This is a genomic window from Ruegeria sp. B10, from assembly GCF_056539825.1.
This window is the reverse complement of the sequence record NZ_JBQFVP010000015.1, coordinates 1-57,671: the sequence shown is the minus strand read 5'-3', so window position 1 is coordinate 57,671 and position 57,671 is coordinate 1. Positions and strand designations below refer to the sequence as shown.

Annotated in this window: 54 protein-coding genes and 1 pseudogene; 21 read left to right on the top strand and 34 right to left on the bottom strand. The window is 56.2% G+C overall.

What is annotated here, in order from left to right:
* The first annotated feature begins 84 nt into the window (after positions 1–84).
* The 6 genes from ACR0J4_RS19270 (at position 85) to ACR0J4_RS19245 (ending at position 6,789) form a co-directional block, all read left to right on the top strand.
* On the top strand, positions 85–1,419 hold the full coding sequence (locus tag ACR0J4_RS19270) for an adenylate/guanylate cyclase domain-containing protein (protein ID WP_170643985.1): 1,335 nt from the start codon (positions 85–87) through the stop codon (positions 1,417–1,419).
* Between the two features lie 1,385 nt (positions 1,420–2,804).
* A complete protein-coding gene (locus ACR0J4_RS19265) occupies positions 2,805–3,896 on the top strand; it encodes a glycosyltransferase family 2 protein (protein ID WP_480668790.1) in 1,092 nt (363 codons plus the stop codon).
* Complete coding sequence (locus ACR0J4_RS19260) at positions 3,868–4,290, top strand: GtrA family protein (RefSeq protein WP_170549745.1); 423 nt, start codon at positions 3,868–3,870, stop codon at positions 4,288–4,290. Before ACR0J4_RS19265 ends, ACR0J4_RS19260 begins: the two co-directional genes overlap by 29 nt.
* Positions 4,254–5,459, top strand: a complete 1,206-nt coding sequence (locus tag ACR0J4_RS19255; protein ID WP_170642247.1) for a radical SAM protein — start codon at positions 4,254–4,256, stop codon at positions 5,457–5,459. Before ACR0J4_RS19260 ends, ACR0J4_RS19255 begins: the two co-directional genes overlap by 37 nt.
* Positions 5,452–6,627, top strand: coding sequence for a class I SAM-dependent methyltransferase (locus tag ACR0J4_RS19250; protein ID WP_170643983.1), 1,176 nt, complete (start codon positions 5,452–5,454; stop codon positions 6,625–6,627). The genes ACR0J4_RS19255 and ACR0J4_RS19250 overlap by 8 nt, the downstream gene beginning before the upstream one ends.
* A 15-nt stretch (positions 6,628–6,642) precedes the next feature.
* Positions 6,643–6,789: an integrase core domain-containing protein gene (locus ACR0J4_RS19245; protein ID WP_480668789.1), complete on the top strand. Its 147-nt coding sequence runs from the start codon at positions 6,643–6,645 to the stop codon at positions 6,787–6,789.
* Positions 6,790–7,310: 521 nt separating this feature from the next.
* Here ACR0J4_RS19245 and ACR0J4_RS19240 read toward each other — a convergent pair.
* A complete protein-coding gene (locus tag ACR0J4_RS19240; protein WP_170549760.1) occupies positions 7,311–9,011 on the bottom strand; it encodes a hypothetical protein in 1,701 nt (566 codons plus the stop codon).
* A 661-nt stretch (positions 9,012–9,672) separates the two neighbouring features.
* Entirely contained in the window at positions 9,673–10,233 is a 561-nt protein-coding gene (locus ACR0J4_RS19235; protein ID WP_170549763.1) for a hypothetical protein, read from the bottom strand.
* Between the two features lie 571 nt (positions 10,234–10,804).
* Here ACR0J4_RS19235 and ACR0J4_RS19230 point away from each other — a divergent pair.
* Positions 10,805–11,182 (top strand): hypothetical protein, encoded by a 378-nt coding sequence (locus tag ACR0J4_RS19230; protein WP_170643981.1) that lies wholly within the window; start codon positions 10,805–10,807, stop codon positions 11,180–11,182.
* A gap of 784 nt (positions 11,183–11,966) precedes the next feature.
* Here ACR0J4_RS19230 and ACR0J4_RS19225 read toward each other — a convergent pair.
* The 8 genes from ACR0J4_RS19225 to ACR0J4_RS19190 all read right to left on the bottom strand — a co-directional run bounded on the left by ACR0J4_RS19225 (position 11,967) and on the right by ACR0J4_RS19190 (position 19,060).
* Positions 11,967–13,721 (bottom strand): sulfate permease, encoded by a 1,755-nt coding sequence (locus tag ACR0J4_RS19225; RefSeq protein WP_170549769.1) that lies wholly within the window; start codon positions 13,719–13,721, stop codon positions 11,967–11,969.
* A 23-nt stretch (positions 13,722–13,744) separates the two neighbouring features.
* Complete coding sequence (locus ACR0J4_RS19220) at positions 13,745–15,424, bottom strand: bifunctional protein tyrosine phosphatase family protein/NAD(P)/FAD-dependent oxidoreductase (RefSeq protein ID WP_170643979.1); 1,680 nt, start codon at positions 15,422–15,424, stop codon at positions 13,745–13,747.
* A gap of 21 nt (positions 15,425–15,445) precedes the next feature.
* Complete coding sequence (locus ACR0J4_RS19215) at positions 15,446–16,330, bottom strand: MBL fold metallo-hydrolase (RefSeq protein ID WP_170643977.1); 885 nt, start codon at positions 16,328–16,330, stop codon at positions 15,446–15,448.
* A gap of 24 nt (positions 16,331–16,354) precedes the next feature.
* Positions 16,355–16,792, bottom strand: coding sequence for a DUF6691 family protein (locus ACR0J4_RS19210; protein ID WP_170643976.1), 438 nt, complete (start codon positions 16,790–16,792; stop codon positions 16,355–16,357).
* A gap of 3 nt (positions 16,793–16,795) precedes the next feature.
* Positions 16,796–17,230: a YeeE/YedE thiosulfate transporter family protein gene (locus ACR0J4_RS19205; protein WP_170643973.1), complete on the bottom strand. Its 435-nt coding sequence runs from the start codon at positions 17,228–17,230 to the stop codon at positions 16,796–16,798.
* Positions 17,230–17,439 (bottom strand): YgaP family membrane protein, encoded by a 210-nt coding sequence (locus tag ACR0J4_RS19200; protein ID WP_170643972.1) that lies wholly within the window; start codon positions 17,437–17,439, stop codon positions 17,230–17,232. The genes ACR0J4_RS19205 and ACR0J4_RS19200 overlap by 1 nt, the downstream gene beginning before the upstream one ends.
* A gap of 102 nt (positions 17,440–17,541) precedes the next feature.
* On the bottom strand, positions 17,542–18,216 hold the full coding sequence (locus ACR0J4_RS19195) for a Crp/Fnr family transcriptional regulator (RefSeq protein WP_170643970.1): 675 nt from the start codon (positions 18,214–18,216) through the stop codon (positions 17,542–17,544).
* A 184-nt stretch (positions 18,217–18,400) separates the two neighbouring features.
* On the bottom strand, positions 18,401–19,060 hold the full coding sequence (locus ACR0J4_RS19190; RefSeq protein WP_170643968.1) for a GntR family transcriptional regulator: 660 nt from the start codon (positions 19,058–19,060) through the stop codon (positions 18,401–18,403).
* Between the two features lie 134 nt (positions 19,061–19,194).
* On the opposite strand from ACR0J4_RS19190, the gene dctP reads away from it, so the two are divergent.
* The 5 genes from dctP (at position 19,195) to ACR0J4_RS19165 (ending at position 24,912) form a co-directional block, all read left to right on the top strand.
* The gene (dctP, locus tag ACR0J4_RS19185) at positions 19,195–20,181 is read left to right on the top strand and encodes a TRAP transporter substrate-binding protein DctP (protein WP_170643966.1); all 987 of its coding nucleotides are present in this window, start codon (positions 19,195–19,197) and stop codon (positions 20,179–20,181) included.
* Between the two features lie 93 nt (positions 20,182–20,274).
* Positions 20,275–20,817 carry a TRAP transporter small permease gene (locus ACR0J4_RS19180; protein ID WP_170549798.1) on the top strand — a complete coding sequence of 181 codons (543 nt, stop codon included), beginning with the start codon at positions 20,275–20,277 and terminating at the stop codon, positions 20,815–20,817.
* A 5-nt stretch (positions 20,818–20,822) separates the two neighbouring features.
* Complete coding sequence (locus ACR0J4_RS19175) at positions 20,823–22,139, top strand: TRAP transporter large permease (RefSeq protein WP_170463731.1); 1,317 nt, start codon at positions 20,823–20,825, stop codon at positions 22,137–22,139.
* Positions 22,136–23,392, top strand: a complete 1,257-nt coding sequence (locus ACR0J4_RS19170) for a malonyl-CoA decarboxylase domain-containing protein (RefSeq protein WP_170643964.1) — start codon at positions 22,136–22,138, stop codon at positions 23,390–23,392. Before ACR0J4_RS19175 ends, ACR0J4_RS19170 begins: the two co-directional genes overlap by 4 nt.
* Positions 23,393–23,397: 5 nt before the next feature.
* On the top strand, positions 23,398–24,912 hold the full coding sequence (locus ACR0J4_RS19165; RefSeq protein ID WP_170643962.1) for a malonate--CoA ligase: 1,515 nt from the start codon (positions 23,398–23,400) through the stop codon (positions 24,910–24,912).
* Between the two features lie 417 nt (positions 24,913–25,329).
* Here the strand turns inward: ACR0J4_RS19165 and ACR0J4_RS19160 are convergent, their stop codons facing one another.
* From ACR0J4_RS19160 to ACR0J4_RS19145, 4 genes are all read right to left on the bottom strand, one after another.
* Complete coding sequence (locus ACR0J4_RS19160; protein ID WP_170643960.1) at positions 25,330–26,619, bottom strand: L-fuconate dehydratase; 1,290 nt, start codon at positions 26,617–26,619, stop codon at positions 25,330–25,332.
* Positions 26,616–27,461 carry a fumarylacetoacetate hydrolase family protein gene (locus tag ACR0J4_RS19155; RefSeq protein ID WP_170549809.1) on the bottom strand — a complete coding sequence of 282 codons (846 nt, stop codon included), beginning with the start codon at positions 27,459–27,461 and terminating at the stop codon, positions 26,616–26,618. Before ACR0J4_RS19155 ends, ACR0J4_RS19160 begins: the two co-directional genes overlap by 4 nt.
* 15 nt (positions 27,462–27,476) lie before the next feature.
* The gene (locus ACR0J4_RS19150) at positions 27,477–28,226 is read right to left on the bottom strand and encodes an SDR family oxidoreductase (protein WP_170549812.1); all 750 of its coding nucleotides are present in this window, start codon (positions 28,224–28,226) and stop codon (positions 27,477–27,479) included.
* A 143-nt stretch (positions 28,227–28,369) separates the two neighbouring features.
* Positions 28,370–29,236 carry a hypothetical protein gene (locus ACR0J4_RS19145; RefSeq protein WP_170643958.1) on the bottom strand — a complete coding sequence of 289 codons (867 nt, stop codon included), beginning with the start codon at positions 29,234–29,236 and terminating at the stop codon, positions 28,370–28,372.
* Between the two features lie 154 nt (positions 29,237–29,390).
* Between ACR0J4_RS19145 and ACR0J4_RS19140 the strand changes: the two genes are divergently transcribed.
* Positions 29,391–30,173 carry an IclR family transcriptional regulator gene (locus ACR0J4_RS19140; protein WP_170549819.1) on the top strand — a complete coding sequence of 261 codons (783 nt, stop codon included), beginning with the start codon at positions 29,391–29,393 and terminating at the stop codon, positions 30,171–30,173.
* A 100-nt stretch (positions 30,174–30,273) separates the two neighbouring features.
* Here the strand turns inward: ACR0J4_RS19140 and ACR0J4_RS19135 are convergent, their stop codons facing one another.
* The 16 genes from ACR0J4_RS19135 to ACR0J4_RS19060 all read right to left on the bottom strand — a co-directional run bounded on the left by ACR0J4_RS19135 (position 30,274) and on the right by ACR0J4_RS19060 (position 44,448).
* Positions 30,274–31,152, bottom strand: a complete 879-nt coding sequence (locus tag ACR0J4_RS19135) for a DMT family transporter (protein WP_170643956.1) — start codon at positions 31,150–31,152, stop codon at positions 30,274–30,276.
* Positions 31,149–31,868, bottom strand: a complete 720-nt coding sequence (locus tag ACR0J4_RS19130) for a TfuA-like protein (RefSeq protein WP_170643954.1) — start codon at positions 31,866–31,868, stop codon at positions 31,149–31,151. Before ACR0J4_RS19130 ends, ACR0J4_RS19135 begins: the two co-directional genes overlap by 4 nt.
* A complete protein-coding gene (locus tag ACR0J4_RS19125) occupies positions 31,865–33,058 on the bottom strand; it encodes a YcaO-like family protein (RefSeq protein WP_480668784.1) in 1,194 nt (397 codons plus the stop codon). Before ACR0J4_RS19125 ends, ACR0J4_RS19130 begins: the two co-directional genes overlap by 4 nt.
* A 121-nt stretch (positions 33,059–33,179) precedes the next feature.
* Positions 33,180–33,521 carry a DUF4573 domain-containing protein gene (locus ACR0J4_RS19120; protein WP_170549826.1) on the bottom strand — a complete coding sequence of 114 codons (342 nt, stop codon included), beginning with the start codon at positions 33,519–33,521 and terminating at the stop codon, positions 33,180–33,182.
* Between the two features lie 582 nt (positions 33,522–34,103).
* Positions 34,104–34,748: a lysophospholipid acyltransferase family protein gene (locus tag ACR0J4_RS19115; protein WP_480668783.1), complete on the bottom strand. Its 645-nt coding sequence runs from the start codon at positions 34,746–34,748 to the stop codon at positions 34,104–34,106.
* Between the two features lie 281 nt (positions 34,749–35,029).
* A complete protein-coding gene (locus tag ACR0J4_RS19110) occupies positions 35,030–35,437 on the bottom strand; it encodes a universal stress protein (protein WP_170643950.1) in 408 nt (135 codons plus the stop codon).
* 71 nt (positions 35,438–35,508) lie between these two features.
* The gene (locus tag ACR0J4_RS19105; protein ID WP_480668782.1) at positions 35,509–36,519 is read right to left on the bottom strand and encodes an Ldh family oxidoreductase; all 1,011 of its coding nucleotides are present in this window, start codon (positions 36,517–36,519) and stop codon (positions 35,509–35,511) included.
* Between the two features lie 48 nt (positions 36,520–36,567).
* Positions 36,568–37,749, bottom strand: coding sequence for a UxaA family hydrolase (locus tag ACR0J4_RS19100; protein WP_170467617.1), 1,182 nt, complete (start codon positions 37,747–37,749; stop codon positions 36,568–36,570).
* A 12-nt stretch (positions 37,750–37,761) separates the two neighbouring features.
* Positions 37,762–38,052 (bottom strand): UxaA family hydrolase, encoded by a 291-nt coding sequence (locus ACR0J4_RS19095; protein ID WP_170378184.1) that lies wholly within the window; start codon positions 38,050–38,052, stop codon positions 37,762–37,764.
* Between the two features lie 11 nt (positions 38,053–38,063).
* Positions 38,064–39,044 (bottom strand): alcohol dehydrogenase catalytic domain-containing protein, encoded by a 981-nt coding sequence (locus ACR0J4_RS19090; RefSeq protein ID WP_170643948.1) that lies wholly within the window; start codon positions 39,042–39,044, stop codon positions 38,064–38,066.
* Entirely contained in the window at positions 39,041–39,763 is a 723-nt protein-coding gene (locus tag ACR0J4_RS19085) for an SDR family NAD(P)-dependent oxidoreductase (protein WP_480668781.1), read from the bottom strand. Before ACR0J4_RS19085 ends, ACR0J4_RS19090 begins: the two co-directional genes overlap by 4 nt.
* Before the next feature lie 41 nt (positions 39,764–39,804).
* Entirely contained in the window at positions 39,805–41,112 is a 1,308-nt protein-coding gene (gene hisD, locus ACR0J4_RS19080; protein WP_170643945.1) for a histidinol dehydrogenase, read from the bottom strand.
* 10 nt (positions 41,113–41,122) lie between these two features.
* The gene (locus tag ACR0J4_RS19075) at positions 41,123–42,451 is read right to left on the bottom strand and encodes a TRAP transporter large permease (protein WP_170643943.1); all 1,329 of its coding nucleotides are present in this window, start codon (positions 42,449–42,451) and stop codon (positions 41,123–41,125) included.
* Between the two features lie 11 nt (positions 42,452–42,462).
* A complete protein-coding gene (locus ACR0J4_RS19070; protein ID WP_170378174.1) occupies positions 42,463–42,978 on the bottom strand; it encodes a TRAP transporter small permease in 516 nt (171 codons plus the stop codon).
* Positions 42,979–43,093: 115 nt separating this feature from the next.
* Positions 43,094–44,239: a TRAP transporter substrate-binding protein gene (locus ACR0J4_RS19065; protein ID WP_170378172.1), complete on the bottom strand. Its 1,146-nt coding sequence runs from the start codon at positions 44,237–44,239 to the stop codon at positions 43,094–43,096.
* Between the two features lie 26 nt (positions 44,240–44,265).
* Entirely contained in the window at positions 44,266–44,448 is a 183-nt protein-coding gene (locus ACR0J4_RS19060; RefSeq protein WP_170378170.1) for a hypothetical protein, read from the bottom strand.
* 152 nt (positions 44,449–44,600) lie between these two features.
* Between ACR0J4_RS19060 and ACR0J4_RS19055 the strand changes: the two genes are divergently transcribed.
* Positions 44,601–45,647: a LacI family DNA-binding transcriptional regulator gene (locus ACR0J4_RS19055; RefSeq protein WP_170643941.1), complete on the top strand. Its 1,047-nt coding sequence runs from the start codon at positions 44,601–44,603 to the stop codon at positions 45,645–45,647.
* 92 nt (positions 45,648–45,739) lie between these two features.
* Here the strand turns inward: ACR0J4_RS19055 and ACR0J4_RS19050 are convergent, their stop codons facing one another.
* The 4 genes from ACR0J4_RS19050 to ACR0J4_RS19035 are packed head-to-tail and all read right to left on the bottom strand — an operon-like array spanning position 45,740 to position 50,851.
* Entirely contained in the window at positions 45,740–46,684 is a 945-nt protein-coding gene (locus tag ACR0J4_RS19050) for an ABC transporter substrate-binding protein (RefSeq protein ID WP_170549850.1), read from the bottom strand.
* A gap of 41 nt (positions 46,685–46,725) precedes the next feature.
* Complete coding sequence (locus ACR0J4_RS19045; RefSeq protein WP_170378165.1) at positions 46,726–47,733, bottom strand: ABC transporter permease; 1,008 nt, start codon at positions 47,731–47,733, stop codon at positions 46,726–46,728.
* Entirely contained in the window at positions 47,730–49,256 is a 1,527-nt protein-coding gene (locus ACR0J4_RS19040) for a sugar ABC transporter ATP-binding protein (RefSeq protein ID WP_170643939.1), read from the bottom strand. The genes ACR0J4_RS19045 and ACR0J4_RS19040 overlap by 4 nt, the downstream gene beginning before the upstream one ends.
* A 41-nt stretch (positions 49,257–49,297) precedes the next feature.
* Positions 49,298–50,851 (bottom strand): altronate dehydratase family protein, encoded by a 1,554-nt coding sequence (locus ACR0J4_RS19035; protein ID WP_170643937.1) that lies wholly within the window; start codon positions 50,849–50,851, stop codon positions 49,298–49,300.
* 83 nt (positions 50,852–50,934) lie between these two features.
* Here ACR0J4_RS19035 and ACR0J4_RS19030 point away from each other — a divergent pair, with 83 nt between their 5' ends.
* The 7 genes and pseudogenes from ACR0J4_RS19030 (at position 50,935) to ACR0J4_RS19000 (ending at position 57,541) form a co-directional block, all read left to right on the top strand.
* On the top strand, positions 50,935–51,672 hold the full coding sequence (locus ACR0J4_RS19030) for a GntR family transcriptional regulator (RefSeq protein ID WP_480668780.1): 738 nt from the start codon (positions 50,935–50,937) through the stop codon (positions 51,670–51,672).
* On the top strand, positions 51,669–52,721 hold the full coding sequence (locus ACR0J4_RS19025) for an aldo/keto reductase (RefSeq protein ID WP_170643935.1): 1,053 nt from the start codon (positions 51,669–51,671) through the stop codon (positions 52,719–52,721). Before ACR0J4_RS19030 ends, ACR0J4_RS19025 begins: the two co-directional genes overlap by 4 nt.
* Complete coding sequence (locus ACR0J4_RS19020; protein WP_170643933.1) at positions 52,711–53,139, top strand: RbsD/FucU domain-containing protein; 429 nt, start codon at positions 52,711–52,713, stop codon at positions 53,137–53,139. Before ACR0J4_RS19025 ends, ACR0J4_RS19020 begins: the two co-directional genes overlap by 11 nt.
* Positions 53,136–53,966 carry an amidohydrolase family protein gene (locus ACR0J4_RS19015; RefSeq protein WP_170643931.1) on the top strand — a complete coding sequence of 277 codons (831 nt, stop codon included), beginning with the start codon at positions 53,136–53,138 and terminating at the stop codon, positions 53,964–53,966. Before ACR0J4_RS19020 ends, ACR0J4_RS19015 begins: the two co-directional genes overlap by 4 nt.
* A 1-nt stretch (position 53,967) precedes the next feature.
* Positions 53,968–55,080 (top strand): fumarylacetoacetate hydrolase family protein, encoded by a 1,113-nt coding sequence (locus tag ACR0J4_RS19010; RefSeq protein ID WP_170643929.1) that lies wholly within the window; start codon positions 53,968–53,970, stop codon positions 55,078–55,080.
* 12 nt (positions 55,081–55,092) lie between these two features.
* A complete protein-coding gene (locus ACR0J4_RS19005; protein ID WP_170643927.1) occupies positions 55,093–56,595 on the top strand; it encodes an aldehyde dehydrogenase (NADP(+)) in 1,503 nt (500 codons plus the stop codon).
* 102 nt (positions 56,596–56,697) lie between these two features.
* Positions 56,698–57,541, top strand: a pseudogene (locus tag ACR0J4_RS19000) (fumarylacetoacetate hydrolase family protein).
* Positions 57,542–57,671 lie beyond the last annotated feature (130 nt).

Genomic DNA, 57,671 nt, shown 5'->3' with positions numbered 1-57,671 from the left:
TTGATATTGTGCAAACTAGAAGCAGAAGCCCCTGCGACCTACGACGGCAGTGTTTGACTCAATTCCCATTCGGCGGAGCCAGATTTGACCGAAATCGACGCGCAAAAATTCGCAATGGAGGCCGAAAGAAGACTCACAAAGGCCGAGCAGCGCGGACTACGCCTGGCGATTGCCTGTCGCACCTTCATTGCCGCTGCAGCATTTTTCTGGTATTTGGGTTCAACACTGTTGTTTCCTGAGTTCAGTGCGCGCCAAGTTACAACCTTCGCATTGTTCGCGTTCACTGCAATTGGCGTCGCCCATCTCGTGTTGATTGGTACCAGCTATGACAGGGCCTGGATCAAGTATGCCGTTTACGCACTGGATTCATTGGCGATTTGTTCACTTTTTGCGTTCGTCCCCATCAGCAGGGCCGACGACGTGCCGCAGATCATCGCGTTCCGCGCTTATGGAATATACTACCTCTTTCCAATAGTCGTTTTGTCGTGCCTCAGCCTTTCCTGGCGTCTTGTGCTCTGGACTGGAGGCCTTTGCGTAGTTGGATGGTGGGCGGCATTCATTTGGGTCACGTTGCCGATGGAGCGGACACTGTCATGGGCAGATATGTCAGCGATGGCCACCCGCGAAACCTATGAGGCTGTGTTTCTTTCCATTGATTTCATCGGTCGCGGCAATCGCATCGAAGAAACCGGGATGCTGCTGTTTGCGACGTGCATTTTAGCAATTGCTGTATTCAGAAGCCGAGCGGTCTTCTTTGCGCAAGTTGAAGCTGATCTGGAGCGCGGTCGAGAACGCGTAAAAAGACAACATGTTTCGGACCTTCTTGGCAAATACCTGCCGGAAGAAATCGCGAAGAAGCTCATTGACGACAATGCTCCGCTGAGACCTCAGAAATCATTTGGTACGGTGCTCGTGATGGATATTGCTGAGTTCACAAGATTTTCCTCAAAGCATTCTCCGGATGAAGTGATCAAACGTCTGGATCTCTTTCTCACAAACGCGACTGAGGATGTTTCAGCCGAAAATGGGATTGTGATTTCCTATCTTGGCGACGGATTTCTTGTCACATTCAGCGCACCAGTCAAAGTCGAGACGCCAGCGGATGCGGCGATAAGAACTGCAGAAGCCTTGCACGCGACCGCCGCCAGGCACGGGCTTTCAATTCGGATTGGCATCGCAAGCGGAGAGCTAGTCACAGGCACGATTGGGTCCGACACCCGCCAGTCGTTCACGGTGTACGGAGATCCTGTAAATCTTGCCTCTAGGTTAGAGGCCAAATGCAAATCGCTCGGCGCGGCGATGCTTTTGGATGCCGCAACCAATGATGCTCTATCGGGGATTGATCGGCTAGTGAGCTTTGGTTCGGTTGAGATCGACGGTCTGGCCGAACCTATCGCCGTATTTGGTACTGACAAGTAGTATGTAAAGCTGTTTGGCTGTTTGCTCCGTGCGTCACCTTTTCGGTTACCGCAATCGAAAGCGCGCTCAATATGCAGAACAAGAAATTCTGTCAAATACATCCGCATAGCGGTCGAATAAAATTGAACTATGGCACAACTACGGAAGTTAATTGCAAGCGGACATTCGAATTATATTTGTCAACGGCGACAAAGTCCCTCTTTACCGACCTCGGGCACGCGTCAATCTCGTAGGCACTGCCAAGGGCGGGTTCAATGAAGCTGCATTGCGAAATGAACCGAAGCGCTGAATGGCTGGTATGGGCCGTGCGCTAGGAGAGAGTGTTCTGTCCGATCGGCCACGTCCTAGCAAGACACACAGCGCCTGTTTCCAGGTTGCAAAGAGGCTCAATTGCTTTCTGTTTGACGCAGGCTTGAAGCGCTTGAACCGCTGAAACGCTCAAAAAGCGCAAAAAACACAGGGTGTTGAATTTAATAGGGGACGAGTCTCAACATTTAAGTCCCATTATTTTAGTGCTCCGACAATAGTGTCGGATCGCCTAATTTGTGAGACTGCGGTTGAATCAAAATCCGTTACTTAAGGCTTTGAATTTTTGAGACTCTAGATTTCACTATTTTCTGGCCGAGCGATCGAGAAGCAGTCCTTCGTTTAATGCGCCGAGAATGTCGGGAACGAGCCCAAAGCGGGCTTTTAAATGACCGCCGGCCCTGCCCAAAAGCTAAGCGCGGGGGCGGACCCGGAATTACGTTTGTCGGTGCGCTGCATTACAGATTGTTCCGTGTTGGACTGTAGGTAGTCGCGCAACCTGCTCCAGCTCTTCTTCACTCGGCCTAAAGTTCCACATCATGGGCGTAGCCACTACTGCGATTTGTATTTTTTGTGCTGTCCTGCCCAGAATGTTATTTTCGGTCGCGAACGTTCTTCCTTCGGCTTCCGCCGAGCCATCGGTTCCACGGCAACGTTCACAACGCAATCGGTCTGTCTCAGCTAGTCAAATCGATTCCCCTGCTACGACTTGAGGTGCAAAATCTTCACTCTGCGCTTTTGCCGGGAGGGCAAAGCTGACTGAAATGAGAAGTATGCTAGTAAGTACTTTCCACTTGGAGTGCCTCCTTCTTTTGATACTATAGAACCATGCGAAAAACCCTGCGGTGCGGTAGCCATTTGACCTTGCTCTAACGCTCTCGCGGAGCGGACATCCGAGAGCATTTGGGCTGGCTCAAAACTGAAAAGACATTGCAGGTTTCTACTCTCAGCCCAAAGCCGTTTTCGAACTCCGCCGGGAAACCAGCAACGACCGAAAACGAAGCAACCCGAGACCAGCGTAGCCGTTTCCTGCCGTGGCACAGCTACCCTTTCGGGTTTCTCTTGGCACTGGTTCGAAAATGGTTCTTTGCCTCTTTTTCATAGTGCGAATCAATGGTAACCAAGCCGAAAACGAGGTTTTTCTATTGGCGAACTCTAGTTCTTCGAATCAACACGTTTCACATGGCATGTCGGAGTGTAAATCGGCAGGCGACGCTGCCGATACAACTTCAAGCGAACAAAAGTTAATTTCAGTGGTCATACCAGTTTTTAATGAAGAACTGTGTGTAGTTGAGACTCTTCAGAGGTTGAACGCTCTGAGAGATGGCATGGCCAAGAGAACTGATTTGGAATTCGTCTTGGTTAACGATGGTTCTTCTGACACGACTGGCCAAATAATCGCTGCAGAGGCCGCGCTGAATACGCACGTGAAGCTGGTCGAACTTAGTCGGAACTTCGGCCACCAGGTCGCGGTCACAGCTGGGCTTGACGCCGCAAGGGGCGATTACATTGCTATCATAGACGGCGACCTTCAGGACCCACCGGAATTAATCGAACAAATGTATGAAATCGCGTTGGAAGGATATGATGTAGTCTATGGCCAAAGACGTGAAAGGGTAGGAGACACTTGGTTCAAAAAGGCTTCAGCTTCTGCGTTCTACCGACTACTCAATGCACTTTCTGACACCCCGATCCCAAATGATACTGGCGATTTTCGACTGATTTCCAGGCGCGTGGCGATCGTTCTTTCTGACATGCGAGAACGAAATCGCTTCCTTCGTGGAATGGTGCCATGGGTTGGTTTCACCTCGTACGCGTTTCAATATGACCGTGATCAACGACGTGCGGGTACGACTAAATATCCCCTTCGCAAGATGTTGGGTCTTGCGACCAATGCAATTACGTCATTCTCGAGCAAGCCTCTCTTGCTAGTCGTTCGCCTGGGATTGTTTATGTTGGGAATTGGGGCGTTCAGCGGCGTGTGCTTGCTCTGCCTTAAGCTCTTCACAACAACGGTAGTTCCAGGTATTACCTCAATTCTGATTTCAATTTTGGTCTTCAATGGTCTTCAGATCCTGATAATTGGGGTTGTCGGGACTTACGTTGCCAAGATGTTTGACGAAATCAAAGGCCGACCACTCTATGTTGTTAAGCGTACGATCAACATTTGAGAGGCTTCTCAGCTACTTCTGCGCGGTGACTGTCGGGTTTACTGCCGATGTGTTGGTGTTTCTCGCCCTTTCGAAGCTTGGCTGGCCCATTCTACCTGCAAATGCCGTGGGTTTCCTGATCGGTGCATCAGTAAACGTTCTGCTTATACGTAGGTTAGTGTTTCGAGGTACGCCGGTTCCACGTCATTTGGATTTGCTATTCACTATAACCAGCAACGTGGCTATCATGTTACTGGGCACTTTGATCATCTGGACATTGTCGTTGCAGTTTGGTTTATCCCTACTCACTGCGAAGATTGTGGCAAACGGCTGCACGCTTATATTGAACTTCGCGATAAGAACTCTTCTCGAACGGTATTGGCCTTGTTCTCAGATCTCTCGAAAAAAACCCTAGCGCGCGCCGCACTTCTACAGGATGCGCCGGTCTATGTGCAGTTCTATGTCACTGCTCGCTGTAACCTGACCTGCGAACAATGCAATATTATCTACGCGAATGCAGACGTGCGCGAAGTGACAATCGACGAAGTTGAACGGATCGCCGATAATTTCGCTGAGATGGGCGTCGCTATCGTACTTCTTACTGGAGGTGAGCCGTTTGCCCGCCGCGACCTCGCCAAGGTCATCCATGCCTTCGAAAGCCGCGGCGTTCATGTTCGGATGCAGACCAACGGTTTCGCGTCCGAGGACCGTATTGCTGAGGCCGTAGAGGCTGGCGGTCGGGATATCTCGATTTCGCTCGACAGCCTGCACGGTGCGCAACAGGATCGCATCAATGGTGATTTTGACGAAAGTTGGCACCAGGCCCTAAAGGCGATCGCGGCGTTCACGCAATATCTTCCCAAGCACAACAGTTTCGCGTCCTTAGGATGCGTGATGCAACCCTCTAACTTGTCCGACATCGAAGATGTAGTTCGTTTCGGTACAGAGATCTCGTGGTTCACGTCGCTTGTCCCGGCCCATGTCAGCAGTTTCGGACGCCCACGCGGGTTCCGCACGTTTGACCAAAGCCTGCGCTTCCGGCCCGAAGAACTGGGCGAGGCGGACAAGTTGCTCGATCGAATTCGCAAAATGCGCAAAGAGGGTTTTCTGCTGTATGATAGCGATCAGTACATCGACGATATAAAGCGCTTTATTCGCGGCGAAGCGACCACGTGGAGAAACAAGAACAAAGGTGTGTGCGACTCACCTAACTTGTATTTCGCGCTCCTACCGAACGGAAACTTTGCACCATGCTGTGATTTCCGTTTGCCGACGAAGTATCCCGCATACGACCCGCATTTCCCAAAAACCTACCGAGAGGCCGCTTTCCGCAAGGAAGTGCATAAAGTGGTCAGTGAATGTGATGGTTGCATGTATGGCAGTTACCCCGAGATAACCATCTCCATGCGTTTCATGGCTGCCAAGTTGCAAAGAGTTCAGACATTTCTCACTTCACCGCCCGAGAAGAAATGGCCTGTTACTTACGAAGAGCTGTTGGAGAAAGCCGAGCGCATACGTAATGAAAAACGCGAAAGACCGAAATCCCGTCAGCTCCCAGAAAAGAAAGCTCAAGTAAGTGCCTAAAAAGATCCGTTTTGAGGCTTTCAAGTATCGTTTCCTTATCGAAGCCAAAGAGCATCCCATGACGCAAGGAACGAAAGCATCCTCGGCATGGGACACATTCGTGGACGAGCTTGAATTTGCATACGACGCCGGAGATGTGGTCATCACCCACCCTTCACATCCGGGTCTCTGCGAACGCGTAGCGTTGAACGAGGCAGTCCTCTACAAGCGTGGCGACAACGAAATTGCGATCAGCAAACAAGTGGCCGAAGGCCTCAGATTTGCTAACGACAAAGTGCAAGACGAAAACGAAGACTTTTTTCGCAGTGTACTTGTGAAGGTCGGCATTGCTTCAGGGTTTGAGGAACAGACCGGTGATGAAGCCCGGATCGAAGCAGAACGCGAGTTTCACGATGCTTGGGCCGCCAGCGAGGATCTGTCCAAGATTGATGTAAGGCTAGCCAACGAAGCCTGCACGGCTCCGGAGATGCGGCACATCACAAAAAAACTTGGGGACCTATCGGGCAAAACGGTGCTTGATCTCGGGTGCGGACTTGGTGAGGTGAGCGTCTATTTCGCAACTCTCGGTGCCGAGGTGACTGCCTCGGACCTGTCTGCAGGAATGTGCGAGGCTGCCAGCCGGCTGGCTCAGATCAATGGGGTTTCGATCAACACCCATGTTGCGTCATCTGAGTCGCTTGGACTCCCGGAGGACGCAAAATTCGACGTGATTTATGCAGGCAATATGCTCCACCATGTCGACATTGATGCCACCCTCGCGCAAGCCTTACCCCATCTCAAGGAAGACGGCACATTTGTCAGCTGGGATCCTGTTGCCTACAATCCTGTCATCAACATTTATCGTCGGATGGCCATGGAGGTCCGGACGGACGACGAGCATCCACTCACCAGAGCTGACGTCGCAAATATAATTAAGCACTTTGAACGCAGCGAAACCCGGTTTTACTGGCTTTCAACCCTTGTGATCTTCATTATTATGGCGGTTTTTCAGCGACGAGATCCAAACAAAGAAAGATATTGGAAAGCCGTAGTGCAAGAGGCGCCGAAATGGGAGCGGCTCTACACGCCTCTGGAGCGCCTTGACACGCTCTTGATGAGGTTTCTTCCGCCGCTGCGCTGGCTATGCTGGAATGTCGTAGTGATTGCGCGAAATCCACGGGCCAAGTGATGCAAGAAAAGGGCGCTGCGTCGAGAAGTTCTCAATTTGGAGCGGTTCACGACGACCAAGCAGGCCCAGATCGTCATCAATCACTGGCTCAAGCAATACAATCACACCCGCCCTCATCAGGCGTCCAACAGTTCCAGAAACCTTACTAGAAAAACCGACTGATTAGTGGCCCAAGAACAGGAGGCTATACAGTCGATCGCGGTCCACGTGTGAAGAGGTAACTACGTGACCATCGGTTTGGCAATGCTCAAAACTGACTAACACCGTGCGGTGATAGAAAGAATTCTGGCATCTTCGGAGACTCAACAGGCCAAGGTCTTCTTCTTTCAGCCGAGATCGATTGGGGCAAAAAAATATTGTACCCAAGCTACCTCCTTCAGTTCAGTCGAGATGTGTAGACGTTAATAGCGGCGCAAATAGGTACTTCGACTTGTTTCTCGTTTCACAATGCACACCTCAAGTAAGTTCGAATTCCAGCTTCGGTTGCTGGGGTGACCTGCTGAACAACAACACCGACAAGATCGTCATTTTCCCCAAGCAATGGCTTCCGGGCGAGGAACGCGGCCCTTAACTGGAAGGTTGCGATGACGCGCATGTGACTATCCTGGCTTTGAGAAGATAGAAAACTTCTCTTCGGCATAACGTAAATCTGAGTTTCTTGACGCTTGGCGAAACAGTTTCGCTTACTGGCAGAAGGTATATGCGACGGCATCGGACATTCCTGGGAACACCGCTTCAAACTCTACACTACCACGTTCGCACTCCAAACTGTTGGCCTTTGCAATATGCGATGTGATCTCCTCTTTGGTTCGAGTGCGCTCCTCCAAAGTCGCGTGGTCCTCCAAGTTTAAAATAAACTTTGGAGACTTTGAACCAATACACTCAATCAGAGCGCCAGCTATCTGGGGGTCGCTGACGAAATGATTGTAGATCATGCAAGTTTCGGGCTTTGCTTCCAGTACGGCATAGATTCCTGGAAAACCGCTCAGAATAAGGCCTCCTTGTCCTTCGGTCTTCCCTTCAAATTCTTTTTGAAATGCCTCAATCACCGGCACTTTCTCGTTACTTACCAAGATGCCTTTGAAGATGCTCACGTCGGTAAAGCTGCGTCCCACGAAAAATGTCGAAGGATCTCGATAGGGCGTGAGCTGCCAAAGTGTCAGGTAGATCGATAAGACACCGAAGAGCAGCGCGTGGGGCATCCATCTCCCCACACCACGCTCAGCCCGTATGCCCAATGTCGCAAGGGCAGTTGCAATTGGGAGCAGGATCATCATCGCGGCAACACCCGCGATCACGCCTCCGCTGCTTGTTCCGGCGAACGCCGTGAACTGGCAAATAGCAACAATGCCCACCGCTCGAACTGGCCACTCGCTGGACCCGTTAGAACGTGCTGCAGTCCGCGCTGTGAATTGTGCAACAGCGCAAAGCACAGGCCATCCCGCCAAGGTGTCAGTTCTAGGTCCGGGATATGGCAAACCAGCGGCCCGAAACTCAAGGATGTCGTGCACAATAGCAAACAGGAACAGGCAGGTCAGACAGAACAGGACAACCAAGAGGAGATTTCGCAATCCTCTCGGGGCGGGCGCAAAAAGAGCAGCAAGCATCAAAAGAAGGATAGCAAGATAGTCGCGTTGCATTTCGCGATCTGTCCAAAAACTTCCAACTGAAAAGCCTGAACTAAACCGTAGAGAACGCATAACGTCCTCAAAATCTGTAAGCGAAAGTATGACAGCCAATCCCAACGCACCGAAAAGCAACCCAAAACCGATCACTCGGAGAAGCGGATCAAACTGCTTGGACACCAAAAGGTAGATCAATAGGATTGCTGCCATTACCAAACCGGCGACAGGATAGGCTACGCCGGCCACCACAATCGTAGCGGCCCACCACCACGGCCTGACGGTCTTGGGCGATGCGAAGAGTAAAGCAAAAACAATCCACATCGCTTGAGCTACTGTGTTGTAACTAAAAGCAAAAATAGAATGGTGGGTTACCGCAAAACTCAATGCGACCGCCGCCAGAAGTGCGTTGGAGGGCTCTAGACCCAGACCGACAAGCCTGCGGCAACAAAACCAGCAAAGAAAAATTAACCCGATCACACAGAGCGCTCGTCCGAACAAAATAATACCCGTGTCACCGAACGCGAAAAGGTACGCCTTAAAGAACGGGAGAAGGAAAACATAAACAAGTTGCTGGATATACAGATCGTTAGAAAAGAAACGGTTCGTTTCGGCGAGTCCAATGGCTTGGTAATAGTATTGGATTTCGTCTGTGAAATCTAAGCCGATCAAACTCCGCATAGTCAAAAGACAAAGGAATGCTCCTAGAAAAATGAAGAACTTTACCTTTTCTAGGTTTTTGCAGTCGCCTAACACTTTCATTTGTATAGCCGCCGATATTGAAGTTTTTTTAAGATCACAGAAGAACCGCCGCTTTCTTTTTTATGGATCACACAGTCACTGGTCGAATACGCCTTCGCTTTGCACCCTAGAGAGGATTCAAGCAACCATTTTCGAACTAGTTTCGAGAGAAGTTAGGATCTTGGAGGGCATCTGCGCGATGGAAGGAAATGGCTATTCCGGTCATGGGTTGCCCCGCTTGCGGTCATTGCTGGTTTCCCGTCGAAATTGGACAGCTGCCTTGGGCCGGCAGCAGCGGTCCATGCTGCCGAGTCCAAAAGCGGCCTTGTCCCGCGTCTAACCTGTTCATAAGGCGTGCAGCTAATGTCGATTCATACAAACCAGCCTTTGGTGCAGATCGCGGCGAATGTGTCAGGAGAGCCCAGAACCACTGATGCTGCGTGACGCATGTATGACTGGTTCGCGGAACTCATTGGCTTTTTCGGCAGATTAGTCACCTGCAAGCGGCGGGTTTTACCTTACATCCGGGAACTGTAAAGCTTTCGAGCAAGGCACGTGGCCGGGCGGCCCGATTTCGAGGCATTTGGGGCGCGTGGATTTTACGAACAATAAGGCGGATGGGTCCTACCTGACTGGAGCGTACGGTTGGTTATCAGCTTGTTAACTGCAGTGGCGGAAGCTTTCATTGAATTTCTTCTACGCTCAGGCTCCCATGATAGTCGATCAATACGTTTGCCGAAAAGCCTTTCAGGAATATCTTAGAAAAGGCACCCCGATTATGTGGTCGATCAAGCAAGAGCGACCAACAACGCATTACATTTGGCGAACACGCCGCGGTGGCAGACGCCACTGCGGATCTGCTTCGCAGCTCTGCCCGGATGCTACGAAGATCGTTATAGGATGGAGCTATGATGTCTTTTGCGAGAGGTCTTTTGATGACCTGCAGCGCGACGTTCGGCTCATCACGGCCGATTTGCCAAACAGAATCTCTGAGGTAGCGATAGGCTGTCTCTCCCCTTGGGCTTCCGGTGCCCCAGCTCGACGGAAGAGGAACGACGGGCCAATGCGGGCGATATGCAAGTTGCAGTTGCTCAATTTTCACAGCCGACAGCGTCGACCAAATGTCATCTCCCTGCTGACCGCGGTCCCGACGACGCTCCAACCAGAAGACAGAGTTGGGTTCCCGGATCACGTAGTCCCAGACTTCGGGATTGATCTCTTCGGCAAACCAAAAATCCCGCATGAACCAAAGTTGCCGCTGCTATTCGTGCCGATGGGGCAGCATGCCTATCCCAGGGCGACACTGCGATCTCGGATCAGAGAAAGGAGGGCCTCGCGATCTCCAAAACTCGCGGTCATATCGAAGAGTTTTTCGAGGGTATGGATCGCAAGTCCTGAAAATCGCCGAAGCCATTCAAGCGGAAGTGTGGCTCTGAGGTAGTTGAGCATTGGCTCGCGCTGCAGGATATGCAGATCACAGAAACCGCCAGGTACTTCCAGCGCGGGCTCAAGATAAACCCGCGCATAGGCCTCGCGCTCGTCAGGGGAGAGCTAAGCCAATCGCTGAACTTCCGTGTGGAATGCCTCTTGCTCGCCGTCTGCATAGGTGTCGTGACCGCCGGTGTCGGGTAGGATGGCAAGCGCCACCTCTTGGGCCACCCCATCCAAGGTGCCAGTGGCGCGATATTCCGCAAGAGCCCCGGCTAGGATGTGATTTCGTTGCCGACCAACATGCCCATGACTGGAATGGCGATGCAACGCTCCAAACGGTTTGGGATCAGATCATCTCCTATGAGCAGTTCCTACTTAAGGTCATGAAGCAGAGGACAGTGCGATCGAAGAGACAGCGCCTTGTCTCCGAGTTCCGCGGACTACTCGATCTTCTGCTCAGCACTCAAAAACCAAATGACCTGCGTCCGGTTGATGTGCTCGACAGCGCGCATTTTCCATCACCGGCCAAGCTGAGCTTCGCAACCCGTCAGTTGATGCAGCCATGTCACATCTGTCATCTGGTGGAAAGTCGTAAGGCTCTAGCAATCGTGATTTGCATGCTCGAAGATAAAGTTGAAGGATACGGATTCGACTCAGGAGCATCACCTATGCATCGAATCCGAGAGTTGATGTACCGCGATACCTTTGGCCGGTTTGAACAACACATCCTCAACATCGCCAGGCTCGCGCTTCCAATCTGAAGGGCCAGGGTTCTGGAATTTCTCTGTTGATCGAGTCCCAAAATTGGAGTCTCCTTTTTAAGGGAACTTAACAAATAGGCGCTTTCTCTATCGATTATCTAATAATAATGATTATGTTATTTATTGGACGCTTTGGGCATAGATTTGCGCAAAGCTAAAACCTCATGGTCTGGCCCGACGTTGACCCCTTGCTAAAAAAGGCGCGCAAAGCTTCCCTAACCCAAGAAGGTGGCAGGTCGTTGCAAAAATCTGCCATAAGTTGTCAGGCAAGCACTTAAATTAATACTATAAGGTCGGCCAGCAGACTATGCCATCCGTTGCGGACATCGATCTGGATGCTCCAGGTCTCGCATTTTCTAGCCTTTTAAGACTAGCGAATCCGAAGAGGATCAAGACACTTCTACCCAACGAAATACTCGAGGTCATGGACGGGTTGGAGCCTGGTTTCAGTGATTCCGGCAAACTAACCGAACTCGCGGTTAAGATGTTGGATTCAGCTGCTACGCTTCAGGATGATACGTTGCGTTCAGAGATTATTTCGTTGATGCCGCTTAAGAAAGCGCGGGAGCTCTGCTCGAAACTCTGTAGTTTAGAGGGGCGCAACCCGTTTGATGAACTGACGAACGATTGTCTGTTTCATACAAACGGTTTGGGAATGCGACTAACTTATGTCGACGAAAGACACTCCCGTCGGGGGACTAGTGGACGCCATTTGTTGCCTGCTAAACATTCTCGATAAGGGTCATAGGCGGGGCGCTTCAAGAGGACATAGAGGCTGACAGATCTACAGAGTCGAATGGTTTTGGACTGTCTCAACAACTTTGTCATGCGCGCCGACAGTGATCCAAGCCTCATATTGCGACATAAACACCTGACCGTTTAACTGATCAAGGAAATGAGATCGTTCCAGCCTGTCCATAACCGGCCCCTTGACCTCGGACAGATGCAGACCGATGCCCAAATCTGACAAGCGCTGGTTGATCGCTTCAAGACTTTCCAACGCGGAGTAGTCAACTTCGTTCACAGCAGAAAACACCAAGATAACATGACTGACACTGCCTCCTTCAGGCAAACGGTGCTGGATCAGATCTTCCAGAAACCGCGCGTTGACGAAATACAGGCTTTCATCCACGCGTAACGTCACTATGGACGGGATCGTTTCAACCTCGTGACGTAGAATGTTGCGGAAATGCTGTGTGCCGGGCACAAGCCCGACCTCGGCCACATGCGGGCGCGAAGTCTTGTAAAGGTGCAGTAGGATCGAGGTTCCCACGCCCGAGGCGACTCCAACCTCGACCCCCAACCCCAACGTAAGGCCAATGGTGGTTGCGACCGCAACAAAATCTGCGCGAGAATAGACCCAAGTCTTTTTCAGAACTGAAAAATCCACAAGGCTGAGCACGGCAACGATGATCGTTGCAGCCAAAGTGGCCTTGGGCAGGAAGTAGACCAACGGCGTCAGTGCAAAGGCGGCAAGTGCAAGGCCAACAGCAGTGAATGCACCGGCAGCCGGTGTTTCGGCTCCGGCATCAAAATTGACAACCGAACGCGCAAACCCACCCGTAACCGGATAGCCCCCTGTAAACGCTGCCCCCAGATTGGCCGCGCCCAAACCGATCAGCTCCTGATCTGGATCGATCCGCTGGCGTTTCTTGGCGGCTAGTGTCTGCGCGACCGAGACACTTTCAACGAATCCGATGATCGAAATAAGGATCGCAGGAGCGATCAGCTCTCCTACAAGATCGAAGGAAAGATCAGGCCTTGTGAACGGAGGCAAGCCCTGTGGCACCGTCCCTACAATCTGCACCCCTTGAGCATTCAGACCCAAAGCCCAGACAGTAACAGTTGTAGCAACCACGGTGGCGACAGGCCCGGCTTTCGTCAGAATGTCGGCAAGAACCGGCCCTGCCCCCAAGAGCCCAAGAAAATGTTTGAGGTGCTTGCGCACCCAGAACAAAAAGCCGGTGGCAAGGCTGCCGATTGCCAGCGTCACCCAATTTGTTTCAGGTAAATGGGCAAGGATTGATCCGACCATTTCAGGCATTGTGTGCCCATGCGCATCGACACCCAGAATGTGCCTGAGCTGACTGGTCGCAATCAAAATGCCGGAGGCTGTGATAAACCCCGCAATCACAGGGTGGCTGAGGAAATTGGCCATGAACCCCAACCGCATCACGCCCAAAAGCACCAAAAACGCGCCAGACATAAAGGCCAAGGTCAGGGCTGCGACGGCATAACCTGCAGTGCCCTGCTCAGCCACCTGCCCGATCGCGGTGGCCGTCAAAAGCGACACCACCGCAACCGGTCCGACGGCCAGCGCGCGGCTTGTCCCGAAGATCGCATAAAGCACAATCGGAACAATCGACGCGTATATGCCGGCCTCGGGCGGCAATCCTGCCAACAGAGCGTAGGCAAGCGATTGCGGGATCAGCATGATCGTCACGATCAAGGCCGCAATCAGGTCGTTGGAAAATGCGCCGCGCGTATAGTTCCGGCCCCAATCGAGAATGGGGACAAATCGGCTAAGATGGTTGATCATCTGAGGTCTTCCGATGCGCAGGGCTATTCCGGGGCCACGTTCAGTTTTTCCGGATGCGCCATCCATTCCTTGCCACGCAGCATTGCCTTCCAATAGATCGGCGGCAGCACGCTTTCCTTCAGAAACCACGCCAAACGACTGGGTTTAGTGCCATCTAACAGAAATCGCGGAAAACTGGGCTTGAGCGCTCCACCATAGCCGAACTCTGCCAAGACGATCTTGCCGCGTTCGACGGTCAGCGGGCACGAGCCATAGCCGTCATATTGCGCCGTAGCAGACCGACCTGCGATGTCAGCCACGATGTTTTCCGCCACAGTGGGCGCCTGCTTGCGTGCTGCCGCCGCTGTTTTGGCATTCGGCGCATTCATCACATCGCCCAGGGACCAGATATTGTCAAAGCTCTTGTGCCTTAGCGTGGCCTGATCGACATCGACCCACCCAGCCGCATCCGCAAGCGGTGACACCCGCACAAAATCCGGAGCGGTCTGCGGTGGGCAGACATGGATCATGTCGAATCCCACTTCAACCCTGCGCTGTTCACTATCTGGTTGGGTCACCTCGAACACCGCCGTCTTTGCAGGCCCGTCGATGGCAACGAGGTTGTAGAAAAAGTTCAACGAAGCGTCGTATTTTTCTACATAGCGTTCCAGCGCCGGGACATAGTCTTTGACGCCAAACAGCACTCCACCGGCGTTCATGAACTGGATGTCAATGTCGCTCAGTACGCCCCGCCGAGACCACGCGTCGCCGGATAGGTACATGGCCTTTTGCGGCGCACCGGCACATTTGATTGGCATCGGAGGCTGGGTAAAAATTGCTCTGCCCTTTTGCATCTCTCGCACCAACTGCCACGTACATGGGGCAAGATCATAGCGATAGTTCGAGGTTACGCCGTTGCGACCAAGAGTTTCCTCCAACCCCTCGACCTTGCCCCAATCCAGCTTCAGACCCGGGCAGACGACAAGTCGGTCGTATTTCACCACTCGGCAACCATCCAAAACGACGGCGTTGCTTTCCGGCTCAAACGCGGCGACGGCCGCCTTGATCCAATGCACGCCTTTGGGAATCAGACTGCCCATGGTCTTGGCCGTCGTCTGGGCATCAAAGATACCGCCACCCACCATGGTCCAACCGGGCTGATAGTAGTGAACATCTGCTGGATCAATGACGGCAATATCCAGATCGGGTTGCCGCGATTTCAGACTGGCTGCGACCGAGATCCCCCCTGCCCCCGCGCCGACAATAGCAACCTGAAAATGGGCGTCGCCCGTATCTGTTGGGGTCTTACCGCCATTTGCGATCCGGCGGGCCACGCCGTTCATGTCGTAGCCCGCTGCCTTGGTGGCTGTCAGGATTTCGGCAATCGGCCGTTTAATAGCCTCATGAAAAGACCATAGCGTGGCCGAGCGTGTCCCGGTGCGACAATAGGCAAACACCGGGCGTTGCAGGTCCTCAAGCGCTGTGCCAAACGCCTCGACATCCCCATCTTTCACCATTCCTGATTGCACGGGAACATAGCGGGCCTCGATCCCTGCGGCCTTGGCAGCGGCGGCGATTTCCTTGAACGAGGGCTGATCCACCCCTTCGCCATCCGGCCGATTGCAGATGATCGCGCGGAAACCTTGCGCAGCGATTGTCCCGACATCCTCGACCGAGATCTGAGGGCTGACGGTGAATTTGGGTGATATCGTGCGAAACTCCATCTCTGTTCTCCTTCTGACCCATTAGAGGGTGTTTACAGGTACTTTGAGCATCGGGTTGCCGTCGGGATCCTTGGGCACCTCGCCTGCTCTCATGTTGACCTGCAGTGAAGGGATAATGAGGTTTGGCATCGCCAGCGTCGCATCACGTTCGGTGCGGAACTTGACGAACTCTTCTTTCGTCTTGCCACCACCAACGTGAATATTGTGGGCCTTTTCCTCGGCTACGCTGGTTTCCCAGGCAATATCGCGCCCGTTCGGCCCATAGTCGTGGCACATGAACAACCGCGTCTCATCCGGCAATGCCAGGACTTTCTGGATCGAGTCATATAGAACGCCCGCGTCGCCGCCCGGAAAATCGGCCCGGGCAGAGCCGCCATCGGGCATGAACAGTGTGTCCCCAACAAAGGCCGCATCACCCATGACATGAACCATACAGGCTGGCGTGTGTCCGGGCGTGTACATGGCGTAAGCCTGCATATTCCCAATCATATAGGTGTCGCCATCTTCGAACAGAGCATCGAATTGCGAGCCGTCGCGTTGAAACTCGGTTCCTTCGTTGAAGACCTTGCCGAACGTATCCTGCACCACGGTGATCTTGGAGCCGACCCCGATCTTGCCCCCCAGTTTTTCCTGAATATACGGCGCGGCGGACAGATGATCGGCATGCACATGGGTTTCGATAATCCACTCAAGCTGCAGGCCCTTGTCGATCACAGTCCGGATCAACTCATCCGCGTGATCAAATGTGATACGCCCGGCCGCGTAATCGATATCCATGACACTGTCGACGATCGCGCAGGCGTTCGAATCCGGGTCTTTCACGATGTAGCTGATCGTGTTCGTTGCAGCGTCAAAGAACGCAAATACGTCTGGCTTGATCGCCAAGTTTACGGGGTAATTGGCCATGTCTTGTCTCCTCCGGTTCTTAACTCAGGTACGTGTTTGCAAATCAGGTGCCAGCGCTGCCTGCAGGCCCTTGGCGAGGGTGATGCCCGCGACCAAGGCGCCGACGAAGGCAAAGACCTCCCATCGGCCCGTGCCCAGTGCGGGCAATGCGCCGCCGGGGCAGAATCCGGCGATGCCCCAACCGATGCCGAACAAGGCGGACCCACCGACGAGCTTGACGTCGATCTTTCGCGCCGATGGCAAATGAAACGCTGGTTCAAGCACGGGTGTGGCGCGGCCGAAAACCATCTTATAACCGACAAAGGTGGTTATTAGCGCGCCTCCCATGACAAAGATCAGGGACGGATCCCAAGCGCCAAACAGGTCGAAGAAATTCAGCACCTTGGCCGGGTTCGCCATGCCGGAAAGCGAAATGCCGACACCAAAGACCAGACCGATCAAATAGGTTGAAATGAGTTTCACGCTTTATCCTCCGAAAACGTGGCGTGTGACGAAAACGGTGGCAAAGGCGAACAGCATGAACGTTGCTGTGGCTGTGATCGAGCGAACGCTTAGTCTCGCCATTCCACACACACCGTGGCCCGAGGTGCAGCCGCCGCCCAGGGTTACACCGACACCGACAACCACACCGCCCAGAACAAACGCGGCAGTGGAGACCGGCACCTGAACCTGAGGCATCTGCCCGGACATCAACCTCACCACCAAGGGGCCGGTTGCCATGCCTGCCAGCAACGCGGCGCGCCAGGCAAAATCACTGGACGATGCAGGCCGCAACAGGCCGGCCAAAACTCCGGTTGCCCCCATCACGCGCCCCAACAGCAACATCAGCAGAACCGAGGCCACACCAATCAGAACGCCGCCCGTCAGCGACGCCCAAGGGGTAAATGCTGTCTCGATCATCAGCAGTTCTGACAGGTCTTGAGGCCAATGATGCGGTAAAGCGGGCAGTTGCCGACAAAGGCGGTAAGGGTGAACACACCCCCCACGATCAATGCCAGCCAGAACAGGAGTCCGGCCCCCAGCACGCTCGTGCCCAAAGCCATGTATAGAAGCATCGCAGCAATCAGAATGCGCAATGCGCGGTCAAGTTTGCCCATATTTGTGGTCATGTCACACTCCATCGGGAATCGATGATATGACAATTGCACAGCGCGGCTCACAGCTTTGGTGACATGGTCACCAAACTGCCGAAGCAAATACAAAGTTTGTGTTCAGACCTCGGGCGTCGCCGATCTTGCCAAGCGTTCCAGCCCCTCGCGGTCGGTCAGGGAGACTTCGCCACGCGACTGTTCCACCCAGCCACGGCGTTGGAACTCCGCCAAAGTACGCGAGATCACTTCGCGCGCCGTGCCCAGCTCTGTACCTAACACCGCATGCGTTGCGTGTACCGTCTCGCCTTGCCCTGCCAGCTCTAGCAGCCGAGAAGCCAGCCGTACGTCCATACGCTTGAACACGATATCGTCGATCAAAGTAAAGAGATCGGTGATCCGGCGTGAGTACGCTGTAAAGACGAACTCGCGAAACACAGGGGATTTCGCAACCAGATCGTCGAACGTTTGGCGCGGGATAGCCACCGCTGAAACGTCTGTCTCGGCAATGCCGTCGGCGGAATAGTCTTCGAAGGCCAGCATACACGCCGTGGTTAGCACACAGCTTTCACCGGCGTGAACACGGTAGAGGAACACCTCGCGCCCGGTCTCAGATTTCTGCTGAACCCGGACGGTTCCCTCCAGCAGAAGCAATAGATTGTCAGCCGTTTGGCCAGGCGCGAATATCTGCGTGCCAGCGGGAACGTTGACGATCTGACTGCCGCTGATGAGGTCGGCGCGCACAGTATCCGGTAAGCGGCTGAGACCTTTGAACTTATCAATCCAAGAGTGTTGCATAGCCGAAAATCCTACCATTTTGCTTGCCGCAGCAATTGTGTCAGAACGGCGCTGTTGTTCAATGCGATATTTTGAATGTGAGGCGAACAACCGCGTTCTGAAAGATGCCATTCCTGTCACATGGCATTTCCCCGTGCTGGAATAGAATTGGGCTGCGTTGCTGGAGGTGTGAACCCCCGCCCGCTTATCGCTCAGCAGTGTTTTTAAGCGATGCCATCAGGTTATGAAACTTCTCGCCTTGAACTGCGACATGGGAACGAAGGGCATTGGCAGTATCGTCCGCCAAGCCGTCCTCAAGAGCGCGAACGATGTCCTCATGTTCGGACATCGACTGCGCCATACGGCCACGAAATCGAAGCTGTTGCCGCCGGAAAGGTTTGAGGCGCCGATGCAGTTTGGAGGCTTCTTGTTCCAGAAACGAATTCCCGGATTGCTTGTAGATAATGCGATGAAACCGTTCGTTTTCGAGGTAGTACGTGTCTGGATCACCAGCATCGATGGCCTGCTGACATCTCGCGTTGGCGTTAGTCAGATCTTCCATGGCCTCCTCGGAGATACGCATAGCGGCAAGTCGGCCGCAAACGGCTTCGAGCTCGGCCATGACCTCGAACATCTCCATCAGTTCTACCGGACCCGGCTGTCGTACAAAAGCACCGCGGCGTGGAATGAGATCGACCAGACCCGACAGCGCAAGCCGTTGAAATGCTTCTCTAAGTGGTGTTCTTGAGACTCCAAACTGTTCGGCCAATTTGACCTCATCCAGACGGTCGCCGTCGGAGAATGTACCGTCAAAGATCAACTCTTCCAGTTCCTGGGCGATATTATCGGCAAGTCGTAAGTCCATAGGATTATGTATAGGACTCAATCTACGAAAAATTCAAGAGCAATGATATTGTATACAAAAACGTTGACTAAAAAACAGAACCGGCTTAAGCATACCCTGACCCCGGTACGCCGGGTCGAACCAGGGAGGAAATAATGAAAACCATTTTTAAGACAGCCGTTGCTGTCGCCGCACTTGTATCTGCTGGCACGCTTGTATCCGCAAAAGAGCTGCGCCTGTCGCACCAGTGGTCCAATAAGGACATCCGTCACCAGGTCGCACAGATCGTGGCCGACGAGGTTGCCGCCGCCGATGTTGATCTTGAGATTAAGATTTTCGGCTCAAAATCGCTGTTCAAACCGCGCGAGCAATACAAGCCGCTCAGCCGAGGTCAGCTGGACATGACCGTTCTGCCGCTCAGTTATGCCGGTGGTCAGCAGCCCGCCTATAACCTGACTTTGATGCCCGGTCTGGTGAAAAACCACGATCACGCAGCGCGTCTCTCCGAATCTCCCTTCATGGAGGCGTTGGAAGAGAAGATGGCCGAGGATGACGTGATGGTTCTGGTCCATGGCTATCTGGCCGGTGGCTTTGCCGGAAAGGACAAGTGCATCACCAAGCCCGAAGACATCACCGGCTTGCAGACCCGTGCAGCAGGTAAATCCTTTGAGCAAATGCTGGCCGGGGCCGATGCTTCGATCGCCTCGATGGCGTCATCGGAGATCTACAACGCGATGCAGACCGGTGTGTTGCAGGCGGCCAACACTTCGTCATCGTCATTTGTTAGCTATCGCATCTACGAACAGGTCAGCTGCTATACGCCAGCGGGCGACGTTGCCCTGTGGTTCATGTACCAGCCATTGCTGATGAACAAATCCACCTTCGACGGGCTGAATGAAGATCAGCAAGCTGCATTGCTTGCCGCGTCTGAAAAGGCACAGACTTACTATCTGGAAGAAGCCAAGAAGCAGGACGCAAACTCGGCCAAAGTCTTCGCCGAAGCGGGCGTCGAGATCGCCGAAATGAGCGCGGAAGACTTCGAAGCATGGCGCGCCTTGGCGCAGGAAACATCCTATAAGGCTTTCGTGGAAGAAGTGCCGGACGGGCAGGAGCTGCTGGACAAGGCTCTGGCGGTCGAGTGACCCTTTCTTGCCCGGGCGGCTCCGCTGCCGCCCGGCACTGATCTCAGTTCTGATCTTCAGACTTAATTGCATCTCAATCATCAGGAGACGCAAATGGCCGGCCATAGCTCTGCCGTTGCTTCCCATACCGGGAACAATCCTTTCCTTCGTCTTGTCGCTGCGCTTTCAACTTTGGCCGGATGGTGTTCCGCAGCCATGATCGTTTCTGCCGTCGCCATCACCTGCCAAATGATCGTCGTGCGTTTTGTCCTGAATGGCTCGACAATCTGGCAGACCGAAGCGGTCATCTATCTTGTCATCGCTGCCACGCTTGTTGGTCTGCCTTATGTGCAACGCCTGCGTGGGCATGTGAATGTCGACCTGATCCCGATCTCGCTGGCCCCGCGCCCCCGCTATTTTATGGCGATCCTGACTTCAGTTCTGTCCATCGCCATCGTCTCGGTCATGCTGTTCTACGGCTACGAGTATTGGCACTTCGCATGGGAGCGAGGTTGGAAATCTGACACCGTATGGGGTGTGCGGCTGTGGATTCCCTACCTGTCTATCCCGGTCGGCTTTGGACTGCTGCTGCTTCAGCTAATCGCTGACCTCGTCGCTGTCCTGCTTGGCATCGATAAACCCTTTGGTCTGGAGTAAAGCCGATGGACCCCCTTCTGCTCGGCGCCATTGTCGCCATCGCCACCATCCTTGTTCTGTTTTCGGGCGTGTCGGTCGCCATCGGTTTGCTGATCGTTTCAGCCGGGTTTCTGATTGTCTTCGACGGCCCGCGTTCGCTGGAACTGATGCCTGAGATTTTGTTCGGAAAGCTGGATAACTTTGCCCTTCTGTCGATCCCGATGTTTATCATCATGGGGGCGTCCATCGCGTCGACGAGGGCCGGAGCCGACTTGTACGAAGCCTTGGAACGCTGGCTGACCCGTGTACCCGGAGGGTTGGTCGTATCCAACCTTGGCGCCTGCGCTTTGTTCGCAGCCATGTCCGGATCTTCACCTGCCACATGTGCCGCCATCGGCAAGATGGGCATCCCCGAGATGCGCAAGCGCGGCTATCCCGACGGCGTTGCCGCAGGTTCCATCGCCGCAGGTGGTACGCTTGGCATCTTGATCCCGCCCTCGGTCACCATGATCGTCTACGGCATCGCCACCGAGACCTCGATCGGCCGTCTGTTTTTGGCCGGCGTGATCCCCGGCTTGATGCTGGTTGGTCTGTTCATGGCCTGGTCTCTGTATTCGACCTGGAAATCCGGTGACGCAACCCGTCTGGGGTCTGGCAGCTACACTTGGCGTGAACGTTTCGAGATCCTGCCGCGGGTTCTACCCTTCCTCGGCATCATTCTGGGTGTGCTGTACGCCATGTATGGCGGTATCGCCACGCCATCGGAAACGGCTGCCGTTGGCGCCCTGCTCTGCCTGCTGATCGCAATGATCATCTACAAGCTGTGGAACCCCAAGGACATCTGGGTCGTGCTGCGCGACAGCACCAAGGAAAGCGTGATGATCCTTTTCATCATCGCCGCTGCCGGTGTGTTTTCGTACATGCTCAGTTCGCTGTTCATCACGCAGGCGATTGCCGAATGGATCGGTACGCTGGATGTGAACCGCTGGGTTCTGATGGGTGCGGTCAACGTGTTCCTTCTGATCGCCGGGTTCTTCCTGCCCCCCGTCGCTGTGATCCTGATGGCGGCACCGATCCTGCTGCCGATCATCACCACCGCTGGCTTCGATCCGATCTGGTTTGCGGTTGTATTGACAATCAACATGGAGATTGGCCTGATCTCACCCCCCGTCGGCTTGAACCTCTATGTGATCAACGGCATCGCGCCCGACATCTCGCTGAAAACCATCCTGACCGGCTCCCTCCCCTTCGTGGCCTGCATGGTAATTGCGATTGTCCTGCTCTGCCTGTTCCCCGGTCTTGCCACCTGGTTGCCTGACCTGGTGATGGGAGCGGCGGTATGACCCTGCTGGCGGATCTTCTGTCCACCGTGTTCGAGCGGCGCTATCGCCGCTCGGGCGCGGCGGCTCTCGACGGCCGCCCGCTGACCGAACTGGCCGATGCGCTGGTCGGGTCAGCGGGCGAGACTTCGGGGCTGGCGCTGGCCGAGGAAATCCTAACCCGGTTCGACACTCTGGGCGACGAGGAAAAGCTGGAGTTCTTCCGCTATATCGCCTCGGCCATGAATATCGACCCCGAGGCGGTGCGGTCGTCGCTGGATGAATACGAACGCGACCCGTCGAAAGCGACCTATCGCAGCTTTGCGGCTGCGGTGGAACCGGCCCGACAGGAATTGATCCGCCGGTTGAACCGCGTGCCCGGTGCCACCGGCGCACTGGTACAGATGCGTGCAGATCTGCTGCGGCTGGGCGGCAAGGAACCGGAACTGCAGGCGCTTGACCTGGACTTCCGGCACCTGTTCGCCAGCTGGTTCAACCGTGGCTTTCTGGTGCTGCGCCCGATCAACTGGGAAAGCCCTGCGCATATTCTGGAAAAGATCATCGCGTACGAGGCGGTCCACGCCATCGACAGCTGGGACGACCTGCGCCGCAGGCTGGAACCCACCGACCGGCGCTGCTTTGCGTTCTTCCACCCCTCTATGCCTGATGAGCCGCTGATCTTTGTCGAAGTGGCGCTGAACCAAGGCATCCCGGGCTCGGTGCAGGCACTGCTTGCCGAAGACCGTGATCCTCTGCCGCAAGATCAGGCGGATACGGCTGTGTTCTACTCGATCTCGAACTGTCAGGCCGGGTTGGCCAGCATCTCGTTCGGCAACTCGCTGATCAAGCAGGTGGCCTCGGATCTGGCGGCGGAACTGTCGGGATTGAAAACCTTTGTCACCCTGTCGCCCATTCCGGGTCTGACCAAGTGGCTGACGCAGGAAAACACCGAATGGGACGTCGAAAAGCCCGATCAGATGAAGGCGCTGGCAGCGCATTACCTGCTGAACGCCAAGGGCCGGGGCAACATGCCTTTCGACCCGGTGGCGCGGTTCCATCTTGGCAACGGTGCGCTGGTTCATGCGGTTCATGCGGATGCCGATACGTCGGACAAGGGCCGGGCACAGTCCGGCGGCACCATGGTCAACTATCTCTATGACCTTAGCCGCGTGGCGCAGAACCACGAGCAATTTGCGAATACCCGCGAGGTGGTCGCCTCGACCGAGGTCAAATCGCTTGCCGCGTCCGCCTCTCTCACATCGACACAGGAAAGGTAATCCCTATGGCCAATCCTCTCTATGACGGTTTGTTCGGCGCTCACGCCGGCAAAGACACACCTTTTTTGCATTTGCTCCACGGTTCGGTGATAACGCATCAGGACTTTTTAAGCACCGCAGCGCAGATCGCCCACCTGACCACACAGTTAGGCCTAAAGCCCGGCGACCGGGTTGCGGCGCAGATCGAGAAATCAGCAGAAGCGCTGGCCCTCTATGCCGCCTGCGCGCAGGCCGGCCTGGTGTTTTTACCCTTGAATACCGCCTATACCGTTGATGAGCTGACCTACTTTATTGAAAACAGCGGTGCCTCGCTGATTGTCTGTGACGCCAAAAGTGAAGAGAAACTTGCCCCCATTGGCGCGCAACTGAGCGCGCGCGTAGAGACCCTGAACGCGGATGGCAGCGGCAGCCTGATGGAAAAGGCGTCGGTAATGCCTCTCAGCTTCGACACTGTCGATCGGGACGGCGAGGATTTGGCCGCATTCCTCTACACATCGGGCACCACCGGCCGGTCCAAAGGCGCGATGCTTACCCAGAACAACCTGTTGTCGAATGCCGAAACGCTCGTCGAAGAATGGCGTTTCACATCCGACGACGTGCTGCTGCACGCGCTGCCGATCTTTCACACTCACGGACTGTTTGTGGCAACTAACGTGTCACTGGCTGCGGGCAGTAGCATTATTTTCATGCCTAAGTTCGATCTGGACGAGGTTATCCGTCAGATGCCTCAGGCCACGACAATGATGGGCGTGCCCACTTTCTACACCCGCCTGTTGGATGACGATCGGTTCACAAGGGAACTGGCCGAACACATGCGCCTTTTTGTTTCCGGTTCCGCGCCCTTGCTGGCGGAAACGCATGTGCAGTTCGAACAGCGCACCGGACACCGCATACTCGAACGCTACGGCATGACCGAAACCAACATGAATACATCAAACCCCTATGAAGGGGAGCGTCGCGCAGGCACCGTCGGGGTCCCTCTGCCCGGGGTTGAGCTGAAAATCTGCGACTCTGATGGCAACGCCCTGCCCAATGGCGAGATTGGAGAGATCGAGGTGCGCGGACCAAACGTATTCCAGGGCTATTGGCAAATGCCTGAAAAAACCGCGGCCGAGTTGCGCGAGAACGGCTTTTTCATCACCGGCGATCTGGGCCGGATCGATGAAGAGGGCTATGTCCAGATCGTAGGCCGAAACAAAGACCTGATCATCTCAGGTGGCTATAATATCTACCCCAAGGAGATTGAACTGGTGCTCGATGACCAACCCGGCGTGCTGGAAAGCGCCGTCGTTGGCGTACCCCACCCAGACTTCGGAGAAACGGTTCTTGGTGTAATTGTCGCAGAACCGGGCGAGACCCCCAACCTTGAACAGATGCAGGCTGCTGTGTGCAACAGCCTCGCGCGGTTCAAACACCCCCGGAAGTTGATTCTGATGGATGAACTTCCCCGCAACACCATGGGAAAGGTTCAAAAGAACATCCTGCGTGACCAGTACAAGGATATGTTCGTGGCCGCATGAGAGGATGCCGTTTTTCCGATCAAACAATGCAACGTCAGGGTAACTGCGGCTTGCCCCAATTTCGCAAAAGCGGTGCGCGAAAAACATGTTAGATGTCACTTAGTCAAACCTGTCGAAGCGTCTTGGCCAGTTCGCAGATATACATTTTTTTCATAACCTGCATGACGAATCAGCTGGCCATCCGTCATGGTTTGGTTCGAAAACTTGAGCCAATACTTGGATGGTGTCATGTATCGCGCGTGGTGGGTCAAAGTTTCTTGCAGTAAACCGGCGTTGCGACAAAGCTGCGGTTTCGCCGAGCCCAACAATACTGGCGGCCCCAAAGGCCGTTTCCCAAAGTTGAACGTATTGTATCTCCTTCAGGTCGGGTAAAGCGCAGCCCGATTGATGTTGCTATTTGAGGCAAGCCATAGGGGTTTATTCCGCTGCCATTGGGGGCAGAAACCGGAACTCTCTGATGCTGTCGGTTTTCATCTCGATCGAGAACCCGGGCTGCGCCGGCGCCAAATAGGCTCCGTTCTTAACCACGCATGGGTGGATAAAGTGCTCATGCAGGTGATCGACATACTCGATCCGCTTGCTGTCCTTCTCACCCGAGATCGCGATGTAGTCGATCATCGACATATGCTGGACGTATTCGCACAGGCCCACGCCCCCGGCATGGGGCCAAACCGGCAGATCGTATTTCGCCGCCATCAGCATGACTGCGAGCACCTCGTTCAGCCCACCCATCCGGCAGCTGTCGATCTGAACGATGTCGATCGCGCCTTCCTTGATGAACTGCTTGAACATGATCCGGTTCTGGCACATCTCGCCGGTCGCTACTTTGACCGGTGCGACGCCCTCGCGGATCGTCTTGTGGCCAAAAACGTCATCAGGGCTTGTGGGTTCTTCAATGAAGAAGGGGCGCGCAAAGGACAGGGCCTTGACCCAGTGGATCGCCTGATCGACCTCCCACACCTGATTGGCGTCGATCATGATGTTCATGTCGTCGCCCAGCACTTCGCGGGCGATGGTCAGGCGGCGAATGTCGTCATCCAGATCGCGGCCGACCTTGAACTTGGTATGGGTAAAGCCCGCCTCCTTGGCCTCATGGCATAGACGGCGCAGCTTGTCGTCAGGATAGCCCAGCCACCCCGCCGAGGTGGTGTAGCAGGGATAGCCCTCGGCCCTCAGTTTGGCGATGCGTTCCGCTTTGCCCGGTTCAGCGACACGCAGCATCGCCAGCGCCTCATCCGGGGTGATCGCATCGGTCAGGTAGCGGAAGTCGATCAGGCGTACGATTTCTTCGGGGGTCATTTCGCTGACCAATTGCCAGACGGGTTTGCCGGCCTCTTTGGCCCACAGGTCCCACGCGGCGTTCACGACCGCGCCGGTCGCTAGGTGGATCGCCCCCTTGTCGGGACCAATCCAGCGCAGTTGGCTGTCGCCGGTGATATGACGCCAGAACCGGCCCATATCTTCGGTGATCCAGTCCAGCTCCAGCCCTTTGACCAACGCACCGAGGGCTTCGATCGCGGCCACGCAGATCTCATTGCCGCGCCCGATGGTGAAGGTCAGTCCGTGGCCCTCATGCGCGCCGTCAGTTTCCAGCACCACATAGGCGGCAGAGTAGTCGGGATCGGGGTTCATCGCATCCGACCCATCCAAACTGGCCGAGGTCGGGAACCGCAGGTCCTCGGTCCGAATGCCGGTAATCCGGGTCACTTGCTGGCCTCAACGGTTTGGCGCTGAACGCCCAACCCTTCGATCCCCAGCTCCATCCGGTCGCCGGGTTTCAGATAGGTTTGCGGGTCCTGCCCCATACCCACGCCCGGAGGCGTCCCCGTCGAGATCACATCACCCGGCTGCAATGACATGAACTGCGACAGGTGCGAGATCACTGTCGCAACATCAAAATGCATCGTTCTGGTCGAGCCGTCCTGATACCGATGCCCGTTCACCTCAAGATACATCGGCAGGTTCTGCGGGTCCGACACCTCATCACGCGTCACCAGCCATGGGCCGATGGGGCCAAACGTGTCGGCGGACTTGCCCTTGACCCACTGGCCCGAGCGGTGCAGCTGGAAGTCGCGTTCAGACAGATCGTTGACCACGCAATAGCCCGCGACATGGTCCAGCGCGTCCTCGACGGATACGTATTTTGTATGCTTGCCGATCACCACACCCAGTTCGACCTCCCAATCGGTTTTGACTGAGTTGCGGGGGATTTCCACAGTGTCATCAGGCCCCATGATCGCCGAGGTCGCCTTGAAGAAGATCACCGGTTCTTCGGGCAGGGCCATGCCAGATTCAGTAGCGTGGTCGGCATAGTTCAGGCCGATGCAAATGAACTTGCCCACATGCCCGACACAGGCTCCAATGCGCGGGGTACCTTCGACCTCGGGCAGAGCATCCACATCCAACGCGCGCAAGGCATCAAGCCCGGCATCCGACAACGCGTCGCCCGCTATATCGTCAATGACACCCGACAAATCGCGGATCACGCCATTTTCATCCATAAGGCCGGGTTTTTCTTGTCCGACCGGACCGTAACGCAGCAGTTTCATCTCAAATCTCCCTGATCAAACGGTCCAGCCGCCATCGATGGCGAAGGTCTGTCCGGTGGTGAATGCGGTCTCATCGCTGCCCAGATAGACGGCCAAGGCGGCAACCTCGTCTGCGTGACCGATACGGCCCATGGGCTGGCGCGCGATGAAGTCTTTCATCGCTTGCTCATAGTCGCCGGTGGCGCGCAGGCGGTCGTGTAGGCTGGGGCTATCTACGGTGCCAGGGCAGATCGCGTTGCAGCGGATGCCCTGCGTGATGAAGTCAGCGGCGATCGATTTCGTCAGGCCAATCACGGCCGCTTTGGACGCGCAGTACGAAAAGCGGTTCGGCACGCCTTTGATCGACGATGCGACCGAAGACATGTTGATGATCGAACCACCGCCATTTTCCAACATGCCAGGCAGAACCAGCTTAGCCAGCCTGTACATCGCCTTGACGTTCAGATCAAAGCTGAAATCCCACTGGTCGTCGTCGCAATCCAGAATGGACCCAGCCCCAACGAACCCTGCGCAGTTGAACAAAACGTCCAGCGCTCCGACGGTTGCGACGACCCCAGCCACGGCATCCGCATCGGTGACGTCCAGCTTCAGAGCCGTCACACGCTCGATCGCAGCCAGTTCCGCAAGCGTTGCATCATTGATATCGCAGGCAATCACCTGCGCGCCTTCGGCCACATATTTCTCGATGCTGGCGCGGCCAATGCCCTGCCCTGCGGCAGTAATCAGTGCTTTCTTTCCGGCCAGACGGCCCTGTGGTTTGGTCATGTCGTCCTCAATCCGTATGATAAACTTTGGTCATGGGTGCCCATTGTTTGTTTTCGCTGCGGCACAAATCAGTCGCAGGTGTAGAGCCATCAGGAAACCCACGCAGGTGATGGCGTTCTACGCCTTGGTTTGATGCGTCAAATTCAGCCATGAGATAATGTTCCCGAACCTCCCGCGCTTACAGCTAGCGGTTGGATTTTGCTCGTTTGGAAATTCGCAAACGTATCAACGGTGTCACTGTTTTCGCAGCCGTTAGTGTCCAAGAAACCGTTGTGGCCCGACCAGCAAGCGCGCGTGACCGACCCCAACGGCTGGCTCGTCACGCCGACATTGCCAGCGGCCTTGGACGATTTTGGATCGTTGGAGAACACGCCGCTGCCCTGCCACTGCAGGTTAGGTGAGAGACTTCCCTCGATCACGTCCTGACCCAAATCGACCCTCATCTTCGAAGAGGTGCCTGTCAGAGATGCTTGCGCCTCATCAAGGCCAATCAACAACGGCAATGCTCGCCAGTCGGTGTTCAAGCTCACAATGCACTTATCGCTTTCGGCCACAGCCACCTCGTGGGGCTGGTAAACGAGGGCTTCCTGCGTGTTTGCATCATTTGTGCCGTAGAAGATCGCCTGATCCTTCACCTGTGGCCAGGTTTCGGAGACGGACAGAGCCTTGTTGCATTGCGCTTTATTCATTGCAGCCTGTTTCGCGCCTTCGGAGTTCGACTTGAGATAGCCCAGTTCCGAAACGTCAAACTGCGCGCACTGCAGCAGCAGAAGCTCGCCGTTCTTGGGAGGTGCATTAGTGTTGTTTGGTGCGAATTTGGAAATAGAGTCGTCCGAAACAAAACCGCCTATGTCGACATACAAACCTTCGTTTTTCTGTCCACCAATCAGCTTGGGTCTAAAAACAGCCTCGGGGAAAGACCTCCAGTCCGATTCGGCGTGCACTGCACCCGCGATCAGAATGACGCAGCTTGCAAGCAATCCATTGATTGTATGGGACGATTTCCTCACTTGCTTCTCCCTGATCTCGTTTTAGAGACTCTCCCGCATCGCTTTACTTTGTATTTAAAACTTTTATTTACTAATAAATCAACATTGACTCACACTGCAAATTCAAGTCACTTTGCCCACGCATTCGCCCGCAAGCGCGAATTGGGAGGAATACGTGTCGGCAACTTCAGAGAAATATCGTGCCCCTGCCCTAGAGAAGGGTTTGGACATCATCGAGTTGCTATCGCTGTATGCGGACGGGCTGTCGCAAGGCGACATTGCACGCGCTCTGGACCGGTCCCAAAGCGAAATCTACCGCATGCTGTCCACACTGGTGCGACGCGGTTATGTGATCCGGTCCTCTGACGATGATCTCTATTCGCTCAGCCTGAAAATGTTTGCTATTTCACAAAGGTATCCTCCAGTCGAACGGTTGCTTGAGATGGCGACACCCAAAATGCGGGCCGCTACGCGAAAGGCCTGGCAATCCTGCCATATGGGGATGGAGAGCAACGGAGATATAGTTGTTGTCGCCTCGATTGCCTCTCCCGGGAACTGGGGTTTGGCATTGCGCGTCGGAACCGTGATTGGCCTTGGGAATACCGGCACCGGCCGTGTTCTTGCCGCATTTCGCAGTGACGCCGACCTTGACGACCTGCTGGACAATCACAGGCTTGCGCAAGGTGAGCCGGAATTGGACGTCGTTGAATTCAGGGAGCATGTCGCCCGCATACGCGAGTGGGGTTATGAGCAAATGCCATCAGCCACAGCGGTTGGGGTGACGAACCTCGCCTACCCTGTGCTGGACCACGAAGGGCAGGCAATCAGCGTTGTGAACTGTCCATTTTTGGAAAGGATTGATCAGCTTGAAGTTCCGGGAATTGAAGACGTGCATCAACTCTACAAATCATTGGCGGAAGAATTGACGGATTTCTATACGGGCAAGTCGCAAGCCTGACCTATAAGTCGCTTTTCACAAAGGGATAAAGTCAAGCAGGCTACTATATGTTCGCCCTGGTTCATATACCAAAAGACGGCTTTCGCCAAAAATCGTATCTTTAGACAAGAGTCGCGCTCTCTTTGGTTTTGTTGGCCAAAAGACCGCCAATTGTGATGAGGCCAGCGCCTATCCAGCCCCACAAATCGGGCAAGGTATTCCAGATCAAATATCCGAAGAATACTGCCCAGAGCATTCCGGAATACTCAATCGAGGCCAGCGTACTAATTGGTGAGAAGGAACATGCTGACGTTCTGAAATACACACACAAAGCGCCACAAACACCCAGTAAGCCAACGAGCCAGAGGTCGGAAGAACTTGGAACGTATCTCCCATAGGGAACCAAAACAGCGGCTGCCGCAAAGACCATGAGATACTCATATCCGGCGATTGCTTCCGGTGTATCCCGTCTTGAAAGGGCACGCGCCGTGATTAAGCCGAGTGCGCTACACAACGCCGCCGCCAATGGAAAAAAGGCTGCCACGTTAAGACCTAGGCCCGGCGGGCGTATCAAAAGTAAAGCGCCCATAGCGCCTGAAACGAGTGCAAGTAGTTGTGGAAGCCCGGGATGTTCTCGAAACACAAGTGAAGACAAGACCATCGAAAAGATAGGCGCGACCATGAAGATCATGGTCACTTCGGCAAGCGGCAAGTTTTGAAGACCGGAAATGAAAAAGTACATTGTGCCTAGGGTCAGCACCCCTCTGGCCATCAATAGCGGCCATCTTGGTGAAGCCAAGGATCTCCAGTTTCGAGGCGCAATGAACAAAAGGAAGAACAAAAGGCCAAAGGCGCTTTCAAACAAGATGATCTGAAGGCCGGAATACGTCTCGGATAGCACCTTGGCGACCGCATCCATCGCAGACATAAAAAACACGCCAAGCGCAAAGTAAGCTGGACCATTGGCGTAGAGTTGCGATGGTTTGAGGCGAGCTATCATGATGTGAGCTGATCAAATATTGATGTTCGCTCCAGCCGGAAGCGCGCAGTGAACGGACCAGGTGTGTCGCGTAGAAATACGTCCATAGACTTAAGCATTTCGATCGCATCTATTTTTTTCTGATTGACCGTATTGTTCTCGAGCCATCGTTCAAGCAGAAGCAATTCATCGGGTTGCACGTTGTGCTGTTCGCCGAGGTGCAGCATATGTTTGTACGAGCGATTAGAGAAATACTCTTGATCCATAAGATTCAGGAGCTTATCGGACGTTTCTTGGGAAATGACTTTGTTTTCCGAAGCAACCTCAAGTGTTGCTCTGATGTTTACAAGCGGCTCTGACAACGACGGGTATTTCAGTTCGGCAGGTCCGTGATTCAAGGCGACCTCGTCGTCACGCGTCAATAGACCGTCGCGGTATTCCTCAAAGATGCGGCCAACCCCTTTCATCCCAAAACTATGCAGCTCCGCTGCCCTCAACGCACCCATGCTGGAGCTGCCGAATACATGCACACCCTGATCAAGCGCCCAGAGTATTTCCTTGTGCAACACAGACGGTGTGAACTGAAAATAACCGTCAATTATTCCTATGGCGCGTGGCTTTCGCGCGACCGCATTCAATACATCCCCCTGAGCCGCCGGCGGTAGATACTCAGCCGCCAAAATCTGTTTGGCTTCACTTTCGTGAATAGTGGGGCCGCAGAAAACAAAAACGGTCATTGCATTAACTCTGATGCGTTTTGCGCACGCAGTCCCGGCGTGTAGCGTGGGTCGTCATGCGGCCCCTCCAACCCGGGGACGAGCACCCGTACAACTGCGATGCGATCGGCGACATAGTCGGCTGTAATGTCGATGAAGCAGGCACCGTCCAGTCCAGCGGCAGTCAACCGCGATTTGAGCCAAACAAGATCTCCCTCGGGAGATTTGCTTTCATACGACTGCCTGGAGTCAAAACTCAGGCATCCAGGTCGGGCAATCGTTTCTTGGAACTTCATCTCCGAGTAATAGTCCGAGTGTAGATCATCGCGCGCGCCCGTGATCAATGTCAGCCGTTCCTGCGCAGCTTCTGTCAGGGCGCGCGAGAGCGCGATCTGCCGAGACGGGTGACACCCTGCCCCAACAGATGGGCGAGAGAGAAGTACCGGCACGTTTCCATTTTCGCATGCCCATACCAAGTAGGCGGGCACGCCGATTTCCGTCGTCACGTCCCAGATCGCCAAGTTTATGTCGGCGTCTTTGAACTTGCGTAGGGTGTGGCACAAACCGTGGTCTTCGATCGTCCGTTGATCAATCCGACGCGCATCTCGTTCCGGCCACGGCAAACTCGACCATAGCGCAACAGCATCCCGTTCGATCACCTCACACAAGCCATGCAACTTTGCCTCGGAAAGTGAGTTACCCGAGGCCAGACCGTTCGAACTCGACAGAAAGAACCCGCTCCCGGGCGGCAGAGGGCGCGTGTAGTTTGTATGAACCAATTCGTAGGGAACCCACACATTTCCGGAACCCGTCAATAGTTGCATTTCGATCCAGAGGTTCGGTGCGAAAGGATCAAACTCCACCTCATAGCTAAGCGGCAACTGATCAACTGGCAAAACACTGTGTGTGTATCTGATATCTTCAAGGCTCGCGAGTATGACCGGAGCCACAATGCGTTCCGCGTGGAAAATCTCGATGGACTCCATCACGGCAGAAGCGACCGCAGCGTCATATGTCACGCCCTTCCCTTGAGAAACGGCCATTGATCGCGAGTTTGGCCTGCATACGACGGTTGTCGGTAGCCCAACACGATCAAGCCCCGTGACATCCGCTATACGCGTAATGCCAAAAACCGGAAACAGGTCCCGCAATAGCTCAACCGTCTGCTTGGGCGGGCGAATGCGATGTGTCCCATCAAAATATTGTTTCAAACCAAGTTCTCACGCGACTGGGAACAACCTATCAGTGCGCGCAATGACGATTCATACTGCGCGACACGAATGTTGGCTCAAAGGCTTGAGCCAACACTCAAATACGTTGCTTTGACTGGTTTTAAGCAGTTGGTTGAATCTTCGCCCCGACTTGGGCCGGATCAATCTTTGCTCCCAGTTGAGATGGGTCAATTTTGGCTCCGTGCTGGCCGGGGTCAATCTTGGCGCCAATTTGGCCCGGATCAATCTTTGCACCCAGCTGAGACGGGTCAATTTTGGCTCCATGCTGACCGGGATCAATCTTGGCACCGACCTGCGAAGGGTCACCGTGGTATACGTCTTCGGTAGCGATCGCAGATTGGCGATGTGCAGAATAGGTACCGGGCTGAGCAAAAACTCCTGATTGATCGATAGTGATCAGACGGCCATCAGGCGCACGAACAGTTCTTTTGTTTTCAAACATTTAATTTCTCCCTTTGTTGGAATCTTCATTCTAATTTGATTTGCACTTCAAGAACCAGAGCGCGCCTTTCCCTAACATAGAACTTGCATGATCACCAAGGCGCATGACGGGCGTCATCCCAGATGAGTTGGAATGAGAAACCATGGTGAGGCGAACACAAAAGGCGTCGGTTTGACCAGTTTTGGTGTCTTTTGAAACCGCAAGTATTCCTGAAGCAAAAGAAAAGCAGTTTTTTGACGTTCATTCTTTGCGTGACACCAACAAGCGCCATCAGCCAAAACCGAGTACTCAAACTTTTCTAGAAATGACCTAGTTCTCTAGCATTGGTAGCGGTCTGTTCAACTGCAAGTCGACTCGTTTTTAACACCACAAACAAAAACCCAAATGGTCTGCGGAGTCTGTTTGCTTGGTACTAGAGGTTTCGTTTGCAGCGCAAGCGCAGACCGCGATGTGAAACAAACTGCATGTCGTCCAAGCCCCGTGAACCAAACGTTTTCTGAAGGGCGCAATAAGCAGTAGTTTTAGGCACAAAACAGTCTCGCTTGCCCAAAACGCTCTCTTTTTGATTGGCCCTAAGGGAGATCAACGCCGACTGGTCAAAGAGACAGTGCGCCGTCTTAGAAACTCGAGTAGTTCCCGAGGATTGTTTGCCCGTTTTTCAATCTCGTCTCTCTCAATAGGGTCACCGACGATCGGTCGCTGGGGTTTATCCAAGGCATGCCGCACCTCGTACAAAAGCAACCCTTGGCGCAGTGTGGCGGAGACATTGCTGGCGATTTGATATGCGCGACTGTTGCGTCCGGGAAAGCGAATGGGGACAACTGTAGCGCCAGAGCGCTGGATAAGTTTGGCTGTAAAGGGATTCCATTCGCGTTCGACCGCAGGCCCCCACCAACTGTCCGACGAGGCAACAACCCCGGAAGGGAACAATGCGATCAACCCTCCGTTTGCAAGATGCTCCATAGCTTTTCGGCGCATTTCCAGGCTCTTTTCAAGAGCGTCGGGTTCATGATCGAAGGGCACTGGGATCATGAACTGGTCAATCTCAACCACACCCGTCAGCAGAGACCGCGTTAGAATTTTATAGTCGGTTCGGACCTGACCGATCAGTTCGGCCAGGATCATGCCGTCGACAAGTCCGTGCGGGTGATTGGCGACAACCACTACGGGCCCTTTGCTCGGGATTTGACGAATTTCTTCATCGGGCGTTTGCAGCGCGATGCCCATCACCTTGAGGGCCTGCCCCCAGAAGGGTTGCCCAGCGGGCACGCCCATTGCCTCGAATTTTCGGATGCGACGCAACAAATGGAGCTTGCTTGTAGCCAACTCGATCGCTTTGATTGCCCATCGTTGAACCGGGTTGCTGAATGTGGACGCGTAAGACAAACGGCGCCGATCATAGGGCTGCTCGCTCAGGTTTGTTCCGTCGCTCTGGCCAAGCAACAGCCGCGTCTCTTTGTCCGGACGGACAGTACCGGGTCTTTTGAGGGTCTGAGACCCCTTGCCCCTCATCGAAGGATGAAGACCGAACACGGCGCGCGGCGTGAAATGCGCGACGCCGTCGAGCCCAGAAGATAGTCTCGAACGCCGGGTTTGTGAGATCCGACAATAACCAAATCAACATGGTTCTCGCGGGCAAACTCCGCGACCTTCAGGCCCGGCTTGCCAGTGATAACCTCGGTCGAGATGTCGCCCGCATCGCCTGCAAGGCGATCCAGTTCGTCCTTGATGCGCGCTGTCAGGTGGTTCTCGGGTTTCGACTCCACGAATTCGGCGACGAAACCGGGTATGTCTTCCAGCACTGTCAACAAGGTCATCCGACCGTCTTCGGCAAGCAGACGCCGCCCAGCGGCGATTTTGTTGGCAACGACGCCTTCGTGGTCCAGAGCGACCGGGATCAGAATGTGCTTGTACATAGTCAGTTCCTTTGTCGATTTAGGGGGCGTTTGTGGCGGTCGTGCCGCGGGAGGCGATCATCTTGGCAGCCTCAGACTTCTGCACGTGCGAGTTCGCGAGCCAGATCAAGATATTGACCGGGAACCGCTATTCCATGCGCCTGCGCGTGGCTGATCGAGTTTGCCCTCCGATCCCCCGGAAGTCGTGCGCCTTCGAGGCTGTCGATGGCCGTCAGCACCATTTCGAGACGATCCGTGAAGGCGTCCAGATTGCTTGGGCTCATGGCAATCAGGAACCGCCCGGACCTCGGAGAAGGCCCCTCTGCGTCAAAAAACGAAGCCACGCCTAAGCTGGGGTTTGCACCGGTGAAAACCGACGCGAGAACCTCAACCATCAAGGCGAGGACGGTTCCCTTTGCCCCTCCGGCCGGGGCCATGGAACCCTCCAATGCCGCGGTTGGGTCGGTTGTGGGCTTGCCGTCTTTGTCAAAGGCCCAGTCCGGTGGAATGGGCTTACCTGTCTTTTTTGCATGCATGACCTTGCCGCGCGCAACATGCGAAAGCGCCAAGTCAATCACCAGAGGCGGTGCGTCGCGTCGCGGCGCTGCAAAGGCGATGGGGTTGGTGCCAAAAACCGGACTCGCGGCGCCCCAAGGCGCGATTGCCGGAGGGGCGTTGGCAAACATCAAGCCCACAAGACCCTCAGCGGCGAGCTTTTCGACCTGCACCGACAACGCCCCCGCATGATGTGAGTTTTTGACCGACATCGCTGCTGTGCCGTATGAACGCGCCACGCTTGTACCCTGCGAAATGGCATGATCCAGCGCCGGGTACGCAAAACCGAAATCGGCGTCGGTGGAAATCGCGGTTTGACTGGTCAAGCGTGAAGTAATGTTTGCGTCCGGGTTTATCTTTCCGCTGCGCACCTGCGCGACATAGTCCCCGAGACGCGAAAAACCGTGACCCGCCCGACCTTCGGCTTCTGCCGCCACCAGCGCGTTGGCGACGGACTTAGAGTGTTCACTCGAAACCCCCTGAGCCATCAACGCCCCTGAAATCAGGGCCTTGGCCTCGGAAAGGCCGATGTTTTCCATATGTACCATGGTGTTGTTTTGTGGCGGGGCGGCACCTTTGGGCCGCCCCTGCCCGACTTAGGCGCTGCGATAGAGCTTGGTCATCGAGAATTCGCGATGACCAAGCGCTTCGGCGGCTGTGTTGCGGCCATTAGCTGTGCGGCGGATCATGTCGATCAGTGCATCGCCCGCTTCGTCAATGGTCTGTTCCCGGCGCAGGATGCCTGACACGTCTACGTCCACGTGCTCGCCCATCGTGCGCACGGTCCGAGGGTTCGCGGTGATCTTGATAACCGGAACAATCGGGTTGCCCACCACATTGCCTTGACCCGTAGGGAAGGTGTGGATGACTGCGCCACCGGCTGCCATTAGGGTCACACATTCCGCCGCGGCCGAGGAACTGTCCATGAAGTAAAGCCCCGCGCCCGAGCTTGGCGCTTCGGCGGCATCGAGGATGTCGATATATTGCGAGGTCCGACCGATCTTTTCGAGGTTACCCAAAGCTTTTTCCTCAATCGTGGTCAGGCCGCCTTCGATGTTGCCTTTGGTCGGCTGGGAATCCGAAAGGTCATCGGTCTGGTGCGCAAAGATCACGTCGTCCTGATAGGCTTTCCACATCTTGTACCAGCGCTCGCCCACTTCTTCGTTGATCGCGCGTTTCTGGCAGATGTGCTCAGCGCCGGTGATCTCGGAGGTTTCGCCGAAAAAGCCGGTGATGCCCTCGGGCAGCAGCTTGTCGTACATATTGCCAACCGTCGGGCAGGAACCCAAACCAGTGGTGGTGTCGGATTCACCGCATTTGGTCGAGATCCAAAGTTCGTTCAGCGCGCATTCTTCGCGCTGGTATTCCGAGGTCAGATGCACGAATTCCTTCGCGGCCCAGCTGGCCTGACGGATGGTTTCAAAGTCGCCTTTCTGCTCGATCGAGAATTCAGCGACCGGTTTTCCGGTTTCGCGAATGCCATCGGCAATCCGTTTGGTCCAACCCGGCTCAATGCCGATCACGACAACAGCGGCCACATTGGGGTTCGCCCCTGTTCCAATCATGGTCCGGAAGTGCAGCTCCAGATCCGCGCCAAACTGCAAGCGGCCATAGGCATGCGGTATCGCAAGCGTGCCTTTGACGTTATTTGCAACGGCTTCGCACGCCGCGTTCGAGATATCGTCGACCGGCAAGATAACCACGTGGTTTCGAACACCGACACGTCCATTCTCACGACGGTAAGCATGCACAGACATATTTTTGAAATCGAGTGCCATGAAGAGGACTCCTTACCAGCGCTTCGTTTTGCAGTTGTGGGTGTGGACGTGGCCACCCTTGGGAATGTCCGCGATGATCTTGCCGATGTCCTCGCCGTATTTGATCGCGGTATCTCCGTCCTTGAAGTCTTTCAGCGCGATCTTGTGGCCGATTGGCACATCAGCGCCAGATGTCAGGCGGAAGGTCGAATTGTCATGGGTTACGCAGACCAGCATATCGGTGCCGGCCGTCAGGCCCTCGACCACGACAACACCGACATTGTCGGCATGTTCGTGGACGAGCAAGTGGGGGATTTCAGCCATTTGTAGTCTCCTCAGGCGTCAGGTTTTAGAATGATTTTCGGGGCCGCAACGCGCCCTGCCAGAATGTCCTCGAAGGCATGCGCGCCATCTGACAACGGGCGGCTTTCCACCCAGTCCAGCGCGCCCAGCCTGCCTTCGAACATGGCAGCGGCGGTGTCGCGGAAATCCTGTGCGGTATAGGTGTAGGTGCCGATGAAGGTGATTTCCTGCAGCGTCATGCGACGCACATCCAGGCCGCCTGTGTCTTCGCCCAGGCCGATATGCAGAACTACACCTCCGGGCTTGGCAGCTGCAGAAGCAGCCGCTCTTGTTGCCGCAAATCCGACAGCGTCGACAACAACAGGGAACTCGCCCTGAACCTCCTTGGCGACTTGCATCCCGCAGGTGGCGGCGAGGTATTCTCGGCGGATGTCATTTCTCTCGACGACTACAACTTCCTCAAAGTTCATCGCTTGCAGGGACAAAGCGGCGGCCACTCCAATTGCGCCACCACCAATGACAAGCGATTGGCGCGGTTCCGATGGATGCAGCGCTTCAACGCCAAGTCGAGCCGCGTGCCAACCAACGGCGATGGGTTCGGCCAGTGCTGCTTTGGCCAGCGACACATCGTCAGGAACCGTGACCAGATTGGCTTCGGGGATCCGCACAAGCTCGGCAAAGGCGCCCTCGCGCGGGGGCATCGAGATAATCTGGCGAGTTGGACACAGGTTTTCACGTCGGGAAACACAGGCAGGACAGGCGCCGCAATTGACGAGAGGGTTGATCGTCACACGCTCACCTGCGCGGGGTCCCTCAACGATGGTGCCAGCCGCCTCGTGCCCAAGGATAAGAGGGGCCGGGCGACGGTTGTCGTGACCCAGATAGGCATGCATGTCCGAGCCACAGATACCCACGCTTTCCACCCGGATCAGCGCCTCGCCCAGCTGTGGGGTTGGGTCCCTGGTATCTTCGTAAGACAGGGCCTGAACGTCGGTATAAACAAGAGCTTTCATTTAGCGGTGAACCCTCCATCCAGCATCAGGATTTGGCCGGTCACGTAGCGAGAGGCTTCTGAACACAGAAAGAGCAGAGGACCATCGAGATCTCCAAGCGCACCGTTGCGGCCAATGCAAGTTTGAGCCGCGTTTCGTTCGGCGCGTTCGGGATCAGCAAAGACCGCCGCAGTCAGTTCGGTCTCAAAAAAGCCCGGGCCAATCGCATTTGTGTTGATCCCCGCAGACGACCACGCCTCGGCCATGGCGCGGGTCATCTGGGCCACGCCACCCTTTGAAGCGCCATAGGGAAGTCCGTTTGGAAAGGCGCGGATGGATTGTAGCGAGGCAAAGTTGACGATCCGCCCCCAGCCTTTTGCCTTCATGGCCGGAACAAAAGCCTGGCTCAAGAAGAAGGGGGCAGACAAGTTGACCGCGAGGGTCGCGTTCCAAATTTCTGGTGACAGTTCCTCGGCTGGCAGTCTGGGGTTGAGGCCCGCAGCATGAACAAGAATATCCGGCGCGCCGAACGGAGCAGCGATTTCGAACACGAGCTCCGGTTGGTTTTCAAGATCGGCCACATCGCCAGCGACGACGGCAACGTTTCCGCCCATCTCGTCCGCCCAGCTTGCCAAGGCTTCGGCGCGGCGGGCAACGCCCACCACCCTTGCGCCAGAGTTTGCCAAGATCGTCGCCGCTTGTTGTCCGAGGCCAGAACTGGCCCCGGTCACAACGGCCACGCGGCCGTCAACGCTGAATAATCGTGAGGAAGACAAGTGTTTTAGCCTTGCGCCTTCAGGTTGAATTCTTCGTCTGGGAAGTACTTCTTCAGGCGGATGTCAGCCGTGCGCGCGTGGCCTTCCATGCCTTCGAGGCGTGCAATCCGTGCGGTGGCTTCGGCTACTGGCTTAGCACCTTCGCGTGTCGCGCGCTGCCAGGTCACGATTTTCATGTACTTGTGGACACTTAGGCCACCTGTGTAGCTGGCCGCCCCAGAGGTCGGCAGGACGTGGTTTGTACCTGCCGCCTTGTCGCCAAAGGCCACCGTGGTTTCTTCGCCCAAAAACAACGAGCCATAGCAGCTGAGGCGATCCAGCCACCACTCCAAATCTTCCGCCTGAACCGTCAGGTGTTCGGGTGCATAAGCATCGGAAGTTGCAGCCATTTCCTCTCGGTCTGCGCACAGGATGACCTCCGCATAGTCGCGCCAGGCGGCGGTGGCATTGTCGCGGTTCACTTCTGGCAGATCGGCAATCAGCTCTGGCACCAGCCGCATGACCTCTTCAGCCAGCGCGCGGTCATCGGTGACCAACCAGACCGGCGAGTTATATCCATGCTCGGCCTGACCTACGAGATCGGCCGCAACCACCATCGGATCGGCTGTTTTGTCTGCCAGGATCAGGCTGTCAGTCGGGCCAGCAATCATGTCGATGCCGACACGGCCAAACAGCATCCGCTTCGCTTCAGCCACGAACTGGTTTCCCGGGCCCACGAGAATATTAGCCTTGGGCAAGCCGAATAGGCCAAACGTCATCGCCGCAACGCCCTGAACACCGCCCATGGCCAGGATTTTGTCTGCACCACAGATGTGCGCCGCATAGATGATGGCTGGCGCGATACCCACATCAGGGCGTGGTGGAGAACACGCGACAATGTGCTTGCAACCAGCGACTTTTGCCGTGGTGACGGTCATGATCGCGCTTGCGATATGGCTGTACCGCCCGCCGGGCACATAGCAGCCTGCGGCATCCACCGGGATCGCCTTCTGACCGGCGATAAAGCCCGGGACGACCTCAGTTTCAAAGTCTTTGACCGTGCCCAACTGCGCCTCAGCGAACTTCTTGACATTGGCGTGGCTGAACTGGATGTCCTTCTTCAGCTTTTCGGGCACAAGGGCCGACGCAGCCTCAATGGCCTCAGGCGACAACAGAATTTCGCCATCGTAATTGTCGAACTTCCGGGCGTAGGCCATGGCCGCCTCATCCCCGCCAGCCTCAATTTCATCAAGAATGTCGCGGACGATTTTCTTGGTTTCCGAAGCATCGCTTTTCGAGGTCAGCGTCGCTTTTTTGAGATATTCTCTCGGCATTGATTGCTTCCTATTTGTAAATATCTGGCAGAAGAACGGTCGAGATCGTCGGCACGTAAGCGATGAACAGGGTGACGATCAGCATGAACAGGACGAACGGAATGGCGCGATAAGCGATCTTCAGGATCGACTCGCCCGTTATTCCTGCGACCACGAAAAGGTTCAGCCCCAAGGGTGGCGTGATAAAACCAACGCCCAAAGCTGTGATCATCATGATGCAGAACTGGATCTCGTTCATGCCGATGTCATCCGCCAGAGGCTTCAGGATCGGTGCGAGGATCACGATGTTCGGCGTGGTCTCCATCACGCAGCCCGCTGCGATCAGAATGCCGACCATCATCAGTATGAGGACAAGCGGTTCGTCACTGACCGAGGTGGCGGCTGCCACAAAGCCCTGCGGAACACCAATGATGGCCAGTGCTTCGGCCAAGGGGGCCGAAAAGGCGATGATCGGCAGAATGACCCCGTTCACCTTGGCTGAACTGACCAGCATCGCCGGAAAATCGCTCAGGCTCAGAGTGCGCAGGATGAACCCCATGACGATCGTCACCACCACGGCAGTAGCGCCTGCTTCGGTCGGCGTCAGTCGACCCGAAAAGATGCCGTAGAAGATGATGCCGGGCACCAGAAAGGCATACCAACCTGACTTCAGGGCTTTGCCTAGCCGTGAGAAGTATTCGCCCATGCTGATGTTGCCACCACCTTCCCAGCCTTTGAGGCGGTTCATGATGATGTTGGTGGCAAGAATGGACAGCAGGATCGCAATGCCAGGGATCAGAGCAGCCAGAAACAGTGTCGAGGCAGAAATCCCCAAAACAAGGCCGATGATGATATATGCGATCGATGGAGGGATCAGGATACCGGTACAGGCACCCGCAGCAACAAGAGCACAGGCATATGGCCGGGGGTAGCCGGATTCGACCAGTCGGTCGATCGTCATACGGCCAACAGCTGCGGCCCCTGCGGCGTCCGAGCCCGAGATCGCGGCGAACATACCGCAGACAAGCACCGTGGCTGATCCAAAGCCGCCCTTGGCGAATTGCGTTAAAGCCTCGGCCACATCAAGAAATTTTCGACTGAGTCCGGTTCTGACTAGGACGTCGCCCGTTAAGATAAACAGCGGCACAGCCGTCAGCGCGAAAAAGTCGATACCAGAGAACAGCTTTTCCCCGACGAGGCTCAAAGGCAGAGCCCCGGACCAGACAAGCATCAGGATCGCGGCGGAGCCGATGGCGGCCCAGACGGGAACGGCAAGTGCGACAAGGACGACGAACAGGATGACCGGGCCATAAAAATCCCAGCCGAGGATAACGGATTGATCGAGTTGGTTCCAAAGCATGTCCAGCCCCCTCAGTCGAACAGTTTGTCACCTTCGTAGACGGGGCGACCCGCACGAAGGTCCGCGATGTCGCGGAGGATGGATTGGAAGAGGCGAAGCAGAACCAGTGCGAAACCAATTGGAACGGCCATCAGGAACCAGACGCGGCTGATGCGCAGACCGTCTGTCACAGATCCAAATTTTGCGGAAACGTGGACTGTTTCATACGAGTAGTAGAGCGCTACGACTGACACAGCGACCATCACAAAATCGCCAAAGAGATAGAGGAGCGCCTTAATCCGCGGGCTGACGTAGTGCATGATCACGTCAATGCGGATATGTCCGCGTTCACGAACCGCAGCGGCCGCGCCGATCCAGGCGAGGTAGATGAACGAGTAACGGACGATTTCCTCGCCCCAGATCGAGGAATAGGACAACAACTCGCGCCGAAGCACTTCGATGAACATCGTCGCCACCAGCATCGTGTAGAACACGAGCAGCAGCCAGCGCTCGGCATTCCGGTTCAGTTCTTGCAGTATTCGTTGCATGCAATCCTCCCGTTCACCGGCACCTCAAGGGCAGCCGGCAGCCGGATTTCCAAGTTGTCGTCAGATTTTTGGGGCGGCCAGTCACCATGCCGCCCCTGAAACGCGACGAGGCGTATCAAGCATCGTGGACGTAGTAGCGCCCTTTCGTGCCAGCCGCTTCTTCCAGCTTGGCAAAGTTGTCCATGGAACCGGCGAGCTCGACCTTGAACTCGTCCCAATCGGACAATTGGTACCCACCAGCGGCTTTCCATTCCGCCAGCTGATCCTCGCTGAGGCTGTGGAACTCGACACCCGCTTTGCGCAATTCCGCCATTGCGTAGGTGCGCGCAGATGGAACTTTGGCCAGGTTCTGATGCGAGGTCAGCTCGCCCGCGAACTCGATGCCTTCCTGCACATCTGCGGGTAGCGAGTTGAACCATTCCAGGTTCATCGAGTAAATCTGGCTGTCCGGCACCGCCTGAGTAAAGGTGACGTGGCTCAGGATATCCTTGAAGCCAAACACAAAGAGCGCGCCAACGGACGGGTCCAGAGCATCCGCCACGCCCTGTTTGATCGCCGAAGGCGTTTCGCCCCAGGCCACCGGCGTCGGGTTCGCGCCGACCATGCGATAGTACTGCTGCAGCATCTTCGAGCCGGGCACGCGGAACTTGACCCCTGCCATGTCGCCGGGCGTGATCACGGCGTTTCCGCCCTTGCGCACGGCCACAACACGTGGGTCGATATTGATGTAGAAAAGCGCCTTGAATCCTGCGGCTTCGATCTTGGGGTGTACTTCGGCTTTCCACGCATCCGAGGTCACAAGGTTGGTGAAGCGCTGGTTCGAGCCGCAGAAATAGGGCATGTTGATCAGGTCAGCCGCGCTCGCGTAGGGCGCGAAATTCGACAGGGAATGCTGCGCACATTGGATGGTGCCAGCCTGCACCGCTTGCACCAGGGCGCCACCGGCCCCCAGCTGACCACCCGGTGCCAGCTTGACATAGACCTTGCCATTGGTGGCGTTCTGGATGTTCTCCTTCAGGTCCAGCTGCATGATCGGATAGCTGCGCGATGCACCCAAGACATACGCTGTCGCAAGGGTCATCGTGAATTCCGCTGCATCCTCGCGCTCACGCTCTTCCTTGGCGGTCTGTGCCGCGGCCTCGCTGGACCACAAGGTCCCCGCAGCGCCTGCAACCAGAGCTGCGGTGAAGCTACCGCTTCCTGCCAGCTTCAAGAAGTTCCGGCGTGAAGCCGAAGTCAATTCCTGCTTTTCACGATCCATGTTTTCCTCCCTATGGGTCATGTCATTTATTGTTTTTTTGATTTTGCAGCCGCCTCTTTCCTAAGCGTGACGACAACGAATGCGAGCGATGCCGCGAACAGCAACACCATCTCTCCGACGTCGCCCAGGAATTGGCCGTAGCCAAATGCGCCCGCGACGACGTTGATCAGGAACGCCAGAAAAAGCGCAATGGCCGCGAAAATGAACATTGCCAAATCCCCCCTTCTCCGATTCGAGGTCACTGTAAGCGCTTACATTTTGCATTGCAAGCGCTTACACTGTACCTAGAAGGACACCCTAGTTGACCCCGCATTCCGAAGGGCGCAAATGGAGCGCCAAAGCCACGAGTGTAGTTAGGTAGATGACGAAGGCACCATTTGCAGACGAGCCAAGCCGGGCGTCACCGACACTGGAAGACGTTGCGCAGCGTGCAGGCGTTTCCACGGCCACTGTTTCGAGGTGCCTCAACAATCCTAAGATGGTGTCCGAGAAAACCCGAGAACGGGTCCTCAGCGCAGTCAAAACACTTGGCTACACACCGAACTTCGGGGCTCAGGCCCTTGCCGCCAAACGCACCAGAACCTTTGGCGCAATTATACCGACGATGGAAAACGCCATCTTCGCACGTGGCCTCCAAGCTTTTCAGGAAGAACTTCAGAGGCATGGCATAACCCTCCTTGTCGCCAGCTCTTCATATAACCCTGAGCTTGAAGAAGAGCAGATCCGCAGCCTCGTGGCACGCGGTGCGGATGCGCTCTTGCTGATTGGCTTTGACCGGACCCCACAGGTTTACGATTTCCTGAAGAAACAACGGATCCCGTGTGTAGTCGCCTGGGTCTATGATCCTGACCAAACGCACCTGTCCATCGGGTTCGACAACCGAAGCGCGATGCAGGCGCTGACCGAGCAGGTACTCGACCTGGGACATCGCGCCATTGCCTTTGTCACGGCAGAGAGGGACGGCAATGACCGGGCTCGGTTGCGCTGTGAGGGCGTAGAACAAGCGATGCTGTCTCGGAACCTTGATGTCGACAACCTGCACGTCATCGAAACGCCCTACTCGATCGACAACGGAGCGCGCGCCCTTGAGGCGGCGATGGAATTGGACCCGAGACCCACTGCAATCCTATGTGGCAACGATGTTCTTGCCGCCGGTGCTCTGAGGCAGGCCCGGAAAATGGGCCTTGAAGTGCCGAGAGATGTGTCCATCACCGGGTTTGATGACATTGAAATAGCAGAGATCGTAACACCGACCCTGACAACGGTTCATGTTCCTCATCGAAACATGGGTAAAGGGGCCGCTCGTATGCTGGTCGCTTTGCGCAAAGGTGAGGATGCGGGGTCAAGTGTACAGCTCGAAGCCACGACAAAGATACGCGAGTCACTCGGGCCTGCACCCCAGGCCTAGGACCCATGGCCACTAGTTGACACGAGCTACCTCTAAAGCATCCGGCCCACCTAGTAAGGGCAGGCCGGACAGGTTTTCGTGAGTGGATGGTCTTAGTCGTACAGAACGGCCGAGATTTTCGGGTCGTCGATATTCGAGGCATCGTAGTAGTAGAAGCCTGTGTCGATCAGGGTCGGTACCTCTTCACCGTTCAGGGCCGAAACGGCAGCTTTGACGGTTTCATAGCCGATACCAACGGGGTTCTGCGTGATCGCACCAGCCATCAGGCCGCTTTTGATCGCGTCTTTCTGCGCCTTGCCGCTGTCATAACCAATGATGACCAGACCTTCGGTGCCCAGTTCCTGAACGCCATTCACAACGCCAATGGCCGAGCCTTCGTTGGTGCCGAAGATACCATTCAGATCCGGGTTTGCAGTCAGGATTGCCTTGGTCACCTCGGTCGATTTCAGGTGATCGCCCTGACCGTATTGAACCGTGACAACTTCGATGTCCGGATATTTCTCGGCGATACGGTTGACGAACCCGTCGCGGCGGTCGATCCCCGTACGGCTGGTCTGGTCATGCGCCACAACAGCGACTTTGCCTTTGCCGCCGATCTTCTCGGCCATCTTGTCCGCTGCCAGACCGGCCGCTGCAAGGTTGTCTGTAGTTGCGGTCGAAAGCGGGATGTCGCTGTCGACGCCGCTGTCGAAGGCGATGATCGGGATACCTTTGTCATTGGCCTGTTTCAGCAGCGGTATCGCCGCCTGACTGTCCAATGCTGCAAAGCCGATGGCTTTGGGGTTGTTGGCCAGGGCCGCCGCCAGCATGTCGATCTGACGGTCCACCATGGTTTCGTTGTCAGGGCCTTCGAAGGTGATGGTGACGTTAAACTCATCCGCTGCTTGTTCTGCGCCGGACTTCACCGCCTGCCAGAACTGGTGCTGGAAGCCTTTGGACACCAGCGGGATATAGATTTCTTCGGCAGCCGCCATCGAAGCGGGACCTGCCAGGGTGGCCGCACTCAGCGCCCCCAGAATGAAACGACGTGAAAACATGTTTTCTCCTCCACAGTTGGTCGTTTTCTGTTTTGTTAATCTCAGCCGGATTTCTTGCGCCGTGCCATGTCGGCATAAACTGCCAGAATGATGATCGCGCCGGTGACAACGGTCTGCCACTCCTGCGCGACAGACAGGACACGCAGCCCGTTGGTCAGCACCGCCATGATCAAGGCGCCGATCAATGTGCCAAGGATCGTGCCGCGACCGCCCGACAGCGATGTGCCGCCTATGACAACTGCCGCGATGGCCTCCAGCTCATACCCCAGACCCAAGGCAGGCTGTGCCGAGTTCAGACGCGAGGCGATCAGGATGCCGCCGATGCCGCAGATAGCTCCGGCCAGCGCATAGATGCGGATCTTCCACATATCGGTGTTGACGCCCGACAGGCGCACGGCCTCTTCGTTCGACCCCAGCGCAAAGGTATATCGGCCCAGAACTGTACGGCTCAGAATATACGAGGCAGCGATGGCGACGATGAACAGGATCAGCACACCATTGGGGATGGGCAGCGCGGGGAAAACCTCTCCGATCAGCGATCCGCGCGAGATCTGGTCAAAGCCTGGCGTGTCGTTGAAGTAGATTGGTCGCGTCCCCGAGATCACCAGCGAGAGACCCTTGAGGATCAGCATCATGCCGAGTGTGGCGATGAAGGGTGGTATTTTCATCTTGGCGACGAATGTCCCCGAACACAGGCCGCAGAACGCGCCCGCCGCGATTGCGGCCGCAACGCCCAATAGCAACGGCATGCCCAGATAGGTCAGCACCACCCCCGCGATCACCGCGCAAAAGGTCATCAACGTGCCCACCGACAGATCAATGCCGCCGGTGATGATCACCAAAGTCGCGGCCACCGCCAGCACCCCGTTGACCGAGGTCGCCTGCAAAATTGCAATCATGTTCGAGGTTTGCATGAAGTTCGGCGATGCGATCGAAAAGCCGATCAGCAACGCGATCAAGCTCGCGAAGGCCAGCATTTTTTGGTAGGCGCCGCTTTCCGACAAACCCCCGAGGGGTTTTTTCTTGTCGATATCCGTAGCTGTGGTCATTGCATTGTCCCCGTTACCTGCATCGCCGCCGCCCGTTGCGTGGCCAGATGCATGATGTCTTCTTGTGTGGTGTCTTTTCCGCCGGGCAGAATGCCGGTCAGCCGGCCTTCGCACATCACGGCGATGCGGTGGCTGAGGCGCATGATCTCAGGCAATTCGGACGAGATCACGATGATTGTCTTGCCCTGCTCAGCCAGCTCCTCGAGCAGTTTGTAGATTTCGGATTTCGCGCCCACGTCGATGCCCCGTGTAGGTTCATCGAAGATCAGGATATCGCAATCGCGCAGCAGCCATTTGGCGATGACAACCTTTTGCTGATTGCCGCCCGAGAGCAGCCGAACCTCTTGCACATCCGATGGTGTCCGGATGCCCAGCTGCGCGATATAGCCCTTGGCGGTGGTGCTGATTTCACTGTCGTTCAGAACGCCGCCGGTGCTTGTGAAAAGATCCATCGAGGCCAGCGCGATATTGTCCCGCACATTCATCCCCGTGGCGAGGCCGAAATGCTTGCGGTCCTCAGACAGATACCCGATCCCGGCCTTCACCGCGTCGGTGGGCGATTTGATCGAAACCACGTGACCATGCACCCGGATTTCACCGGCATCTTTTGGATCAGCGCCGAAGATTGCCCGCGCGACCTCGGTCCGGCCAGCGCCCATCAATCCGGCAAATCCGAGTATCTCGCCTTTCTGAACCGAAAAGCTGACATCTTGGATTTCTTTGCTGCGGCTCAGGCCCGAAACTTGCAGCGAAACCTCGGCATCGCCCAGATCGGGAACGTCCAAGGGCTCCTCGTTCACCTCACGCCCCACCATCATTGCGATGATCTGGCTGATTGGCGTTTCTGCGGCACCCACCGTGCCGACATATTCCCCGTCGCGCATGACGGTGACCCGGTCCGAGATCTGCTTCAGTTCATCCATTTTGTGGCTGATATAGACGATGCCCACACCTTCCGCCTTGAGGCGGCGGATGATCACGAACAGTTCGGCAATTTCGGCGTCGTTGAGGGCGGCGGTCGGTTCATCCATGATCAAAACTTTCGACCGGAAGGACAGCGCCTTGGCGATCTCGACCATCTGCTGTTTTGCAATGGTGAGGCTGCCGACCAGTGCCTTGGGGTCGAGGTTCAGGTTCATCGAGGCGAAGATCTCAGCCGTTTGCGCATTCAGCGCGGCTTCGTCCAGACGACCAAAGCTTTTGCGCGGCTCACGCCCGATGAAGATATTCTGCGCGACGGTCAGGTCATTCATCAGGCTCAGTTCCTGATGGATGATGCCGATGCCCAGATCCTGCGCCTCGCGCGGGGTGGTCGGGCTGACAGATCGTCCCTCGATCAAAAGATCGCCGCCGTCGCGCTGATAGATCCCAGACAGGATCTTCATCAGCGTGCTTTTCCCGGCACCGTTCTCGCCCATCAGCGCATGAACTTCACCCGGAAACAGATCGAATTGCACGGATTTCAGCGCATGCACACCGGGGAAGTGCTTATCAATCCCCGTCATGTCGACCAGTTTCGTCATTTCTCCTCCCATTCTGCCCCTCTCCCCAAGGGCGGTGCGGCTTACATCACCGCGCCGATTTGCCAGGGGACGAACTCCACGCCCCCAAAGCCAAGTTCTTCACTTTTGGTTTTCTCGCCCGAGGCGACACGGATCAGTACCTCGAACAGCTCTTCGCCTTTGGCTTCGATGCTGACGCCATCGGTGACGATGTCGCCGCAGTTCAGATCCATGTCGTCTGCCATCCGGGCATACATTTCCGAGTTGGTCGCCAGTTTGATGCAGGGCGTCGGCTGATAGCCTGACACCGAGCCGCGCCCGGTGGTGAACACGATCAGGTTCGCGCCTGAGGCCACCTGCCCCGTGACCGAGCATGGATCAAATCCGGGGCTGTCCATGAAGACGAACCCGTGTTTGTCCACCTTCTCACCGAATTTGTAGACGTCGCGCAGCGGTGCCGTGCCGCCTTTGGCGACAGCGCCCAGCGATTTTTCCAGAATGGTCGTCAGCCCGCCGCGCTTGTTGCCGGGGCTTGGGTTGTTGTCCATCTCGCCGCCATTGCGCTCGGTGTAGTCTTCCCACCAGTGGATACGCTCTATGAGCTTTTCGCCCACTTCGATGGTCTCGGCGCGGCGGGTCAAAAGATGTTCGGCCCCGTAGATCTCGGACGTCTCGGACAGGATCGTTGTGCCGCCCTGGCGCACCAAAAGGTCGGATGCATATCCAAGGGCTGGATTGGCCGTGATCCCGGAATACCCGTCCGATCCACCGCATTGCATTCCAACCGTGATTGCACTGATGGGAGCGGGCGCGCGCTCGGCTTGATTGGCCAGTTCGGCTATTCCCCGCAGCTCATCCAAACCGCGTTCGATTGTGCGGCGTGTACCACCCTCGTTCTGGATGGTCATGTAACGCAACGCGCCGTCTGACCGGATCGGGCGTCCTCCGACCAAATAAGCGACCTGCATCACCTCACACCCCAACCCGATCAGCAGGATACCTCCGAAATTCGGGTGCTGCGCGTAACCGGCCAATGTCCGGAACAAAGTGGCGTAGCCTTCGTCCTTGCCAGACATGCCGCAACCCGTGCCATGCACGATCGGCACCACCCCATCGACATTGGGGAAGTCATCCAGAAGCCCAGACTTCTCGGCCGCCTCGGCAATGAACCTTGCAACAGAGCCCGAGCAATTCACGCTGGTCAGGATGCCGATATAGTTGCGCGTCCCTACCCGGCCATCGGCACGATGATACCCGTCAAACGTGCGATCCGCGGCCAGCGCGGGTAGCGGAGCATTGGCGCTGGCATGCGCATAGTCCTGTTGATGCGCGCCCATCCCCAGATTGTGGACATGGATGTGATCCCCCGGTGCAATATCGCTTTTGGCCTGACCGATGATCTGGCCGTAACGGATAACATTCTCGCCAGCCCGAATCGGCATCGTCGCAATCTTGTGCCCGCGGGCCACTTGCGAGGTCAGAGGGGTTGGCACTTGTGTCGGCTGCTCGCCCGCCTGCAAGTCACGCAGGGCAATAACAATATTGTCATCAGGGTTAAGCTGAACGACGTCCCGCGCCGCCTTTTCCAGAACATTTATGCCGTCGTGTGCTTGCATCACTTCCCCGCTTGCTTGGCCCATGTTGCTAAGTGCTATATCTGCTCTTGTCAACTAACATGTTAGAATGTTAAACGATGACCATGAACAAGCTCCAAGATATTGATGCCTCTCTCCTGCCCGAGATTACGGTCACCGAAGGATCGCTGGCTCAGCGGGTTCACCACTCTTTGAAAACGGCGATTCTAGCGCTGGACTTTCCGCCAGGCGCGAATCTACGGAAGGCCCCGGTTTGTGAGCGTTTAGGCGTGTCACGCGCGCCTGTTGCGGACGCCATCGCCCGACTGTCATCTGAAGGTCTGGTGGACGTAGTCCCGCAATCCGGGACGCGTGTGTCCTATTTCTCGATGGATGAGATCCGCGAAGGTGCCTTTCTGCGCGAAGCACTCGAACTAGCAACCGTCGCCAAAGTGACGCGGGACCTGACCGAAGATCAGCGCAAACGCCTCAGCCGCAATATGCGCCTGCAAGAGCTTTTGATCGAAGATGATGATATTCCCGGCTTCTATCAGGCTGACGAAGAGTTTCACGGCATGCTGATGGACTTCACCGGCTTCCGTCACCTCGCCAACGTTGCGCAGAATGTTTCTCTGCAGGTGAGCCGGGCGCGGATGCTGTTGCTGCCGACCCCCGGCCGGATTGCGGAAACACTGGCGGAACACAAAGCCATTTTTGACGCGATTTGCAGCCGCAACGAACAAGCCGCTCAGGACGCAATGCGCGCCCATTTGGGACAGCTGATGCCGCGCATCGAGGAACTCAGGCAGCAAAAGCCCCACCTTTTCAATCTCACCCAACAGTCGCACAGCGAGGCAGGATGACCGTTTCACAGACAGAATTGCTCAATAACCGCACCGCGCGGCCCGTTCCGCTGACCCGGATGGGATTTGGCGGTGCCCCGCTGGGAAACCTGTACCGCAAAGTGTCGGATGAGGACGCGCAGGCCGCGCTTCAGGCCGCCTATGATGCGGGTATCCGTTTCTTTGACACCGCACCGCAATACGGGCTTGGACGGTCCGAGCGCCGCTTTGGCGAGGCGATTGCCCGCTTTGGACGCGAGAACATCCAGCTGTCCACCAAGATCGGGCGTCTTCTGCTGGATTGCGAACCCCATGAGGTCACGCCCGAGACCTTTGTAGACGTTCCGCAAAAACGGATCGTGTTCGACTATACCTATGACGGGGTGATGCGGTCCTACGAGGCCAGCCGTGAGCGCATCGGGGTCGCAAATGCCGACATCCTTCTGGTGCATGACGTCTGCGTCTTCAGCCAGGGCAGTCAAGAAATGTCCGACGCCAAGGTGCGTGAGCTGTTCAACGGAGGCGGCTACAAAGCCTTGGTTGAGCTGCGCGACGCAGGAGAGATCGCCGCCATCGGCGCAGGCGTGAACGAATGGCAGGTGTGTGAAAAGCTTCTGGGCCTGGGTGATTTCGACGGCTTCCTGCTGGCCGGTCGCTATACGTTGCTTGAGCAAGAAGCATTGGACAGCTTCCTGCCCCTTTGTGAAAAGCGCGACGTGGGGATCATTTTGGGTGGGCCCTACAACTCCGGCATCCTCGCGACCGGAGCCGTGCCGGGTGCAAAGTATAACTATGCCGATGCGCCCGAGGACATACTGGCGCGCGTCTGCAAGATCGAGGCCGTTTGCGCCGCGCATGACACCCCTCTGATCGCGGCGGCCCTACAATTTGTTCTGGGTCATCCGTGCGTCAAAACAGTCGTTCCGGGTGCCGTCAGCGCAGCCGAGGTGCAATCCAACGTGGCCCTGCTAGAGCGGGAAGTACCCCCGGGCCTCTGGTCTGATCTGCGGTCCGAGGGGCTGATCCGTCCGGATGCACCGCTTCCGAGTGAGGCCGCCGATGCTGCGTAACATCGACCCCATTCTGTCGCCCGACCTGCTACATGCGCTCAGGGCCATGGGGCACGGCGATGAAATCGTGATTGCGGATGCGAACTTTCCCGGCACAAGCACCGGCCCTGAGTGTATCCGAGCGGATGGCTCAACCGCCAGTGAGGTGCTTCGGGCTGTGCTGTCTGTAATGCCTCTGGATACATTTGTGACCGACCCGGCCCTGACCATGCAGGTGGTCGCCGATCCGGACGCAATTCCCGAAGCCGTCGCCGATTTTCAGAACATCATCGACGCGACGGCGGACAACCCTGCTAAAATTCAGGGGCTTGAGCGGTTTGCCTTCTATGAGCGTGCGGCCAATGCATTTGCCATCGTTCAAACGGGTGAGCGCAGGCTCTATGGCAATATCATCCTGAAAAAGGGCGTGATCGGATGAAGATTGACGCGCATCAGCACTTCTGGACCTTGGCGCGGGGGGACTATGGCTGGCTGATGCCTGACTTAGACGTGATCTACCGCGATTTTACCCCCAATGATCTGGCCCCGATGCTGAACGACGCCGGCATAGAAGGCACCGTGCTGGTGCAGGCGGCACCAACGTTGGCCGAGACGGAATACATGCTGTCCCTGGCCGACGAGACCCCATTTATTAAAGGTGTTGTGGGTTGGGTCGATTTCGAAGCCTGGGATGCGGCGACCCAAATCAAAAAATTGAACAAGCACCCGGCGCTGGTCGGTTTGCGTCCGATGATTCAGGATACTGCCGACCCGCACTGGATGCTCGGCGACGCTCTGACCCCCGCTTTTACCGAACTTATTGCGCAGGGTCTGACGTTCGACGCTTTGACCTTGCCGCAGCATCTGGGACCGCTCAGAAATCTACTGGCCCGTCATGCGGACATGAAGGTTGTCATTGATCACGGCTCCAAGCCCCTTATCCGGGACGCAAAGCTCGAGGGGTGGGCCGAGGATATGGCTGCGCTGGCCCGTGAAACCAACGCGTGGTGCAAACTGTCCGGTCTTGTCACCGAAGCCGCATCCGATTGGACGGTCGATGATCTGCGCCCTTATGTGGACCACCTGTTGAACACCTTCGGCCCGTCGCGCCTGATCTGGGGCAGCGACTGGCCGGTTTGCACCTTGGCGAGCAGTTATGAACGCTGGCTGGAAACCACAGACCTTTTGCTGAGCCAGCTCAGCAGCTCCGAACGCGATGCCGTCATGGGTGGCAACGCCGCGCGGGCCTATAACCTCAGGGATTGATATGACTCTACCAAATCTGGACTCCAACGGGCTGTGGCTCGGACGTATTGAGCGCGCTGGGATTGGCCCCTGCGTAGTGACCCTACGGGATGGCCGCGTGGTCGACATCACGTCGAAAACTGCGCCAACCGTTCGGGATATTCTTGAGCGGGACGATGCAGCGGATTACGTCCGAGCGGCGCAGGGCGAAGACCTTGGCCTGTTTGACGCGGATCATCAGTGGCTCGCTCCTTGTGACTTGCAAGCGGTCAAAGCTTGCGGCGTCACATTTGCCGGTTCCATGGTCGAGCGCGTGATCGAGGAACAGGCCGCAGGTGATCCGGCCAAGGCCGAGGCGATACGGTCGCGCATCGGCGCGCGGATTGGCGACAGCCTGTCCAATATCACGCCCGGCTCAGATGAGGCCGCGAAGGTCAAGGAGGCGCTGATCGAAGAAGGACTCTGGAGCCAGTACCTGGAGGTCGGGATCGGACCGGATGCCGAGGTATTTTCCAAAGCGCAGGTTTTGTCTTCGGTCGGCGCTGGTGCGGATATCGGGTTGCACCCGATTTCCACCTGGAACAACCCCGAACCCGAGGTGGTTCTGGCCGTAACCTCACAAGGTGAAATCAAGGGCGCGACCTTGGGCAACGATGTGAACCTGCGCGATGTCGAGGGGCGCTCGGCCCTGCTGCTCAGCAAGGCCAAGGACAACAACGCCTCATGCGCGATCGGTCCAATGATCCGGCTGTTCGACGATGGCTTCACCCTCGACGACGTGCGCAAGGCCGAGTTGACGCTGACTGTCACCGGGCTCGATGGGTTTGTTCTGAATGGCGCGTCTTCCATGTCCCAGATCAGCCGCGATCCGGCGGATCTTGTGAAACAGACCATTGGACGCCATCACCAATACCCGGACGGGCTGATGTTGTTTCTGGGCACGCTCTTTGCCCCAACCCAGGACCGTGACACGCCCGGAGGCGGCTTTACACATAAACTGGGCGATCTCGTCACCATCGCCAACAGCCAGCTTGGGGCGCTGACAAACACGGTGCGCCTGTCCACGGAATGCCCTGAATGGACCTTCGGGGCCTCACACCTGATGCGAAACCTCGCCCAACGCGACCTGCTTTAAGAGAGAACCAACATGTTGACTGGAAAACACCTGATCGCTGGCGAATGGGTCGGCGCAGACGCCACTTTCGCATCGGAACCTGCCCATGGCCCCAGCCATGACTTTGCCGTAGGCACGCCCGCGCTGGTTGACCGTGCCGTAGACGCCGCCGAGCAAGCCTTTGCCTCATTCGGATGGTCGACACGTGCCGAGCGGGCCGCTTTGCTACGAAAGATCGCAGATGAGATTGATGCACGCGGCGATGCGATCACTGAAATCGGAACGCAAGAAACCGGCCTGCCCGAGGCCCGTTTACAAGGCGAACGTGGCCGTACCGTCGGTCAGTTGCGTTTGTTCGCCGATCACATTGAGGCGGGCGACTATCTGGACATGCGCCACGATCCGGCCATGCCTGATCGCGCGCCCCTGCCCCGCCCGGACCTGCGCATGATCCAGCGCCCGCTGGGGCCTGTGGCTGTGTTCGGCGCGTCCAACTTCCCGCTGGCCTTCTCGGTCGCGGGGGGCGATACGGCCGCTGCTTTGGCTGCAGGTTGTCCTGTCATTGTCAAAGGCCATTCGGCGCATCCGGGCACGGGTGAAATCGTCGCGCAGGCCATTGATTCTGCTATCAAGGCGACAGGCGTTCATCCCGGTGTGTTCTCATTGGTGCAAGGCGGCAAGCGGGACGTGGGAACACGTCTGGTGCAGCACCCTCTGATCCGGGCGGTAGGGTTTACAGGCAGCCTCGCTGGTGGTCGCGCCCTGTTCGACCTGTGCGCGCAACGAAATGAACCAATCCCGTTCTTCGGTGAGCTTGGCTCGGTCAACCCGATGTTCATCCTACCGCAAGCCGCCGCCGCGCGCGGGGCCGAGATCGGGGCCGGCTGGTCTGGCTCTTTGACCATGGGAGCAGGGCAGTTCTGCACCAATCCCGGCATCGCGGTTATCATTGACGGCCCCGAGGCAGATGCATTCCAGTCCGCCGCCGAGGCGGGCCTGTCCGCCGTAGCCGAGCAAACCATGCTGACCGATGGCATCGCCGACGCCTACCGTCAGGGGGTTTCGCGTGTCGCAGCGGGCACCGGAGTCACTCAAATCATGGGTACTAGCTGCGTGACGCGTGATGCGGCGCCCTACCTGTTCACGGTGTCCGGCGATGACTGGTTGGCGGATCACAAACTGCAAGAGGAGGTCTTTGGCCCGCTCGGCATCGTCGTCCGCGTCCGCGACACAGCTCAGATGCAGCAAATTGCACGCGCCATCGAAGGCCAGCTGACCTGCACCTTGCATTTGGACCCCGACGACAAGCCCGACGCACGAGCGTTGCTGCCACTGCTGGAGCGTAAAGCCGGGCGCTTGCTGGCCAACAGCTTCCCCACGGGGGTCGAGGTCTGCGACAGCATGGTTCATGGCGGCCCCTACCCGGCATCGACGAATTTCGGCGCGACATCGGTTGGCACTCTGTCGATCCGTCGTTTCCTGCGGCCAGTCTGTTACCAGGACATTCCCACTGATCTGCTTCCCGAGGGTGTTTAACACCGCCGGATGCGCCTTGCGGGCGTTGTCAGCAGAGATACCACCGAAAAGCCGCTTGCCCTTGGTGGTGGCTGAACGATCCAAGCAACGAAGGAACTCGATATGAAACTGCTCCGCTATGGCCCGAAGGGTGCTGAGAAACCTGGGCTGCTGGATGCCGAAGGTACGATCCGCGATCTCTCGGGGGAAGTTAACGACATTTCGGGCGAGGCGCTGGGAGATGAAACGCTTACACGGTTGCGTGCGTTGGATCCCTCTACCCTTCAAAAAGTCGAAGGCACCCCCCCGAATTGGCGCCTGCATCGGTCAGGTGGGAAAGTTCATCTGCATCGGTCTGAATTACGCCGATCACGCCGCCGAAAGCGGTATGGAACTGCCGCAAGAGCCGGTGATTTTCTTCAAAGCCACCTCAGCGATCAATGGCCCGGACGATACCGTCGAAATTCCGCGCGGCTCGGTTAAAACCGATTGGGAGGTCGAACTGGGCGTCGTCATCGGGAAAAAGGCCAAATATATTTCGGAAGAAGAAGCGCTGGATCATGTGGCTGGATATTGCGTCGTCAACGACCTGTCCGAGCGCGACTTTCAACTGCACCGCTCGGGGCAGTCGGTCAAAGGCAAGTCCGCCGACACGTTTGGCCCCATCGGCCCTTGGTTAGTGACACGCGACGAGGTGCCCGACCCGCAGAACCTGCCGATGTATCTTGAGGTGAACGGGCATCGCTATCAGGACGGCTCGACCAGAACAATGCATTTCGGTGTTGCGATGGTGATCTCGCACCTGTCGCAATTTATGTCACTGCAACCGGGCGATGTGATCTCGACCGGGACGCCTCCGGGCGTTTGGATGGGGCAAAACCCGCAGACCTACCTCAAGCCGGGCGACCGCATAGAGCTTGGGATTGAGGGATTGGGTGTGCAACGACAGAGTGTCGTCGCCGGGTAACCAATAGCGCCGTTTCTAATAGACAGCACTGTATCAACGAAAAGCGCCGCCCTTTTGGGGCGGCGCTTGGATTGTTTGTGTTTTGGTGGGTTTATTCTGCGGCCTGTGGTGCCTCGGCGTGTTTGTCACG

Excerpts from the sequence above, each read along its gene's own strand:
- ACR0J4_RS19045 (WP_170378165.1), bottom strand. The coding sequence starts at position 47,733 with ATGACCACAGCTACGGATATCGACAAGAAAAAACCCCTCGGGGGTTTG.
- ACR0J4_RS19025 (WP_170643935.1), top strand. The coding sequence starts at position 51,669 with ATGACCGTTTCACAGACAGAATTGCTCAATAACCGCACCGCGCGGCCC.
- ACR0J4_RS19110 (WP_170643950.1), bottom strand. The coding sequence starts at position 35,437 with ATGTACAAGCACATTCTGATCCCGGTCGCTCTGGACCACGAAGGCGTC.
- ACR0J4_RS19090 (WP_170643948.1), bottom strand. The coding sequence starts at position 39,044 with ATGAAAGCTCTTGTTTATACCGACGTTCAGGCCCTGTCTTACGAAGAT.
- ACR0J4_RS19095 (WP_170378184.1), bottom strand. The coding sequence starts at position 38,052 with ATGGCTGAAATCCCCCACTTGCTCGTCCACGAACATGCCGACAATGTC.
- ACR0J4_RS19030 (WP_480668780.1), top strand. The coding sequence starts at position 50,935 with ATGAACAAGCTCCAAGATATTGATGCCTCTCTCCTGCCCGAGATTACG.
- ACR0J4_RS19200 (WP_170643972.1), bottom strand. The coding sequence starts at position 17,439 with ATGACCACAAATATGGGCAAACTTGACCGCGCATTGCGCATTCTGATT.
- ACR0J4_RS19010 (WP_170643929.1), top strand. The coding sequence starts at position 53,968 with ATGACTCTACCAAATCTGGACTCCAACGGGCTGTGGCTCGGACGTATT.
- ACR0J4_RS19060 (WP_170378170.1), bottom strand. The coding sequence starts at position 44,448 with ATGTTCATTTTCGCGGCCATTGCGCTTTTTCTGGCGTTCCTGATCAAC.
- hisD (WP_170643945.1), bottom strand. The coding sequence starts at position 41,112 with ATGCCGAGAGAATATCTCAAAAAAGCGACGCTGACCTCGAAAAGCGAT.
- ACR0J4_RS19260 (WP_170549745.1), top strand. The coding sequence starts at position 3,868 with ATGTTGTTAAGCGTACGATCAACATTTGAGAGGCTTCTCAGCTACTTC.
- ACR0J4_RS19240 (WP_170549760.1), bottom strand. The coding sequence starts at position 9,011 with ATGAAAGTGTTAGGCGACTGCAAAAACCTAGAAAAGGTAAAGTTCTTC.
- ACR0J4_RS19195 (WP_170643970.1), bottom strand. The coding sequence starts at position 18,216 with ATGCAACACTCTTGGATTGATAAGTTCAAAGGTCTCAGCCGCTTACCG.
- ACR0J4_RS19235 (WP_170549763.1), bottom strand. The coding sequence starts at position 10,233 with ATGCGGGATTTTTGGTTTGCCGAAGAGATCAATCCCGAAGTCTGGGAC.
- ACR0J4_RS19120 (WP_170549826.1), bottom strand. The coding sequence starts at position 33,521 with ATGTTTGAAAACAAAAGAACTGTTCGTGCGCCTGATGGCCGTCTGATC.
- ACR0J4_RS19230 (WP_170643981.1), top strand. The coding sequence starts at position 10,805 with ATGAAGCAGAGGACAGTGCGATCGAAGAGACAGCGCCTTGTCTCCGAG.
- ACR0J4_RS19035 (WP_170643937.1), bottom strand. The coding sequence starts at position 50,851 with ATGCAAGCACACGACGGCATAAATGTTCTGGAAAAGGCGGCGCGGGAC.
- ACR0J4_RS19065 (WP_170378172.1), bottom strand. The coding sequence starts at position 44,239 with ATGGATCGTGAAAAGCAGGAATTGACTTCGGCTTCACGCCGGAACTTC.
- ACR0J4_RS19130 (WP_170643954.1), bottom strand. The coding sequence starts at position 31,868 with ATGACCGTTTTTGTTTTCTGCGGCCCCACTATTCACGAAAGTGAAGCC.
- ACR0J4_RS19155 (WP_170549809.1), bottom strand. The coding sequence starts at position 27,461 with ATGAAACTGCTGCGTTACGGTCCGGTCGGACAAGAAAAACCCGGCCTT.
- ACR0J4_RS19215 (WP_170643977.1), bottom strand. The coding sequence starts at position 16,330 with ATGGCCAATTACCCCGTAAACTTGGCGATCAAGCCAGACGTATTTGCG.
- ACR0J4_RS19055 (WP_170643941.1), top strand. The coding sequence starts at position 44,601 with ATGACGAAGGCACCATTTGCAGACGAGCCAAGCCGGGCGTCACCGACA.
- ACR0J4_RS19180 (WP_170549798.1), top strand. The coding sequence starts at position 20,275 with ATGGCCGGCCATAGCTCTGCCGTTGCTTCCCATACCGGGAACAATCCT.
- ACR0J4_RS19050 (WP_170549850.1), bottom strand. The coding sequence starts at position 46,684 with ATGTTTTCACGTCGTTTCATTCTGGGGGCGCTGAGTGCGGCCACCCTG.
- ACR0J4_RS19220 (WP_170643979.1), bottom strand. The coding sequence starts at position 15,424 with ATGGAGTTTCGCACGATATCACCCAAATTCACCGTCAGCCCTCAGATC.
- ACR0J4_RS19115 (WP_480668783.1), bottom strand. The coding sequence starts at position 34,748 with ATGGGCATCGCGCTGCAAACGCCCGATGAAGAAATTCGTCAAATCCCG.
- ACR0J4_RS19205 (WP_170643973.1), bottom strand. The coding sequence starts at position 17,230 with ATGATCGAGACAGCATTTACCCCTTGGGCGTCGCTGACGGGCGGCGTT.
- dctP (WP_170643966.1), top strand. The coding sequence starts at position 19,195 with ATGAAAACCATTTTTAAGACAGCCGTTGCTGTCGCCGCACTTGTATCT.
- ACR0J4_RS19105 (WP_480668782.1), bottom strand. The coding sequence starts at position 36,519 with ATGGTACATATGGAAAACATCGGCCTTTCCGAGGCCAAGGCCCTGATT.
- ACR0J4_RS19135 (WP_170643956.1), bottom strand. The coding sequence starts at position 31,152 with ATGATAGCTCGCCTCAAACCATCGCAACTCTACGCCAATGGTCCAGCT.
- ACR0J4_RS19165 (WP_170643962.1), top strand. The coding sequence starts at position 23,398 with ATGGCCAATCCTCTCTATGACGGTTTGTTCGGCGCTCACGCCGGCAAA.
- ACR0J4_RS19225 (WP_170549769.1), bottom strand. The coding sequence starts at position 13,721 with ATGATCAACCATCTTAGCCGATTTGTCCCCATTCTCGATTGGGGCCGG.
- ACR0J4_RS19190 (WP_170643968.1), bottom strand. The coding sequence starts at position 19,060 with ATGGACTTACGACTTGCCGATAATATCGCCCAGGAACTGGAAGAGTTG.
- ACR0J4_RS19150 (WP_170549812.1), bottom strand. The coding sequence starts at position 28,226 with ATGACCAAACCACAGGGCCGTCTGGCCGGAAAGAAAGCACTGATTACT.
- ACR0J4_RS19100 (WP_170467617.1), bottom strand. The coding sequence starts at position 37,749 with ATGGCACTCGATTTCAAAAATATGTCTGTGCATGCTTACCGTCGTGAG.
- ACR0J4_RS19070 (WP_170378174.1), bottom strand. The coding sequence starts at position 42,978 with ATGCAACGAATACTGCAAGAACTGAACCGGAATGCCGAGCGCTGGCTG.
- ACR0J4_RS19170 (WP_170643964.1), top strand. The coding sequence starts at position 22,136 with ATGACCCTGCTGGCGGATCTTCTGTCCACCGTGTTCGAGCGGCGCTAT.
- ACR0J4_RS19040 (WP_170643939.1), bottom strand. The coding sequence starts at position 49,256 with ATGACGAAACTGGTCGACATGACGGGGATTGATAAGCACTTCCCCGGT.
- ACR0J4_RS19175 (WP_170463731.1), top strand. The coding sequence starts at position 20,823 with ATGGACCCCCTTCTGCTCGGCGCCATTGTCGCCATCGCCACCATCCTT.
- ACR0J4_RS19005 (WP_170643927.1), top strand. The coding sequence starts at position 55,093 with ATGTTGACTGGAAAACACCTGATCGCTGGCGAATGGGTCGGCGCAGAC.
- ACR0J4_RS19015 (WP_170643931.1), top strand. The coding sequence starts at position 53,136 with ATGAAGATTGACGCGCATCAGCACTTCTGGACCTTGGCGCGGGGGGAC.
- ACR0J4_RS19265 (WP_480668790.1), top strand. The coding sequence starts at position 2,805 with ATGGTTCTTTGCCTCTTTTTCATAGTGCGAATCAATGGTAACCAAGCC.
- ACR0J4_RS19020 (WP_170643933.1), top strand. The coding sequence starts at position 52,711 with ATGCTGCGTAACATCGACCCCATTCTGTCGCCCGACCTGCTACATGCG.
- ACR0J4_RS19075 (WP_170643943.1), bottom strand. The coding sequence starts at position 42,451 with ATGCTTTGGAACCAACTCGATCAATCCGTTATCCTCGGCTGGGATTTT.